This window comes from Arthrobacter sp. TMN-49 (assembly GCF_054511095.1).
Window position 1 is genome coordinate 1 of sequence record NZ_JBTNDH010000025.1, and the last position, 53,260, is coordinate 53,260.

Sequence of the window (53,260 nt, forward strand, 5' to 3'; positions counted from 1 at the left end):
TGGGGAGATCGTGGGATTGCGTCTCCCCCTAGCGCGCGCCCCAAACCAGGCCCCCGGGTGCCGGAGCTGCGTCCGAAACCGCAGGTGGGGACTACACTCGGGTTCTTATGGAGTCGATTCCGTTTCTTGACACAGCCAGCGTTACTGGATTTGCCGGTGTTGTTGCGGCGCTGCGTGCCGCCGGCTGTGTCTATGCCGAAGATGAGGCAGCCATCTTGTTGGAAGCGGCCGGCCATGACGCAGCGCTGGGTAGGATGCTGGCGCACCGAATATCAGGCGTTCCACTGGAGCATCTGGTGGGCTGGGCACAATTCCATGGGCTGCGGATAGCGGTGGCCCCGGGCATATTTGTGCCACGGCTGCGCACCGAATTCCTGGTCGAGAAAGCCCTGGAAGTTCTGGGCACCCAAGGTGCCCAAGGTGCCCAAGGCACCCAAGGCACCCAAGGTGCCAGGCGTAGGGTGCAGGGATCCGTGGACAGTTGCGGCAATAAATCACCAGTCGTCGTGGACCTGTGCTGTGGCAGCGGCGCTGTTGGTGCAGCACTGGGACACGAGAACAGTGGATTTGAACTGCATGCGGCCGACATTGACCCTGTGGCTGTGGCGTATGCCGCTGGGAACCTGCGCAGCGTCAACGGACACGCGTACTGCGGTGACTTATTTGCGGCCCTGCCGGAAAAGCTGCGCGGCACTGTGGCCGTGATAGTGGCCAACGCCCCCTACGTGCCCACGGATGATATTGCTTTCATGCCCTCGGAGGCGCGGCTGCATGAACCCCTGACGGCTCTCAATGGCGGTAGCGACGGGCTGGACATTCAGCGCAGGATTGCTGCGCGCGCGCATTCCTGGTTGCGTCCCGGCGGTTCCCTGCTGGTGGAAACCAGCGCCCGGCAGGCGGAGTTGAGCGCGGACATCATGGCGGCCCACGGGTTCGCCGTCGACATTTCCCACAGTGAAGAATTGGCGGGCACCGTTGTCACCGGCCGGCGAGCATCTTTAAGCGGCGGGGTCTACTGAATTTCCGGGAAGGTGGTTAGCCTCGGTAGTACAGCACAAGGCGCACAGTTGGGAGTTTCGCATGAGCCTGCACAGCCGCCACCACCGGCATGATGAACATATTGTTGATTCGGCCTTCGACGGCGGGATTGGGGAGATCCCCAAACACCGGCTGCCGCGGCGAACCCAGGACGCGGATGCCGCCCTGAGGTTCGTCCAGGACGAGCTCATGCTGGATGGGAATGCGCGGCAAAACCTGGCAACGTTTGTGACGACGTGGATGGAACCGCAGGCAACTGTGCTGATTCAGGCCGCGCTGGAGAAGAACATCATCGACAAGGATGAATACCCGCAGTCGGCCGAGATTGAACGACGCTGCGTGAACATTCTGGCGAATCTGTGGAACGCACCAACACCAAATCGTGGAGCCGACGCCATGGGGTGTTCCACCACTGGCTCCTCCGAGGCCGCCATGTTGGCCGGGATGGCGCTGAAGTGGCGTTGGCGGGCGCGCCGGGAGGCGGCCGGGGCCGATGCCAGCAAACCCAATGTGGTGATGGGCGCCAACGTCCAAGTGTGTTGGGAAAAGTTCGCCCGCTATTGGGATGTTGAGGCTCGCCTTGTGCCGCTCGACGGTGCCACTCACCTGACAGCAGCACAGGCAGCCGCCGCCTGTGATGAGAACACCATTGGGGTGGTGGCTGTGTTGGGCTCAACCTTTGATGGTTCCTACGAGCCGGTGGCGGAGATCGCTGCAGCCTTGGATGCGCTTCACACCAACACGGGGTTGGACGTTCCGTTGCATGTGGATGCGGCGTCAGGCGGGTTCATCGCCCCGTTCCTTGATGCGGAGCTGCTGTGGGACTTCCGGCTGGAGCGGGTGAAATCCATTAACGCATCGGGCCATAAATACGGGTTGGTGTATCCCGGTGTGGGGTGGGTTGTCTGGCGCAGCTCGGCTGAACTTCCAGCGGATCTGATCTTCAACGTGGACTATTTGGGCGGCACCATGCCAACCTTCGCGCTGAACTTTTCACGGCCGGCTGCTCAAGTCATAGCGCAGTACTACACCCTGGTGCGGTACGGCTTTGACGGGTATCAGCGCATCCAGCAGCGTTCCCGGGACATTGCCGGTGCCATAGCGGTTGGCGTTGAACGTCTGGGTCCGTTCACGCTCCTGAGCCGTGGCGATGAGCTGCCGGTGCTGGCATTTAGCATGAGCACAAATGATGGGTACACCGTCTATGACCTCTCCCATGAGCTGCGCAGTTTTGGCTGGATTGTGCCCGCCTACCCCATGCCGGAGGGGATGGCCGACGTCGATGTGTTGCGTGTGGTGGTCCGTCATGGCTTCACCTTTGACTTGGCTGGCATGTTTCTGGCCGATCTGGCGAAGTCTGTTCAGCGTCTCTCCGGGAAAGGCCCTGATCGGGTCTCCTTTCACCACTAGCGGCCACCAACACCGAACGGGCCTTCCGCTTCGGTGTTCGGTGGATAAGAATGAGGGCATAGCTGGTGCGCCGGGCGCCAAACGCTGCGCGGCTAAGGCAGCACCAGCAGAAAGAGTGAGGGGCGCAAGAAGTGACTACCAACAATGGACTTGTCGTCGTGGCTGCGGCAGCTTTGCCTTTCGTGGACACAGTACGGGAGATTGATGCCCCCGTAGCCGAGGTCTTCAGGGCCTTCATGGATCCTGACCTGGCCATTGCGTGGTTGGGTCCGTGGGACTTGACGATGGAAATGCACGTTTGGGAAGCGCACACGGGTGGCAGTTGGGCCTACTCGCACGTTGACGATGCAGGGAATCGGTACGGCTTCCGTGGGGTCTTTCACCACGTGCTGGAGGATCGCCGGATCGTGCAGACGTTTGAATTCGATGGCTACCCGGGCCATGTGAGCCTGGAAGAGGTGGAGTTTGAGGATTTAGGCGGGCGCACCAGAATTCTCAACCACACAGTGTTCTCCTCCGTGGAGGACCGCGACGGCATGCTGGCCTCCGGTATGGAGCGGGGAGTTCGCGAAGGTTACGAGCGCCTGGAGCGACTGCTTGGCGGGACCGCACCCTAGGGTTCAGGTGTGACGGGTCAGCTGCGTCCGGCCACGGCTGCCGCAAGTTGTGTCAGGCCCTTTTCAAAGTCGCCGCCCACCATCTTGTCCATGTTCATGAACAGCATGAACACCCGGCTCAGGCCCTTGTTGTCCCCCGTCATGGTCCAGGTGACGCGGGTGCCATCGCCTTCTGGGACAAACGTGAAAGTTGTGGGGTTCACTGCCTTCATCGGTTTGCTGAATTCCAGCCGAATCTGAATTTTGGTGGGTTCCGTGGCGTCAACGATTTCCATGGTGCCGGCCCCGGCCTTGCCGTTGCCTTTCCACGTATAGGTGGCACCCACACCCTGAACGGGGCCGGCGTAGCTGCGCTGCATGTCAGGATCCAGGCCCTCCCACGGCGACCAGTTGGTCCATTCGCGGAAGCTGATTACCAGCGGATAGATTTCCTCTGCGGGGGCCGGGATCACTGCGCTGCGAGAAACACTGAAACTTGTCATGACGACAGCCTATGCCGCCCAAGGCGCACTGTCCCTAGATTTGTCGCAGGAATTATGCCGGGGTTCTGTTTTGTGGGCCGGTCCGGCAGTAGGGGGCGCGCCAGTATTTCGCTGAGACTGTCAAAGACACGGTCCCAGTCAATGCGGGGAGGGGCATAAAGGGACAGACTAGGGGTATGGAAAACGTCCTGAAACGCTGGCGCAGAGAATTGCGGGGCACCTTCAGCAACAACTCCGCAACCATCCCGCAATGGGAACTTGACCTAGAACTGGGCAGCGACGGCGGCTACTTTGGGCCAGAGTCGGCTGCGTGGGCTGTGCACGGTTCAATGACAACTCTCGTGGCCGGTATCCAGTCCCTCCTTCTGCAGGCCCTGCACCCGGGTGCGCTCGCAGGCGTCCATGACCACTCCGACTACCGCAGCGATCCGCTGGGCAGGCTTTCGGGCACTATTCGCTGGATCTTCACGGTCAGCTATGGCGATACGCGGGCGGCCCAGAAGGCGTCAGCACAAGTGCTGCGGATCCACGAGCATGTTCGCGGCAGTTACACCACCAACCACGGAGAAGCGCGCCAGTACACCGCCAACGATCCCGATCTGCTGCGCTGGGTGCACCTGGCCTTCACCCAAGCATTCTTGGCCACCCACGAAGGCTATGGTGGACCGATCCCGGGGGGTGCTGACGCCTACGTGGCCGACTGGGCAGTGGCGGGGACGCTCATGCACGTACAGAACCCGCCCGTTACAGTCCAGGAGCTCCGAGCACAGATGGCCGCTTTCACGCCCGAGCTACGGTACGACGCGCGGGTGGCTGAAACTGTTGAGTTCATCGCCAACCCGCCACTGCCGCGCTCACAGCGGCTCGGCTACAAGGTCCTGTTGGCGGCAGCGGTGGCCACCTTGGCACCGGAATACCGTGAACTTCTGAGGTTGCACGTCCCAAAACTTGGCCCCGTCCCGCTTCCGGTGCGGGGCCCCACCAAGGCGGTGCTCGCAGCAGTCCATTGGAGCTTAGGTGCAACGAGTCCCAGTGAAGCGTCCGCCCGGGCCCGCCGCAGGCGGCTGGGTCTTGAGGGTTCTCCCAGTGAGCGCGGCTAGGCTTGTCATGGCATTTTTCCCCGTTGACGTCACCCACTACCAAGGACTGTAAACAGCCCATGTCGCCACGCACATATTACCGCTCAATTGCTATTGCCGAAGCCGTCACCTGGACGTTGTTGATCGCCGGGATGATCTTAAAGTATGTGGTGAAAGTTGGTGATTGGCCAGTCACCCTGGGCGGATTCGCGCACGGCTTGGTGTTCATCGGCTATGTGACCACAGCTGTGTTGGTGGGACTGAACCAGCGCTGGCCCAAGCGCTTGATTGTGGGCGCGGCGGCCACGGCCTTTGTCCCCTACCTGACCATCCCGTTTGACAGGTGGCTGGAGAAGAACAACAAGCTCGACGGCGGATGGCGCACCGAAGCCACCGACCACCCCCGCGACGGTCACTGGGTCAACGTGGTGCTGCGCTGGATGCTTAACCGCCCGGCGCTGCTCAGTGTGGTGTTTGTGGTGTTCGTTGGCGGGACCATGGCAACCATGATGTTGGTTGGCCCGCCCGGCGGCCGTTCCTAACATCACCCGAAGGCTAGCTGAGGCGCTGCTGCAGATGGACAGTCACCAGTTCACCGGCGTCACCCTTGCCAATGGCCTTGCAGAGGGCGGCCCTCAATGGCAGCCAGTGCGGACCCGTGCCTGATGGCATCAAGGTGGCCTGGAATGACGTGGTTCCGTCCAAGGTGCCGGAGACCTTGATGGCCCGGCGGGTGCCGAGGAGTTCGGCCGATCCGGCCACCACCAGGAACGTGGCAAAGGCGCCGTCCTTGCTGATGGGTGCCGTGAACGTGAAATCTAGGGGCTGCGGGTCCTTGAGGGCTACCATGCTGTGTCCTTTGCTGGTTCTGATTGCTGAGTCGTCTTCAGGATAGTCAGGGCTTGGGGAGTTCTGCCCTGCCCGCATCGTACTGATCGCGGGCCGTGATGATGGTGGGCATATGTTCCTTGGTCCAGTCTTCCAAGGCCTTCATGGGTGCTTGCAGGCTGATGCCGGCAATGGTGAGCTGATATTCCACCCGGGGCGGGATTTGCGCATACATAGTCCGCGTGACCAAACCGTCCCGCTCTAAATTGCGCAGGGTCTGCGTGAGCATCTTCTGTGAGACGCCGTCCACGCGTTCGGCGAGCTCCGTGAACCGCAACGGCCCGCGCGTGAGTGCACCAACCACCAGTACCGTCCAACGATCCCCAACCCTGTCCAGCACCTGACGGGACGGGCAGTTGCGGTCGTAGGGGTCCCACTCGAGCTCGGTCATTTTCTTCTCCCTGGCAATGGCGTTCACTCCAGTATACCAATGTGCCTAACTCTCTATTCACGTGTTACTCTCTTTTAGTAACCAATGGCCGTTTGTGGTCAGGGTCCATCAAATCGCAAGGAGAACGCATCATGGCAAGGGTCAAAGTCCTAGGCGGTACAGGCTTCGCTGGAGGCAATATTGTTCGGGTGGCTGTGGAGCGCGGACACGAGGTGACTTCTTATAGCCGCAACCTTCCCGCCGAGCCCGTGGAGGGTGCCAACTACGTGTCCGGTTCGGTGTTCGAACCGGCGTTTCTGGCCACGGTGATCGCCGACGCCGACGTGGTCATCGAGGCCTTGTCGCCCCGTGGTGAGCTCGAGGGAAAGCTCGAAGGTGTTGTGGCGGAGCTCAGCAAACTGGCGCAGGACGCAGGTGTACGTCTGGGTGTTGTGGGCGGAGCCGGTTCCTTGCTCATTGCGCCAGGAGGCCCGAAACTTATGGACACGGCGGAGTTCCCTGCCGAGTTCCTCCCCGAAGCAAGGACGGGTGAAGCCTTGCTGGAGGCGCTTCAGGGCAGCGCGGCAGATCTTGCCTGGTTCTACGTCAGCCCGGCGGCGGGGTTCGGCGCCTGGGTGCCCGGTGACGCAACAGGAAACTTCCGCATTGGCGGTGACATTCTTCTTGTTGACGGCCAGGGAAACTCGAACATCTCAGGTGCCGATCTTGCAATGGCCCTTGTGGATGAGATTGAAAGCCCCGGACACAGCCGGAAACGCTTTACCGTGGCCTACTAGCTCCGGCATCACGAATGGGAACCTAGGTCTATGGTTTCAAGGCGGATGGCGCGCAAGAATGGTTCCGGGCTCCACGCTGCCTGAATAGAACGCTGCGCCAAACACCAATCAATGACTCATTGGCGCATAATGATCGGATTAAGTGGCTTGGTCGGAGATTGGGATTAGATCCAATGCCGTTTACTTAGTGCGGATGTGTTAATATTTGTGGCCTGTCGCGTCGTGGATGGGTGGCCCGGAGGGTCCCGAACGGTTGACTGGTCACATTTCTCCTGATGTTCTGACGCGGGTTTCCCCAGCGGATGTGGTTGATGTGGTGATTTGGCGTTGTTTTCCAATGGCTCGTACGAGGAAGTCATGCGGTCGCTGCTGACCGGGATGGAATGGCTTTCGGGCCCGTTCCGGGAGCGGGTGATGCCGACAAGGCGGCGATCTACAAGGCGCGGACTACTTCCTTGATGAAAGTGGACACTATTTCCCCGTGACGTTACGGGGGCCCATGTTGACAGGCGCCGGGGCTGGGCTGGCGCAAACAGGATTCCTGGCAGGAGGGATCAAAGCCCTGCCGGCTGCGGCCTTTGCCACCGGAACGGGTGTGCCCAACACGTCCCGGCAACTTGGCAGTGCACTGGGAGTCGCGGCCCTCATCGCAATTACGGGGGCAGGAACAAGCTCCGACAGCTTCCGTCTGGTGTGACTTGTCCTAGCTGCCTCCATCCTGGTGGGGATTGTTTCAGCGCTGCTGATCCGGGAGTTGCGGGAAAATAGTGGTGAAACTGCGGATGAAGCGCTGTTGCCAGCCGAGCACGCCTGAGCGGAATCTCACCTCATGGGACGGCAGCGCTGGCTGACATCTACTGTTCGGTGGGTTCGGGCAGGCCGAGGAGCGCATTCTCGACCAGTTCGCTCAACGCCGGATGAATCCAGTACTGCCCGCGCGCAACCGAATGGGCGCTCTGGCCAAAAGACATGGCCTGGATGAGTGGCTGAATGAGCGTTGCCGCCTCCGGGCCGATGATGTGGGCGCCGAGCAACTGTCCCGTGGCCGGATCGGCCAGCACCTTGAGGAAGTGTTCCGTGTCTTCCCGTGCCCACCCCGCGGCTATGTCTGCGTACTTCTGGGTTTTCACGACATGCGGAATCCCTTGGCTGATGGCCTGTTCCTCGGTCAGCCCCACGGAAGCGATTTGAGGGTCGGCGAAGACGGCGGCCGGAATAAAGCGGTGGTCGGCCGGCATCATGGACCCGGGATGGATCAGGTTGTGTTGCACTACCCGCGCCTCATGGTTGGCAACATGCTTGAGCTGGTGGGCGCTGGAGACATCACCCAAGGCGAAGATCCCTTCCGCGCTGGTGCGCTGATACTCATCAACCACCACCCGCCCGGCGTCGTCCACTGCAACACCGGCGGCACCCACAGCGAGATTGTCGGCATTTGATCGGCGGCCAATGGCTATGAGCAACAGCTCGGCAGAGACAGTTTGACGCCCCTGTGGGCCCTTGACCTCAAGCACGACGCCGGACCCGCCCGCCTTGAGCTGTTCAACGGTCGAATCCAGCAGTACGTCATAGCGGGCTGCGGCTTCCTTGGTGAACTGTTCGCAGATGTCGCTGTCCTGGTTGCGCAACAAGGCAGGGCCCCGGGCGATTTGCGTTACGGCGACCCCGAAGGAGGAAAAGACGTGGGCGAATTCGGCCGCGATGAAGCCGCCACCCACGATTGCAATGCTGGTGGGCAGTGCGTCGATGCGCATGATGGTGTCGGAGGTGTGGACGGTGATCCTGGGATCGGACAAACCCTCAATGTCAGGCACCATGGCACGGGATCCTGCCGCCACTACAAACTTCTCTCCCGTGATCACTGCAGTGCCGCCGTCGTGCAGGGAAATGCTCAGCTGTTTGGCGGCGGTGAAGCGGCCGTGGCCGGAAAAAACACTCACATTCGCACATTCGGGCCCCTCGCGGTAAGCCCTCCCTGCAGCCTCAATCGCGTCGATTCGGGCAAAGACCCTGTCCCGAATCCCTGGCCAATCCACTGTGTTGAGTTGGGAGTCGATGCCCAATGCCTTGCCGTGGCGGGAGGCGTCGGCCAGTTCGGCGGGGTGGACAAACATTTTGGTGGGAATGCAGCCAACGTTCAGGCACGTGCCGCCAAAGAGATTGTCCTCGACGATGGCTATGCGCAGGTGGCGCAGCTCCGGGCCCGGAATGGAGTTGCCCGAGCCCGTACCAACGATGACAACGTCAAAGTGTTCCATCGGTTCAATCCCCGGTGGTGGTTTGGCCGCGTGAGGTTCTGCCCTTGCGCCGACGCGTGCGCAGCGTCACGACGGCGGCCACCGCCGCCCCGACGCCGGCCAGCCACAGCAAGGCCATCTTTTCCGGGCTTCGTCTGGCCGCATCCGGTTCGGAGTCCGGGGCGAACTTTTCCCGGAGTTCCTTGCCTTCAGAGACCAGCAGAAGTTCCTTCCGCTGCTTCTTCAGGCTGGCGCTAATGTCACGCGGTGGCAGCTGAATTTGGGCCTCGGCCTTGATGCCCGACTGGAGCTGCCTGCCACGTTCAAGTTCGGCGTCCACCTGAGCACCCAAGAGCAGCGCCAGGTTTATGATCCACAGCCACAACAGCAGCACTATGACACCGGCAATGGTGCCGTAGGTTTTGTCGTACTTTGAAAAGTTGGCCAGATAGAGGCCGAACCCGGCCGAGGCCAGCACGGCGGAAATGAGCGCCACGGCGGCTCCCACGCTGATCCAACGGAACTTGGGCTGTTGCACGTTGGGCGTGAAATAGTACAGGACAGCAATAAGCACAATGGTGAGCAGTCCAACCACGGGCCATTTTGCCGTGTCCCAAGCGGTCACGGCGGCATCGCCCAGACCAATGGCGTCCCCCAACACCTTGGCAATGGGCCCCGAGATGACCAACAGCAGGGCAATGCCAGCCACCAGCAGCACCACAACCAGTGTCACTAGCAGCAGTGCGGGCCGCAGCTTCCACACGGGGCGGCCCTCATCGGTGCCGTAAATCCGGTTCATGGCCCGGCTAAAAGCGCCAACATATCCAGACGCGGACCACAGTGCCGTGAGCAAGCCCAAGGCAAAGGTCCACCCTGCTGCCCGGGAGCTCGCCAGCTGTTCCACGGGATTACTGATGGCCTCCTTCACGGAAGCACCGCTGAGCTGGCCCACCAAATCCAGCATCACCTTGGTGGTTTGTTCCGCCTGACCCACCAGTCCCACGATGGAAACAAGTGCCAGGATCGCCGGGAACAGCGACAACACTCCGTAGTAGGTCAGTGATGCGGCCATGTCCGTGCAGCCGTCGGCGCTGAACTTTGCAACGGAGCGTTTTGTTATGTATTTCCACGACTGTGCTTTTACTTCAGTCACACTCTGTGGTTTGCGCGCATCGTCTGGGTCCGGGGCGGCCACCTGCCCAATGGCGGAACCGGTGCTTTCGGGGGACTTCTCCTGCGAGCTCATACTAGATGACACTACCGCTTTGGCATGGCATTCAGTCTTGAAGCAGTGCCAAGGCCGTGTCTACTGTTGCCAGTGCCTGGGTATTGTCTATTCGAGCCAGGGTCATGGCCGCAATGACCAATGAGGTGAGAACTGTTGCCAGTTGTTGACGGGCGTTCGCCTCAAGGCTTGGCTTGTGTGCCGCGATGCCGCAGCTCAGTGAGCCATAGAGTTCCTGCCGGTAACCGGCGATGGCGTCGCTCACGGCAGACTCATTGGCGATGGGTGCACCGGCAGCATTTAGCAGCAGGCAGCCATTACCGGCAGGAAGTGAATCGCGGCGGGCCAAAGCGGCGCGCAGGCCCGTGAAGTAGTCGGCGAGGGCCTCCGGAGCGACGGTTGGGGCGTTGAGAGGGCGTAGCCGGGGCTCAATAATCTCGGCAAGATAGCTCTCGATGGCGGCATCAAAGAGACCGCGTTTGCTGCCAAAAGCGTGGTAGATGCTGGAGCGGCTCAGCCCCGTGGCGCGCTCAAGGACAGGAAGGGAAGCATCCTCGTAGCCATGCTCCCAGAACACCGTGCGCGCCGCGCGAATTGCTTCGTCGGTGTCGAAGGCCTGCGTGCGTCCCATTTGACCCCTCATTTTGTGAACCGTTCAGTCCAATATATAGTGGACCAGTCATTACATAATATGCCAAGCTGGCGGGCCGCGGGAGCGCGAGGCACCAGTTGGCAACCGTTGGTCGTCAAAAGTCTCCACCAGAAAGGTCACCTAGTGATCACTTCCATCAGTACGCAAATTCACCTTGCTGCCCGTCCCGTGGGATGGCCCAGCCCCAACGACTTCGCGACAGTGCAGATTGAATTGGGAGAACTGGCCCCAGGTCAGATTCGCGTGGTCAACGAGTTCATCTCGGTTGACCCTTATATGCGCGGCCGCATGAGCGCGGCCAAGAGCTATTCGGCACCTTTTGGCCTGGGCGAGGTGATGACCGGCGGCGCTGTGGGTCGCGTGGTGGAGTCAGCCCACGCTGAATACCCGGTGGGTTCTGTGGTACTCCACCAGTTCGGGTGGCGTGATGTGGTGCAGGAGGATGCTGCCGGTTTCAAGATCGTTCCGGAAATTCCGGGCGTGCCCCTGTCGCTCTACCTCGGCATTCTCGGCATGACCGGGCTCACCGCGTATGTGGGATTGACGGCCATTGCGGCAATGAAGCCCGGTGATACCGTCTTCATTTCAGGTGCCGCCGGTGCAGTTGGTACAGCTGCCGGCCAGATAGCGCGCCTCCTGGGTGCCGGTCGCGTCATCGGCTCGGCCGGAACCGACGAAAAGGTGGCCCTGCTCACCGAAAAGTATGGTTACGATGCTGCCTTCAACTACAAGAGCGGCCCCGTTCGCGAGCAGCTCGCCGCGGCCGCCCCCGAGGGAATCGACGTCTTCTTTGACAACGTGGGCGGCGAGCATTTGGAAGCCGCCCTTGACGTGTTCAACCCAGGTGGCAGAGCCGCGCTGTGCGGGGCCATTGCCGGGTATAACTTAACCGAGCGCAAGGTGGGGCCGGACAACATGGTTAACATGATTACCCGCGGACTCTCGTTCAAGGGTTTCACCTTGGGCAGCTACCTTGACCTGGCGCCGGAATTCAATGAGCACATGACCGAATGGTTCGCAGCCGGCAAGATCGCCTACGACGAAACGGTGGTGGACGGCATTGGGAATGCTGTTGATGCGCTCTTGAGCATGATGCAGGGCGCGAACACGGGCAAAATGGTGGTCCGCACGGCGGTCATGGCGGATGTGATCGGCTAAGCCGAGCGGCTGGTAATTGACCGCTGGACTGCCGGTGAGTGTGTCCCTGAGCTGTTGACGCGAACACCAGCTCGGGGCCACACTCTCAGCTCCGATCAGTACCTACTTCTTTGCTCAACGCAGTTGCCGGGGTTTCGCGGAAGCCGTGTAGGTCCACCCGACGGGCGCCGCACGGGGCTGGACACAACTTGTACAGGACGCGCCCTTCACTGGTTGTGTGTGCAGACTCAATGGTCCAGCTGTGCTCATGGGCCATGCTTTGCGCGGTGGATGTTTCCGTTTCGGGAGCGATAGTAAACGTCATACAGGCCACTATGCTGTAATGGTCTTATGCATCTCAACCCTTACGGAGAATACGCAGTTCTGCTCGCCGCATCACTTGCCAATGACTTTCCGCCGGACAGGCCGGGCCTCATAGACCGGGTGCGCGAATTCGGGATGACCATGGACTTCACGCCGGCGCCGCAAGACCATCTGTTGGTCCACCGCGTGATCGAGAACTGGCAGGAAATTGTCGACGCGCCCAGCCCCGAGGCGCGGGCGTCGCTGCTCAATGCCCAGATGGCCGCCGCCGCGGCATATCCGCGGCTCACTGACCACCATGGCGAGGGCTGGCACCTCCACTACAGGGATGAGAACCAGACGCTGGCTCATGTTCTGCGGGCTGTCATCAGTGTTGGCACGGCGTTGCATCTGACGACGCGGGGCATGACGCGGCTGGGGCGGTGCGCCGCCGGGGCGGCGCCGGGGGACCCCTGCTCCGCCGTGGTGGTGGATGTGACCCGCAACGGGCGCCAACAATACTGCTCGGTGCGGTGTGCCAACAGGGCAGCTGTCCGTCGGCATCGGGCTCGCACCGGTAGCCATCGGCACGTGCGTGTCTAGTAGGTCACCGGTGTCACGGCCGGAGTGGTGGTTGGCACCCGCAGCTACTTCTTGCCTTTCTTGTCGTCAACAATGCCGCCAAGCAAGCCGCCGATGGCTCCACCCAAGACGCCGCCGGCGGGACCGCCAAGGAGTGAGCCGATCCCCGCACCTATCCCGGCAAGACTTGATCCGTAGCTGACCCTGGCCATGGTGACAGTGGTTGATCCGTCGGGATCGTCGGAGAGCTCAAAAGACCCCAATGCGGCTGCTGCCACGACAAGTGCCACGGGACTTGTCTTGGGTTGTGCCAGCATTCGGCTGTAAGCATCTCGTGTTGCAAAGTAGGCGCGCTGGGGGTCGCCCTTGGGTTCTCCGGCGTTGTAGCCGGTCTTGTAGAGTCCCAGAAGAGTCTCGGCTTCTTTGTCAGTGATGAGATCGGCTGCCGTGAGCCTGGCCAGGATGGCCTTGTGCTCGGCAACATAATCTCCCTTGTGCTCCGCCATAACCTGCCGTGCCTCCATGCGCACGGCATGCATCAAATCTGGCAGACCCACAATGGTGGTTGGTGATAGTTCCATCATGCACCTCCTAGTTACGTCCTGATATCACAGTACGCCGGTGCGCAGCGCAACAGAATGGGCAGACGGGGCCAAAATGTGGCGGGTGGACTAACGCACCGACTTCCGCTCGTAGATGGCCATGGACCAGACGTACCCGGCCACAATCATGACGGCGCACCACCCCAGCGCCAGCACCGCGTTCCAGCCCAGTGGGGTGCCGAGCAACAGCCCGCGAATCGTCTCGATGAACGGCGTGAACGGCTGGTACTCGGCGAAGCCTTGCATCCACGCCGGCATCGAGGCCGTCGGTACAAAGCCGCTGCCAAGCATCGGCAAGATGACCAGCAGTAGCGGCAGGTTACTGGCCGTCTCAACAGACTTCGCCTGAATTCCCATGGCCACGGCGAGCCAGCTGATCGCGTAAGCGATGAGCACCATCAACCCGGCGGCGCCCAGCCACTCGATGGCACCGGCCGTCGGGCGGAAACCAACAGCCAGGCCTGCAGCGAGAACAAGGGCGACGGCGATCAGCGTCTGAATGGTGTTGCCGAGCACGTGACCGGCGAGCACCGACGCCCGCGAGATCGCCATGGTGCGGAACCGTGCTGTGATGCCCTCGGTCATATCCATCGAAACGGTGGTGGCGGTTCCGCCGGCGCCGCCGGCGATGGTGATGGCCAAGATGCCGGGGATGACATAGGCGATGTACGCCGCCCGGCCCCCGTCCGGGGCGACCCCTGGCAGTCCCGCCCCGAGGGTGCCGCCAAAGACAAACACGAACAACAGCAAGATAACGACCGGACCCATGATGGTGAAGACCGACAGGCCGGGGTAGCGCACCATGTGTAGCAGGTTGCGGCGCAACATGGTGATCGCGTCGGCGACGACGTGGGACTTTTGACTGGTGCCGGGGGCCGGAGGCCGAGCGGCGTTGATGGTGGTCATGACTGGACTTCCTTCGACTCGACCCGGCCTGTGAGCGCGAAGAACACGTCATCGAGATCCGGGGTGTGGATGCTGAGGTCTAGAACCTCAAGGTTGGCGGCATCGAGACGATCGAGCACTGTGCGCAGTGCGCGGACCCCACCGTCGCTGGGCACGCTGAGCGCCAGCCCGACGTCGTCGCGCGTTGACTCCGCGAGGAGTCCGGACGCTGTGTGGAGCGCCGCGGCATCCGCGAACTGGAGCTTGATATGGCCCCCAGGCACCAGCCGCTTGAGCTCATCCGGCGACCCGTCGGCGACGATCCGCCCGCCGTCGAGCACCGCAATCCTGTCCGCAAGCTCGTCAGCCTCATCCAGGTACTGCGTGGTGAGCAGCACTGTGGTGCCCGCGGCGACGAGGCCGCGCACAATGTCCCACATGGTGTGGCGGCTGCGCGGGTCCAAGCCCGTGGTGGGCTCGTCGAGAAAAATGACGCTTGGGGTGGCGACGAGCGTCATGGCCAGGTCCAGGCGCCGGCGCATTCCGCCGGAGTAGGTGGCGAGTGGTTTGCGGGCCGCCTCGACGAGGTCGAACTGTTCGAGCAGCTCGGTCACCCGTGTCCTTAAGCGCTTCGCACCGAGGTGGCGCAACCTGGCCATGAGAAGGAGGTTTTCCTCGCCGGTGAGCAGGTTGTCGACGGCGGAGAACTGGCCGGTGAGACCGATCTGGGCACGCACGCCGTCGGGGTTGCGCAACACGTCGCAGCCGGCGACGGTGGCGGTGCCGCCATCTGAGCGCACCAGTGTGGACAGAATGTGTATGGTTGTGGTTTTGCCGGCGCCATTGGGGCCCAGCAGTGCTGTGACGGTGCCGGCGTTGACGGTGAGGTCGACGTCGTCGAGCACCACCTTCTCGCCGTAGGATTTCCGCAGTCCACGGACTTCGATAGCTGGGGTGTTGGTCATGTCATCTGCTCCTTCAGTTCTTAGCTGGCCGACGTCATTCGGCGCGTTTGATGGTGATGTCGCCGTACTGGGTGCGTGCACGCACCGCCACACTCTGCTCGGAGGGGCCGGGTGTACTGTTGCCCTCGAGCTGGTTGCGCACATGCCCGTCCTTGGAGGAGAGGTCCAGCCAGGCGGGGACGCCGGACCGAACACCAATGGTGACCTGCCCGTAGCCACTCTCAACCTCGATGGAACCACTGGAGACTTCCCGCAGCCCGATGCTGCCGTAGGCTGTCTTGGCTGAGACGGAGCCGAGCGCCTTGGTGATCTCCAGATCGCCGTAAGAGAGTTTCGCGTCAAGGTCGCCGCCGGACTCCCCAATAGTGATGGAGCCGTGGGAGGCCTTGAGGATGGCGTCGCCGGTGACAGTGCCGATCCGAATCTGGCCGTGGTCGGCGGTGACTTCCATTCCGCCATCGGCAGTTCCTACCCTGACGGGGCCGTGTCCGGCACGCAGCCACAAATCGCCAGTCGCCTCGAGATCCACGGGGCCAGTGGAACTCTTGATCCGGGTGGCGCCCAGACGTCCCGTGCACGTCATTCCGCCGGCCGCGATCTCCGCGGTGATCCGGGACCCGGCCGGCAGCTCAACTTTCACATCAACCGAGTCGAAGGGACCTGGGCCGATCCAGCTCAGGCGCGGACGTGGGCCGGTGATGGTGATGCGCTGGCCATCAAAAGTGACTTTCGTGTCCTCCGCGCCCCTGCGGTCAACATTTTTTGCCGGATTCGTGGCTGTCACGCTCACCACTGTGTCGGTGCGGTCACTGGCGAAGACCTCGATCAGGCCTATCTGGACGTTGATGGCGAGGTCAATGGGGGTGGGGGTGTTGTAAATAGGCATGCTGGAGCCTCCGACGGTTTTGGGTGTGTTTCTGCGGCCCCGCGGGTCCGCGTGGCTGGTTTATGTGGTTAGTGGTCTATCTGGCGGGCGGGTTAGCGCGCCCAGCCAGCGAAGTTGTCGCCTGTGCGCAGCGTGCGCGCCGTGATGCGTCGTTGCTTGGGTTGGAGGGCGGATGCAACAGCGCGGACCAGCCACGTGTTCACGGACAAGCCGTCGGCCGCCGCCGCGTCGTCGACCCGCGCCTTGAGTGCATCCGGTAGGCGCAGCGTGGTGCGTGAGGTGCTTGCGTCCTCGAGGTCCACGGGTGCGGTTGCCGTGTCCTCCTCGTCAGATTCGGTGCTTGGTGCGGACACGACGAAATCGACGTCGCGCCCGCGCAGTCGCAAGTCGACCGAGCCAGGTGCCAGGTCGCGGGTGATCTCACCAGCGGCCGCCGAGAGTGCGTCAAGGAGCACCATCCGCGTCGCGGCATCAAGACCCGCGGCGAGGCGTTCGGCGGCGGCGCGGGTTTCATCTGTGCCGTGCTCCGCGGCATCCAGCAGCTGTCGCTGCAGGTCGTTTACGTATTGTCCAAGTTCCATGACACCAGCATGACACCACTGTGGTGTCATGTCAAGGTTTTGTGGTGTCATGGTTTGTTGGGATGTTCGAAAGCACGTGAGCTAGGATTTCCACATGATCACGGAGACGAATCGCTTGCTCTTGGACCGCCCGACTGGTGAGGACGCAGCGGGCTTGTACGCCATCTGCAGCGATCCTCGAGTCTGGACCCACTTCCCTAGCCTTCGGCACACCGCCATTGAACAGACGCGCGCGATGCTAGACGGCTGGATCTCCTCCTGGGACCAGGACGGGATGGGTCCGTGGGTTGTCAGGGATCCCAGCACCCAGACAATCATCGGGTACGGCGGCTGCTCCATCTCACGGGGCAGCTTTTGGAATCTGGGATACCGCTTCGCCTTCGACGCACAAGGGCAGGGCTTCGCGACCGAACTCTCACGCGAAGCTCTCAGCCAGGCGAAGCGGAACCGTCCCAGCCTTCCGATCGTGGCGTACTTGCTTGAACACAACACGGCCTCCGCTCGGGTGGCCGAAAAGGTTGGGCTTACATTGGTCCACAGTGGCCCTGATGCCGGCAACCCCGACCGGCAGGCGATTCGCCGAGTCTATGCAGACAGGGCGTTGACCCAAGGCGAATTGGTAGCGGTCATGCGATGAACTGAGCGAGCAGTTGCCGGCGTCGACCACGTCGTGCGCAGCACTGTCAGGGTTGCAACCACTCCAGGACCTGTTGGGCATGGGTGTTGGGAGGGAAGATCGGGTAAAACACGTGCTCGATGATGCCGTCCTTGATCACCAGAGTCAGGCGCGTGTAGAGCCGGTCATGACCTGGCGCGGCAAAGGTCGGAAGCATCAGTGCGCCAGCGAGGGTAAAGGTGGGATCGGACAGCATGGGGAAGGGCAGAGCGAGCCGGTTGACAACCTCGTGTTGATAGTCGGTGGTCTGGCTGGACAAACCAAGAACATTATCCACTCCGGCCTGGCGCAGCACGGTGAAGTGGTCCCGGAAATCGCACGCCTCTGTGGAGCAGCCGCGGGCCCCAGGAATCGCATCCCAGCCATCGGGCAGATCGGTCCCGGGTACGCCTGTCAACGGATACACGTAGACAACTGTTCTGCCGCTGCCCAGTTCGGCGAGATTCACCGTGCCGCCATCGGTGGCCGCAAGTGTCAGCTGCGGCATCGCGAGGCCCGGCAGATGGTCAGCGGCTCCATCATCCACCGGGACGGGAAGATTATCGGGAAGGACCTTGGCATAATCGATCACTGTGGAGAACTCCGTTCTAAAAGTGCCGGACGCGCCTTGGTGCAGTCTTTCGACTAAGTCCTCGCGCCGGGAGGTAAGGGATGCGATGGTCCGCTCCAGCTCTGCAATGCTGTCTCGGTAGGCGGCCAGGGAAGCGGGGCATTCGTCACTGTGCTGATGCCCCGTCCTCAGGCATTCGACAAATGGTGCGGCACGAGCGGGATTGATCCCCAACCCGAACAGCACACGTATTTCACTCACTACCCGCACATCATGGTCAGAGTAGTCGCGATAGCCATTGGGCAGACGGCCCGGCCGGACCAGACCCAACTGCTCGTAGTAGCGCACGGCCTTGATCGAAACCTGGGTCCGCTCAGCCAACTCACCAATACGCATTATTGCCTCCTGGCTCCACGATAAACCTTGCCCTCAGGGGCAGAGTCAACTCCCTGCAGCGTCGTGTGAAGTCGGGGCTACATCCCCGCCACGGAGTAGCTCCTTTTGATGCTTGCCGTCGCGCGCCCCCACGCGCTGGCCTTGACTCGCGCTTGGTGGCGCTCAAAGGACTGTGCGTCCTGGAAGCACTCGGAAACCTCCCAGACCTGAGGATCGCCAGTCGGGTTCACGTCGAAAGAAATGCACCCGGGTTCGGCCCGCGTCAATTGAATATGACGGGGTAGAAATTCAGAAACGACTGCAGTCTCGTCGTCGCCTTGGCAGATCAGCTGTCCAGTCACAATGATGTTGTTCACAAGGAGGAGTCTGCCATGGGTCAGGACGAAGCAGGAACAGGGACGGAGTCCGGCGCATCGTACCTAACGGCTGTCCGGGTGGAAGAGCACCGCCGTGCGCCTGCGCGAGGTGACGAAGCAGCCGCTGCCTTCCACGGCCAGCAGCAGTCCTTAGAAGGGTAGGTTGTTTGCCTGCGTCAAGCCGCCACCGAGATACTGGTTCAGCTTCTGCGCAACAACATTCGTGCCGTCGGCAGTTTGAATGGTGGTGTTGGAACACGATTCACATCGGCCGGTGCCTGCCACGACCTGCTCCCAGACGCCCACAACTTTCTTCCTTGTAAGGGCGCGTGAACAGCTGAAGGTCATCAGTGATTTCACGGAGCCGTAATCACCCGTGCTGAGGTGCTCAGAGATTTCTTCTCCTTGGTCTGCTGCTGGAGCAGTGTTGAACCGCTTGAACGCGGCCTGGCGGAGCAACGAAAGAGCCGATAGTCAGTGTTGTCGGCGCGACGCTGACTATCCGACTGGGCTTCCGGTGACTAGTTGACTCGGGAATATCCCTCGAATACCGTGTGGGCATGGCCCTTTGTGACTGATTGAGGAGAAGACGCAAGTTTTTCTGCGCGTCAGTACTTTTCTCGTCTCAATCTCACATCGGACACAACATGACTCAATCACCCCAAATTTCCTATCAGGCTGTCCTCTCGCGCCCACAGGTGCCGCTAAGGTTCGGCGCCGCATTGGCCGGGCGCTTGGCATATCCCTTGGTGTTCATCCCCCTTTTGCTCGCGATAGAAGCGAGCACCGGATCGTTCGCTGTCGCTGGTGCAGCCGTGGGTGTCTACGGCGCTACCGCGGGTTTCCTGGCTCCGCTCCGGGCCAAGGCGATTGATCGCTACGGCCAACGCCGTACCCTGCCCATCCTGGCTTTTTGTTTCTCGGCACTGCTGGTGGCTACCAGTGCGATCACCGCCACAGCGGGTTCCAGCGCATTGCTATGTGTAGTGATGGCTGGGCTGGTGGGGGCCGTCGCCCCACCCCTGGGCCCCGTGATGCGCGTTCTTTGGAAACAGCTCACCGAGGGGCCGGTGATGCTTAAACGGGCGCTGACGCTCGATGCCGTCATCGAAGAGGTGCTCTATCTCATTGGCCCGGCCGTGGCAGGCCTCCTTGTCACCCTCCTGCCGGCCAGTGCCGTTTTGCTGCTCCCAGCAGTTCTGGTCTCCGCCGGGACTGTCGGCATGATGGCGGCGGGAACTCTGGGCGCGCCGCCGGGCGTCAGCGCCGGCAGGATCCCGCATGCCATCGAAGCGCCTCAAAAGCGCCTCACGTCACGGTCGTTTCTGAGCTTGCTCTCACCTGTTCTCGGGATCGGCGTCGCCCTGGGCGTAATCTATGTGGCAGTGCCAGCGTTTGGTCACGAGCGGGGCAATGTTGCCGCGACGGGCTTGATCCTCGCCGCGTTCGCAGCCGGTAGCGCGTTGGGTGGGATGCTCTACGGCCGCCTTGAGTGGACGCTTTCGCCCCTTGGGCAACTTCCGCTGCTTGCGGCCGGGGTCGCCGTGGGGGCCATCGCGATGGCGGTTGCGCCAGGGGTGATAACTCTGGGAATCCTCGCAGCCGTGACAGGGCTCTTTTTATCGCCGGCAATGATTTCAGCGTATTTCGCGGCCAGTAAATATGGTCCTAGTGCCCAAGCCACGGAGGTCAACACCTGGGTCAACACATCCCAGAACATCGGAGCAGCTGCGGGCTCCGCCCTCGCAGGCATCCTCATTGAAAGGTCCACAACGAGTACCAGCTTCGTATCGGCAGGAGTTGCCGCGCTAGCCCTCATAGTGGCCGGTATGTTCCTGAGCAGACAGATTGGCAGCGGGAAACGGACATCACCCAGACGGTGATGGCGGCCCGGGAGCGATGCGCAGCCTGACGGCGTCACTGTGACGATCGTGCCGTACTCACAGTGTCCTTGGCTCATCCGACGGTGGTCATGACACTCGCCGACGGGCAGGAACTCACCGCGGCCAGCATCGAATCAGCCGTGCAACCCGCGCTCAATGTGCCGGGCTCGATCTCGATCGGCCACTCGAAGGTGACCCCGGCGGCCACCTCCGTGGCAGCGTCACCAGCTGGGCCGAGCCCGCTGCCCAGTGCCAACGGCACGGGCCAGCAAGGATCGGGCCTTGCCGTCACGGGATCCGACACCGGCCTTGGGATCGTTGCGGCGGTACTTTTGCTGCTGCTGGGGGCCTTGACCATCCGCCTGGTGGCTGCCGGCGGTGAAAATGCCGCCGGGACCTGCACTCGCTGGCGGACCGCACTGGCACCTCGTTCGGCTTCGTCACGACGCCCGGCAGCAATCCCGAGGAGCTCGCTACATTGTGGCAAACCTTGCTTTGGTAACCAGGTAGAGCCCGTAGGAAATCAGGCCGACACCGATGAGGGCGAGGAGGTAGAAGCCAAAAGGTTGTTCACGCACGGCCCGCAGCGCGCCATCAAGCCCGGTGGATTCCGCCGGACGGGCCTGAACTGTGGCAACAATGAACAGAAGCCCGACGAGAAAAAGTGCAATCCCCTTCGCAATGTAACCGGCCACACCCAAAAAAATGATGGTTGACTTGCCCGGTCCCGACGCCGGCAGCGACAGCTTCTTCTTGAACGACTGGATGACTCCTCGTACGGCAAAGACAACGCCAGTAATGGCGATGGAAACGCCAATGGCGATCAACAACAACGGCCCCATTGGCGCCTTCAAGATTTCAGCGCTGACGTCGCTGGTGGATTTTCCACTGCTTTTGCCGGTGCCGAGGGCGAAAGTTGCGAACGCAGCAGCCAACGCCAGAAATACGATGCCTTGCCCACCGGCTGAGAGCTTCTTCCCCAGCTTCGGCATGGATTCCAAGCTGCCATATCCGAAAATGACTTCACTCAGCTGCCACAGTGCCAACGCCATGCACGCCGCGCAGCTAATCCAGAGCAGGAGTGCTCCCGCCGGTTGCCCTGACAGTTGGGACATGGCACCGCCCTGGTCGGCCTGTACCGACTTCCCGAATGCCAGCTGGATGGCGATGACGCCAACAAGAATGTGCAAGAGCCCGCTGATAGCGAAACCTGTGCGGGCCGCAACAATGAAGGCCCTCGAATTTGAGGCATCCTGGGTCGCATCTGCGACGTCCTTCAACTCTTTTTTGATGGTCTTGTCCTTAGAACACAGTATGCCGCGCAATGCCTTCGTGGCCTCAACTTCATTTTGCCACCGGGCATCGTTTGCGGATAGGGGTCTGTGAGGTTCTGTAAACTGATCGCACAATCTCTGGTGCATGTCCCGGTAATTTGGCGTGCCGGCGTTACTTGCGCGGTGGCGACCGGCACGGCGGCAGGCGGGTACGCCGTCGTGCGGGTTATCAACAGCGGCCCGCAAGAAATTCGCGATGGTGGCCCCTTGATAGTTGCCCGAGTCCCGGTATGTCCGGCGAAAAGGCGCCCATGCTGGGAGAATGTCAGAACCAATTACCAAGCCTCGGGTCCATCGCTGGGTCTTCTGGCCAGCAGCCTCGATCACCATCATTTTCGCATCGTTTGCCATGTTCGCCCCGGATACCGCCGAGGCACTGTTCGACAGCATCCAAGGCGCCATTGTCGGCTACTTCAACTGATTCTACGTGTTGCTGGCCACCGCCCTGGTGATCTTCTGCCTCTGGCTCGGCTTCGGAACATTCGGCGATATCAAACTAGGCAAGGACGACGACGAACCCGAATTCTCGCTCGGGTCGTAGTTTTCCCTGCTCTTCGCCGCCGGCATGGGCATCGGTCTAGTGTTTTACGGGGTCAGCGAACTCCTCAGCCACTTTGCCACTCCTAAGCCTGGCGTCACGGGCACCCCACCCGAGCTCGCCCAGCACGCCCTCTCGCAGACGTTCCTGCACTGGGGCGTCCACGCCTGGTCGATCTACGTGGTCATCGGCCTGGCCCTGGCCTACGCCATCCACCGACGTGGGCGGACTGTCTCGATCCGCTGGACGCTTGAGCCCCTGATCGGGAAGAGGGTGCAAGGCGGTCTGGGTAACCTCATCGACGTCGTCGCCCTGGTCATCATTGCGGTGATCACTTGCTTCGTGTTGGCCTCAGTGCTGTCGGGCGTGGGCAAGGGCATGAAGTGGCTCTCGAATACCAACCTCATCCTGGCCAGCGTTGTCGTGGTCTTCTTGCTGGTGGTAGGCCCCACCCAGTTCCTGCTGCGAAACTTCGTGCAGTCCACCGGCAACTACCTGCAGGATTTTGTGGGCATGGCCGTCAACGTCAGCGCCTTCTCCGGCGCGGAGGGAGAAGCCTCGCAGTCGACGTGGACCACCTTCTACTGGGGCTGGTGGATTTCCTGGGTCCCCTTCGTGGGCATCTTCATTGCCGGGGTCATCTTGGTGCCCACCATGGTCACGATTTTGTGGTTCAGCGTGTTGGGCGGCACCGCGCTGTATTCTGAGCTTTCCGGCAAGGGCAGTCTGGTGGGCCCGGACGGAACGGTTGACACCTCAGGTGCCCTGTTTGCAACGCTGGCCCAGCTTCCCGCTGGCGGGGTCCTGACCTTCGGGGCGATCATCCTGATCGTGATCTTCTTCGTGACCTCCGCCGACTCTGGCGCCCTGGTCATGGGCATGATCGCCAGTGGCGGAGACGTGGAACCCAAGAACTGGATTCGCATCTTCTTCACCGTGGCCACCTCGGTGCTGGCCAGTGCACTCTTGTTGTCCGGTGGCCTCGATGCCCTGAAACCAGCTGCAATCATCATCGAATTGCCTTTCAGTGTTGTGCTCATCCTGATTTGCTGGTCCACCTACCGGGCATTCTCCCGAGAATCCCGGGCCTACGACAAGGCCAAACGCCTGACCTTCGTCGACCACATCGGGGACTTCTACGGGTTGGAGGTCGAAGACCCGAACCGGGATTCGCCGCTGCTGACCCTTCGTTCGCTCACGGCCCGGTTGCGTGGGCGACTCCCGGCAGAACGTCCTGCGCGCATTGACCCGTTCGGCCACCATGGGCACGACCCGGCAGCCACAAAGTCGTCCCCGGGGGACACGCCTTCCGAACCGGAACCGTAGCCTCGACAAGCAGCGCGGTCTTAGGTGGCGTCAAGGAGCTCAGGGTGTCGTCCTCAAGGCTGGCGCGCTGGTCCGAGTACGTGCCTTCCTTACTCAGCAGCCCAACGATTCCATAGACGGGCTGAGGAACGTAGGACTGTCCAGTGTTTTGGCGATTTGGCGATACCGAAGAGTGGTGTGACGACGGGCTCTGCGGCGAAGAACCCCTTGGATCCCACATGTCTCGGGCTAAAACGGTTGTCTGCGGCGGCCGGAACAACTCGGGGAGGTTTCTTGATCCGCTGGTGTTCCGCGGTCGCGGCTATTCGCTTCCTATCCTCTGATCTTGGGCACGAGCCCCAGCCGGGATCGGTCCCGGCGAGATCAATGAAATCTACATAAGACGGTACAACGAAGAAGTCCAGTAGTTTCCCGGCGCCGAGGATACACTCAGGACCCCGCAGCAATCAGGGATTCCGCTAGCACTCATCACGACTGGCCCGGCAGATGGACAACGGCCCAAAATTCGTTGCCTTGGAATTGAACAATACTTCGACCAAATCATCATCAGTTCAGAGATTGGCGTTGCAAAACCTGACGCTGCCGTCTACAAACTAGCTGCCACGCGCCTTGAGGTCGGGCCGCATGAGCTGACCATGGTCGGCGACTCGCTCAGGGACGATTATCACGGTGCCCGAGACGCAGGGTGTGCTGCGCTCTTGGTTGACCGTCGTCGAGGCGCCACTGACCCGTCTGTAGCGACTATCTACGAACTGAGCCAGGTCCAGCAGCTGACCGGTTGGGCCAACTGAGGCGACAAGGCGTCAGCACCGCCCGAGGAGTCACGGGCAAAGACACATCCGCGTAGCTCGCTAGGGGCTCCCGAGTTTGAGGCCGTGTGGCGGGAATCTTTGCCCGCTGGTATGAACCGATAAGGTGGTTCACCTGCGAGGTGCCCGCTCATGTGTCGAGAGAATGCGGTGTCGAAACGACATATGCCGTGATTCAGAGACGCCCTTAGGCTTTGGGCGCCCGTACAGGCCAGGTCCTCATGAGATGTCGAGGCTGACACGTTGTAAAGGACTATTGGATGTCTTACGATCTTTCGGTTTATGCCACTGCGCCCTTGGGCCTTGACGAGTTGTTGGCGTTGGTGCGCAGCACCGCCGGGCTCGACGTCGAGGGCGACCCTGCCAGCGATGCTGACTCGTTGATGGTGGTCCGCGGAGCACGCCGCGCCTACTGCTTCACGATTGACGGCCCGTTCGGGGTGGAACCTGAGGACGTTCCGGAGGACGTGACAGCCTCCATCATCGGAGCCAAGATGGTGTATCAGGTGCTGGTCGAGGGCAGTGAGGAGGTGTCGATTCCGCATGCCGTGAAGTTTGCCCGGAAACTAGCCAAGGCCACATCTGGTGCTTTTCTCGATGAGCAGAGCGGGGATGTCTGGCCCAAGGCCAAGGGCAGCCGCGTGGCCCGGCCCGGCGAAGCGGGGCGGGCGACCGAGTTGGTGACAGTCAACTTTTACACACTCACGGACGATCTGCCCGAAGATCTGCCCGACAGCTACATTTCTTTAGCCCGAAAATATTTGCCCGAGGCTCTGCCCCGACGATTTGGAACCTACGAGCCTCATCAAGGCAAGTTGGAGCGGGATGGCGACCAGGCATTCACGGACGTGTGGCGGGAAGGCCAGAGCGGCATTCTATTCTTCACGTGCGAGTACCCCATCGCCTGGGGATCGATGGATGGTCCCCAGCGCGACAAGCCTGTCGGACAAACAACCTTCTATCTGGACGGGGCCGCCCTGTCCGATCCAGGGTGGCTGGATGCACTTCGAAGGTTCTTCGTCGCTTTCGCACTGAAGTCTAAGAGTTTCTTTGCTTCGGTGGAGGTGCTCCGGAATTACGAGTGGGTTTCTCGAACCTACGAACGGCTGTCCGGCGCCGAGGACGATATTTGGCCGATCCATGTTGGCGAATGGAAGGGGTTCGTTCCGTACCCGCAGTCCTGGACGTGGTTCGGTCCGGACCTTATCGATACAGTGTCCCCATACCTGACCGGGCACCGCGAAATGTACGGTGACCACCTGTTCCATGTCCTGGCGGAGAAGCCCGTGGACAGGGGCCAGCTCGCAGCCCTGCTCCCTGGCCCGTCCCAGCCGTGGATCCCGCCCGAACTCGCAACCCCGTACACGTCCTGATCCACAGCAGTTCATTCGAGAAAGCAAGGAACCCACCAATGGCACTTTTCAGCAGGAAATCCAAGGAACTCGATGCGACCTTCCCGCAGCTGACGCTGCAGCAGGGCGTGAAAATGCGTCAAGTCTGTTCCGACGTCCTCACCGGCATGGGTCACGGCGTCGAGGTCGCCGAGGATCACGTCATGCTCTCCGACGGGCGCATGTTTGGCCTGGAAACGGTGGCCCGGACCCTGCCCAACGCCCCCGAGCGGGAATGGCAGCCCATGCTCGAGGACTACTTCGCACGGATGACCGCCAAGTCGAGCCGGTCCGTTCTCGATGCGATGCCCGCGGACGAGTTGCTGGCCCGGACCCGGGCCAAGATCATCGATCCGGCCATGATCACCGAGGAGGAAGGTGAACGCCACTACAAGTACACCCAATGGGTTGGCTTGCTTCCCCTCGTGATGGCCTACGACGGGGAGGAAACCGTCAACTACCTCAGGGACGACCACGTGGAACGCGTAGGCGAGGACCGTGCCTGGGATGCTGCCCAGACCAACTTGCTCGCCGAGGGAACCGGAACACCCCAGCAGGCAACTGACGGCGACGGTGGCTCCTTCCTGGGCATCATGTCCGAGTCCATCTTCCAGTCGACCTGGCTGGCCTTCCCCGCCGAACTCCTCAAGGCCCTCAACCTGACGGCCGGACCCCTGGGGATCTTCATGACCGTCCCGTCCGCATCGGCACTGAACCTGCACATCATCAGTGATGAAACGAACCTGGCGGATTTGATCTTCATGACCCGGGTCACCCGTTCCCAGTATGACGACATGGCCCACCCGCTCAGCCCGCATGTGTACTGGTGGAACGGTGGACCGGTCCAGCCCATCACCAGTGTCGTGGACGGCGAACTGGCCATGACGCTCCCCGACGAACTAGAACACCTCGCCAGCCGCTAGACGTGCTGGCGCAAGTTACTCTTCCCTCCCAGGGGTAACGACCACCACAGGCAGACGCCCGCTGGCATCAGCCGAAATGACCTTCTCGTTGCTCGGATCGCCCAACTCCAGGAAATTGGGGCCTATCGCGTCATTGGCGACCGTCCCCGGCATCCTTCGTGGTGCCGGGGACGGCTTGTCCCGCCCACGCCAGAGCCGATGAGGGCAAAAGTGCCATGCCTTGGAGTGTCGACGGCGAGCGAGAATCCGCCTCTGCTGCGCCCTCGATCGTCTTCGGCGCCAGCAGTGGCAGCCCCGGCACACGGTGGTATTCGGTCAGCCGGAGACGGCCAAACTAGCTAAATCCAGAGTCTTTACAAGCAGAAAGATAATTTGTTAGTATGTCAGGACAAACTAACAAAGGAAATCGCGATGCCACTGGTTCGAATCGATATAAACGAGGGCCGCACTCCGGAGGCGCTGCGCCAGCTCAGTCAGCGCATCCATGACGCAATACTCGCGGAGTACCGAATCCCGGAGCGCGACTATTTCCACATCGTCACCGAACATGCCCTAGGTCAGATCGTCGCCCAGGACGCCGGCCTTGGCTTCGAGCGGTCCTCGGATCTCGTCATGATCCAGATCTTCACCCAGGGTGGCCGCACTCAATCGGCGAAGCAGTCACTTTTTGCTGCGGTTGCGCGCCAGCTTGCCGAGATCGGAGTGGCGGGGGAGGACGTGTTTATCGGGTACGTGGAAAACACTGCCGACGACTGGTCCTTCGGGTTTGGTCGAACCCAGTACGTGACGGGCGAGCTGGCTGTCCCCGGCAAATAGCCACACCGCTCCACTGTAGGGTCGCTTTTCCGAGAGAATCAGCGGCACCGCATGAGAAGTTGTAAACATGTCAGTACAAACCTTTGACAGGACATGAAATCTGGTGCACAGTAGTGGATATGATCCAACTCACTTAGGGTCTGTCAGTACCGGAGTTCTAACTGCGTAGAGGCAACGAGTTCACGAGAGAAAGGTCCACGATCACCGTGACCCACGAACTGCTTACGATCGGGCGCATCAGCGTAGATATCTACCCGAACGACATTGGGGTTGATCTGGAGGACGTCACGTCCTTTGGCAAGTACCTTGGTGGATCCCCGTCCAATGTTGCCGTTGCCGCTGCACGTCACGGCCGTCGAGCGGCGATCATCACCCGGACCGGTGATGATCCGTTCGGCAACTACCTGCACCGTGAACTGCGAAAGTTCAATGTGGACGACAGCTTTGTCACTGCCGTCAAAGAGTGGCCCACACCCGTCACCTTCTGCGCCATCAAACCGCCGGACGACTTCCCACTGTATTTCTACCGCTTTCCCACGGCGCCGGACCTGCAGATCAAGGCAACAGAACTAGATCTGGCCGCCATCAAGGACGCGACAATCTTCTGGTCAACGGTGACGGGGCTCTGCCAGGAGCCCAGCCGTGAAGCCCACGTCACGGCTCACGAATCCCGCCCACGCGCCGAGCTCAAGGCCGGGCAACACACCATCCTGGACCTCGACTACCGGCCCATGTTCTGGGCTTCCGAGGACGAGGCCCGCGCCCAGATCGCCAAGATTCTGCCGCACGTCACTGTCGCGATTGGCAATGACAAGGAGTGCGCCGTCGCGGTGGGCGAGGGCACGCCGGACGAACAAGCCGACCGTTTGCTAGAGGCCGGCGTGGAAATCGCCGTCGTCAAGCTCGGCCCGGACGGGGTCATGGCAAAGAGCCGCACCGAGCGGGTTGTTTCCGCGCCGGTGCCTGTGGAGACAGTCAACGGCCTGGGTGCTGGTGACTCCTTCGGTGGAGCCTTCTGCCACGGCCTCCTCTCCGGCTGGCCATTGAGCCAAGTCCTGGACTTCGCAAACGCCGCCGGCGCCATCGTTGCCTCACGGCTCTCCTGCGCCGACGCCATGCCCACACCGCAGGAAGTTACCTCGTTGCTCGCCGAACGTGGGCGCCTAGTCTCCGGCAACGTCTCCTCACCAGCCTTTGCCCCAGAGGGAGCAGCACAGTGACATTCAATGACGATCCCCGCCGATACGAGCACCTGAGCATCATCCGCTTGGAAGACCCGGACGCCGTCGCCCGCGCCGCAAAGTCCCGCCGGCGCCACCCTGGCCCGAATCACGGCAAGCAGAACTTCATCGTGGCCGCCGATCACGCGGCGCGTGGCGCCTTAGCCGTCGGAGCCGATCCCACGGCCATGGCGGACCGCCGCCAGTTGCTGGACCGCCTGCAGATTGCGTTGGCCAACCCCGAGGTAGACGGCGTGCTGGCCTCACCGGACATCATGGACGACCTGCTGCTCCTAGGCGCCCTCGACGGCAAACTGCTGTTCGGCTCGATGAACCGCGGCGGCCTCGCCGGACTGGTCAATGAATTCGATGACCGCTTCACCGGCCATACGGCCGCTGCGCTGGCTGCGCTCGGGGCTGATGGCGGCAAGATGCTCACCCGCATCTGTCTGGGCGATCCTGACACCGTTTCCCTGCTGGAGGCCACCGCCAAGGCCATCGATTCCCTCGCCGAGCGCAAGCTCATCGCCATGGTGGAGCCGTTCCTGTCCATCCGGGAAAACGGCAAAATCCGCAACGATCTCTCCACCGACGCCGTGATCAAGTCCGTGGCCATCGCCGAAGGCCTGGGTTCCACCAGCGCCTACACATGGATGAAGCTGCCCGTGGTCGCCGACATGGAGCGCGTCATGGCCGCCACCACCATGCCCACAGTGCTGCTCGGCGGTGACCCGACCGGCACCCAGGACGACGTTTTTGCGAGCTGGCAGGCCGCCCTGGCGCTTCCCGGCGTTCAGGGCCTGACAGTGGGCCGCACCCTCCTTTACCCACGGGACGGCGATGTCGCCGGTGCCGTGGCCACGGCTGCCTCGTTCCTGAAGAAGGCGCCATCGAACCGCACCCTCATGCAAGCATCGGAGTAACCCATGGCTACGCGCAGAATGACCGTCGCCCAGGCTGTGGTCGAGTACCTATCCAAGCAGTACACGGTGGACAGCATCGGCGATCTCGAGTACCGCGAACGCCTGATCCCGGGCACCTTTGGCATCTTCGGCCACGGAAACGTCGCCGGCGTCGGCCAGGCCCTCAAGCAGTACCAGACCGCGGACCCCAACATCATGCCCTATTACCAGGGCCGCAACGAACAAGCACAGGTGCACCAGGCAGTCGGCTATGCCCGGCACACCCGTCGCCGTCAGACCTTCGCCATCAGCACCTCGATCGGTCCGGGCTCAACGAACTTACTCACCGGCGCAGCCCTGGCCACCACCAACCGGTTGCCGGTGCTACTACTGCCCAGCGACACCTTCGCCACCCGGGTGGCAGATCCCGTGCTGCAGCAGTTGGAACGCCCGGACGCCTACGACATCACCGTCAACGACGCGTTCCGCCCGCTCTCACGCTTCTTTGACCGGGTCTCCCGCCCGGAACAACTGTTCTCCGCGTTCCATCACGGACTCCGCGTGCTGACTGACCCGGCCGACACAGGTGCCGTCACCATCTCGCTACCCCAGGACGTCCAGGCCGAGGCCTTCGATGTCCCGGAGGAGTTCCTGGCCGAACGTGAATGGCGGATCCGCCGTCCCGACGCAGACGATCAGGACATCCGCCGCGCCGCCGAGGCCATCCGCGTGGCCAAACGACCACTGATCATCGCCGGCGGCGGCGTTCTCTACGCCTACGCCAACGACGAACTGGCCAGATTCGTGGAGTTGACGGGCATCCCGGTGGGCAACACCCAGGCCGGCGTCGGCGTCCTGCCATGGGACCACCCGGGCGCCTTGGGGGCCATCGGCTCCACCGGCACGACGGCGGCCAACACCATGGCCGCCGAGGCGGACCTCATCATCGGCATCGGCACCCGCTACGAGGACTTCACCACCGCGTCCCGGACCGCGTTCCAGAATCCCGGCGTGAAGTTCATCAACATCAACGTCGCACCGATCGATGCCTACAAGCACGGCACAGCACTACCGATCGTTGCCGACGCCCGCAAGGCGCTGGTCAAGCTCAACAAGGCCCTAGGCGGCTACCGGGTCGGTGCGGATCTGGAACACGCCATCGCGGCCGAGAAAGCGCGCTGGAACGCCACGGTGGATGAAGCATTCGACACCCGTTTCACGCCGTTGCCGGCCCAAAACGAAATCATCGGCGCCACCAACCGCGCCATGGACGCCGCGGATGTTGTCATCTGTGCCGCAGGCTCCTTGCCGGGTGACCTGCACAAGATGTGGCGCATCCGCGACGCCTTCGGCTACCACGTGGAATACGCATACTCGTGCATGGGTTATGAGATCCCCGGCGGTCTTGGTGTCAAACGGGCCGCACTGGCGGAGGCGGCAGCAGGCGGTGCGCAGCGCGACGTGGTGGTCATGGTGGGGGACGGCTCCTACCTGATGATGCACACCGAACTGGTCACCGCCGTCGCCGAGAGAATCAAACTGATAGTGGTTCTGGTCCAGAACCACGGCTACGCCTCCATCGGCTCGCTATCGGAGTCGTTGGGATCCCAGCGCTTCGGTACCCAGTACCGTGCACTGGATGAGGAAAACCACAGCTTCGACGACGGGGAGACGTTGCCGGTGGATCTGGCCTTGAACGCCGAAAGCCTCGGTGTCAGGGTGATCCGGATCGAACCGGGGGAGAAGGCGATCGCCGATCTGGAACAGGCCATCGGCGACGCCAAGGCTGCTCCGGAAAGGGGCGGACCGATAGTGATCCACATCGAATCCGATCCACTGCTGGATGCCCCCGGTTCCGAGTCCTGGTGGGATGTTCCGGTGTCCCAAGTATCGGAGCTCGAATCCACCCAGCAAGCCTTCAAGAGCTACACGACCAACAAGACCCGCCAGCGCACGCTGCTCGGCTGAAGCAGGAGAGTTCACCATGACTAATACCATCAACCATTTCATCAACGGTGCCGAAACGTCAGGCACCGGCGGCGCAACCCAACCCGTTTACAACCCTGCCACCGGTGCAGTCTCGGCCCAGCTGAGCCTGGCCAGCCGCGCCGATCTGGACACTGCTGTTGCTGCCGCGAAGGCCGCCAGTTTGATCTGGGGCGACTATTCCCTGGCCAAGCGCACCGCTGTCTTGTTCAAGTTCCGCGAACTGGTCGCCGCCCACGTGGATGAGCTGGCCGCCCTGGTCACCGCCGAGCACGGCAAGGTCCTTTCCGACGCCGCCGGTGAGATTGGCCGCGGCCTGGAAGTTATCGAGTTTGCCTGCGGCATCAACCAGCTCCTCAAGGGCGCCTACTCCGACCAAGTCTCCACGGGCATTGACGTCTTCTCCTTCCGCCAGCCCGTGGGCGTGGTGGCAGGTATCACGCCGTTTAACTTCCCCGTCATGGTGCCGTTGTGGATGTGCCCCATCGCCATTGCCGCTGGCAACGCTTTCATCCTCAAACCCTCCGAGCGCGACCCCTCCGCCCCGATGCTCCTGGCCAAGCTCTGGAAGGCTGCAGGCCTGCCCGACGGCGTATTCCAGGTCCTGCACGGAGGCAAGGAAACTGTGGAAGGGTTGTTGACCCACCCGGACGTGGACGCGATCTCCTTTGTCGGCTCCACCCCGATCGCCAAGTACGTCCACGAGACGGCCACGTCGCACGGCAAGCGGGTCCAGGCCCTGGGCGGGGCAAAGAACCACGCCATCATCTTGCCCGATGCGGACATGGACAATGCGGCCGATCACCTGTCTGCCGCCGCATTCGGATCCGCGGGGGAGCGCTGCATGGCGATCTCCGTGGCAGTGGCCGTCGGTGCTGCCGCGGACACTCTGCTGGCGAAAGTGCGCGAGCGCACGGAGGCCATTAAGGTTGCCGAGGGCACCGAGCCGGACGCCGATATGGGCCCTGTCATCACCGCCGCGGCCAAGGCGCGCGTGCTGAAGATCGTGGGGGAAGCGGCCGACGCCGGTGCCACCTTGGTCGTGGACGGCCGGGACTACACCGTGCCCGGCAAGGAGGGCGGCTACTGGGTGGGACCAACCCTTCTGGACGGCGTGTCTGCGGACATGACCGCCTACACCGAGGAAATATTCGGCCCTGTCCTGGCCGTCATGCGGGTGGAGACCGTGGAGGAGGGCATTGCCCTGATCAACTCCAACCCCTACGGAAACGGCACAGCCATCTTCACCTCCTCCGGCGCCAACGCCCGCAAATTCCAGCGTGGCGTGCACGTTGGCATGATCGGCATCAACGTCCCCGTCCCCGTGCCGGTGGCCTACCACTCCTTCGGCGGTTGGAAGAATTCCCTCTTCGGTGACAAGCACATCTATGGCGAGGAAGGCGTGGCGTTCTACACCCGCGCCAAGGTTGTCACCTCGCGGTGGCCCGAACCGTCCCACAAGTCCGACGCCAGCTACAGCTTCCCCTCCAACTAAGTCAATTTTCCATGACTGAGCTCATGCTGATCACCGGCACGGTGTTCACCGCCTTTCACCGCGGCGAAGCTCAGTGGGAGGAAGCGTGGGAACCGGCAGCGGATGGAACTGTGTGCGGGCCACAACAGGTTGGGGGAGGTCCTGCTCAAGGGCTTCGGTCCCAAACAGCAGTTCCATTCCGACGCCGACTCTCTTGCGGTTCCCGTACCGCAGTCAGCTGATACACAACTGCAAAACTGCCAATCATGAAGGACAGAACAATGACTGAATCACTGCGCGTCGCCGTCATCGGTGCAGGCCGCATGGGCGTTGACCACATTCAACGACTCAACGAACGCATCCACGGCGCCGAAGTCGCCGCCGTCGTCGATATTGACCTGGCCCGGGCGCAGGCTGCCATCGCAGGCATCCCAGGCGCCGTGGCGCTGGGAGATGCTGAGCAGGCGCTCAACCACGGCGACGTCAATGCCATACTGATCGCCACCCCGGGCTTTTTGCACGAGGACATCCTGCTCAAGGCACTTGCCAAGGACATCCCCATCCTGTGCGAAAAGCCGCTGACTCCGGATGCGGCAACAGCCTGGAAGATTGTCCAGGCCGAGGTAGAACTGGGACGCAAGCGCGTCCAGGTCGGGTTTATGCGCCGGTTCGACGCCGAATACGCGGCGCTGGGCACCATGATCCGCGACCGTGACCTCGGCGAACTGCTCATGCTCCACCACCAGCACCGCAACCCGACCACGCCGCCGGGCTTCACCAACGAAATGCTCATCAACGACTCCGTGGTCCACGAGTTCGACGCCGTCCGCTTCTTCACTGGCGAGGAAATCACCAGCGTCCAGGTGCGTCTGGGCAAGGCCACGCGCAATGCCGCCAACGGCCAGCACGATCCCCAGCATGTACTGATCGAGACGGAGTCGGGGGTGCTGGCCGACGTCGAGATCTTCGTCAACGCTAGATTCGGCTACGAGGTGGCCACCCAGGCGACCTTCGAGGACGGCATTGTGAACATCGGCGGCGACGCTGGCCCCTACACCCGCAGTGCTGGTCGCTGGGGCGGAAAGGTCACCCCGGGCTTTGAAGAACGCTTCGCCGTGGCGTACGACGTGGAGATCCAGGCCTGGGTCGACGCCGCAGTCCGGGGTGAAATCGGTGGTCCCACCACCTGGGATGGCTACGCCACCGCAGCTTGTTGCGAGGCCGGTGTTGCGGCGCAGAAGAGCGGCCAGAAAACTGCCGTAGTGCTCAACGCCAAGCCTGCGCTTTACAACTAAGGCAATCGAAGGGGCGAGGGGACGCGATTGCGTCCCCTCCCTCGTTTGCCCGGGAGGTATCCCGGGGCCAGATGAACGCCATCATGAAGTACGTCTCAAGCGTCCACTGGCGGCTGACCTCTTCAACCACCTAAGGAACCATGACGAATTCACCCCTTCTAGAGACCGCGGCTCCGGCCCCACGCACCGCGGCGAACCCCAAGAAATTCATGCGTCGCGTGGCGTTGTTTTCCACCTTTGGCGGACTGTTGTTCGGCTACGACACCGGAGTCATCAACGGCGCTCTGCCGTTCATGCAGCGCGACCTTGGCCTGACCCCGGTCACCGAGGGCCTGGTTACCTCCACCCTGCTACTGGGGGCCGCGTTTGGCGCAATCATGGCCGGGCGGCTGTCCGACCGCTTCGGCCGACGCAAGACCATCATGGGTCTGGCCATCATCTTCACTGTGGCCACTATCGGCTGTTCGCTGGCCCCTTCTACCGCGCTGCTGGTGCTCGCGCGCACCGTCTTGGGGCTCGCCGTCGGCGGTGCCTCGGTGATTGTGCCGGTGTACCTGGCCGAGATGTCCCCGGCCGCCCAGCGCGGGCGGATCGTGACCCAAAACGAGCTCATGATTGTGACCGGGCAGTTCCTGGCGTTCACGTTCAACGCGCTGCTGGGTAGCCTGTTCCCCGACTCCGGCCACATCTGGCGGTACATGCTGGTCATCGCCACGCTGCCGGCCGTCATCTTGTGGTTTGGCATGCTGGTCCTGCCGGAAAGTCCCCGCTGGCTGGCCGCCGGTGGGCGATTCGAGGAGGTCTTGGACGTACTCCGCAGGGTGCGCGCGCCGGCGGAGGTGAACGCCGAATTTGAGGAGGTCCGCGACGCCGCCCGCGAGGACTACAAAGCCAAGTTGGGCACGGTGAGGGACTTGGCCGTGCCGTGGATCCGGCGGATCTTCATCGTCGGTCTGGGCATGGCTGTCATCAATCAAATCAGCGGCATCAACGCCATCATGTACTACGGCACCACTATCCTTTCCTCCTCCGGCTTCGGGGACAGGGGCGCACTCATCGCCAACGTCCTCAACGGCGTCGTCTCCGTGCTGGCCGTCATCGCCGGCATGTACTTTATGACCCGGCTGCCGCGAAAGTTCATGCTGGTCACGGGGCTGACCGGGACGGCATCGTCGCTCTTTTCCCTCGCCATCGTCTCCCTGGTGGTGCCCGAGGGTTTGCTGCGCGGCTACCTGGTGCTGCTGTGCATGGTGACCTTCCTGGCGTTCATGCAAGGATTCATCGGCTGCGTCACCTGGCTGACCATGGCGGAGATCTTCCCGCTGCACGTGCGCGGGGTGGGCATGGGCATCTGCGTGTTCGTGCTGTGGATCGTGAACTTCCTGGTCGGTTTCTTCTTCCCGCAGCTTGTGGCCGGGATCGGCGTCTCCGCGACGTTCTTCATCTTCGTGGCGCTACAAATCGGCGCCATCGTCTGGGTCAAGCGGGTGGTCCCGGAAACCAAGGGCAAGAGCCTTGAGGAGTTGGAACGCCACTTCAAGGAAGCGGTGCGGACCAAGGCACCCGGCCAGGCCGGTTGAGTCAAGGTGTTTCTCGAGACGTCCCGCCTCGCCGGAGAACTTCTTCTATCCGGTGAGCCCCAGCTGCCGAACAACGGCTGGCCGCAAGGCCAGCCGTTCATGGCTGCTGGGGTGCACCGGCAACTTGTTTTACGCGGTGCCGTGGCTGCCGAACGGTAGCCTGGGGTCCAGTTCCTGGCCCTCCCAGGTTTGGCGGATCCAGCCGTGATGGGGGTCGTCACTGATGAGCCATTCCCGGACACGGCCGGGCCCGGCCATGATGTTCAGGTAGTACAAGTCGTAGCCGGGCGCGGCCATCGCCGGCCCGTGCCAGCCATAGGGGACCAGAACGACGTCGCCGGTGCGCACCTCGGCGGCGACGTCGATCGGCCGCTCATCCGAGGCGTACACGCGCTGGTACCCGATGGCGTTCGCAGCCGATTCGGGTCGGCCTGTGATGCCGTCTCCGGCGGCCAGCTGTGTTTCGAAGTAGTAGATTTCCTCAAGGCTGGTTTCGCCGTCCTTTTCCTCGTCGTGCTTGTGAGGAGGATAGGAGGACCAGTTGCCGGCCGGGGTGATGACTTCACAGACAATGAAGCGGTCGGCTTCCAATGCCGCGGGTGTGCCGAAGTTATGCACCTGCCGGGAACAAATCCCGGCCCCGCGCAGTTCCACGGGGGTCTCGGCGGCGGTGATGAGCCGCGTGGGGTATGAGGCTTTGGCCGGAGCCGTTGCAATGGCGACCCTCCCGCCGTCGTCGGAGCGGATGGTCAGCGCCTTCCCGACGCCGGAATACAGCACATCGCTGGGGCCGGTGAAAACGGAGCTCCGCCCGGACAGGACATGGTCCGTTCCGTCTACGGAAACCGTGAAGGAACCGTTGAGCGGCACCACTATCCGTTCCTCGGCGGCAGCGGAAAGTTCGACGGCGGCCCCGACCGCGATAGTGGCCACCTTGAGTCCGGTATGCGCCCAGCCATCCACCGCAAGGGTGGAGTCGACAGTTCCCAATGAAACGTCCCAGCTACCTTCGGCAGCTGTTCCCAACGGATATACCCAATTCGCCATGGATGGCCTTCCTTGCTTGTGGTGTCCAGCTGTTTAGCGCTGGACCAACGTCATTTCAAAACTGTAGGAATCAGCCCGGTACACGTGGTGGCCAGTCTCCACCATCCGCCCGGTGTCATCGACGGCTGTGCGCTCCATGGTCACCAGGGCGGAGCCGACGTCGGCCTCGAGCAGGGGGGCCTGGTAGTCGTTGGCCACCATGGCGCCGATCCGCTGGGAGGCAAGCCGGAAGTTGACGCCACCGTTGCGCAGGATTCCATAGAGACCTTGGGCGCCCAACAGGGCCTCATCAATGGCGGTGATGTCATCCCTGACCCAGTTCTCCATCAAGGCCAGGGGTTTGCCGCCGGCTTTGCGCAGCCTTGTGAAGTGGTAGACCTTGGCGCCTGCCGGCAGGTGAAGTGCGGCCTGTGTTGCGGCATCGGCTTCAATGTGGGAGAAACTGAGCACCTCGGTGGTGGGTTTGCTCCCATTGTTGCTGAGGTCGTCATAGAGACTGGACAGTTCCAAGGGCCGGCGAACCTGGCTGGAGACCACCTGGGTTCCGACGCCGCGTTTGCGGACCAGCAGGCCGGAACGCACGAGTTCATCCATGGCTTTGCGCATGGTGGGCCTGGACAGATTGAGCTGGGCGGCAAGATCTATTTCGTTATCCAGACGGCTGCCGGGTTCCAGCACTCCGGCGTGGATTGCGGCCTCAATACCTTGGACTACCTGGTGGTAGAGGGGCACAGGGGAGGAACGATCGACACTGAGATTTAATTGGTTCGCCATGGAGCTCTCCCTTGTGCGCCGAAGGAGACCCGGTGAATGGTGGGCCGCCTGCATGTCAGCCGCATGTTCGCTTGATAGGACATACTGCCTTACTTAATGATGATAGCAGCATCAAAACGATGGTCAAAGGTGCTTGTTGCGGCGGGCGTGTGCGTCCATGGGTGCGCCAATCCGGTTGCTCAACAAAGAGTATTACGTAAAAACATCCTAATGTCAGGACAAACTATTGACAAAGTGTGAGGTCAGTCACCATGATGTTACTTAGGGGTTGCAAGTTCCGCGCATCGAGGCCGGGACGCTTCCCGCAATCAAAGGAGATTAGTTGTGAATAGATTCTCTTGGCGCAAGGCAGTTCTTGCGGCCGCTGTGGTGCCCCTCTTGGCGCTGAGCGCCTGCTCCAGTACAGGCGGCAGGCCGGCAGACACCGGAGGAGGCGAAGGTGGCGGGCAGGCGGTAAGCACCCCGCGGCTGAAGATCGCCCTGATTACTCACGCGGCCGCCGGAGACACCTTCTGGGACATCGTGCGCAAGGGTGCCGAGGAAGCGTCGGCCAAGGACAACGTTGAACTGCTGTACACCTCCGACCCGGAGGGTGGCCGCCAGGCCCAGTTGATCGAGCAGGCCGTGGATCAGAAGGTCGACGGAATCGCCGTCACACTGGCCAAGCCGGACGCGCTGAAGGCAGCCCTGAAAAAGGCCACGGACGCGGGAATACCCGTCGTCAGCCTGAACGCCGGTGGAGATGTCTTCGCGCAGCTGGGCGCCTTCACCCACTTTGGTTCCAACGAGAAGATTGCCGGCGAGGCCGTGGGCGACAAAATCAACGCCGAGAGCCTCAAGCATCCGATCTGCGTCATCCATGAACAAGGAAATGTCAGCCTTGAGGCCCGCTGTGCCGGTGTCAAGGAGAAGGTGCCAGCAACGGAAATCCTGTACGTAGTCGGCACCGACATGACTCAGGTCTCCTCCACAGTGACGGCCAAGCTGCAGGCCTCCCCGGAGGCCGACGTCGTAATCGGTCTCGGCGCCCCTTTCACGCTGACGATCCTCAAAGCCGTTGACTCGACCCAGAGCAAAGCCAAGGTCGCCTCCTTCGACATGAACGAGGAGTTGGCTCAGAAGATCGTGGACGGCACCATCCTCTTCACCGTGGACCAGCAGCCCTGGCAGCAGGGTTATGGCTCGATCGATGCCCTCTGGCAGTTCAAACGAGGCGGATTCAAGATCGGTGGCGGGCAACCCGTACTGACCGGTCCGAGCATCGTCGATGAGGCCGCTGCAACCGACGTCCTCAAATTCGCCCAGCAGGGCATTCGCTAAAAAGCTTCCAGCCTGCCCCCGGCACTCCCGGGAGCAGACACACAAGGAGAATGATCATGACCCAAACATTGGCCAAACCGCCGACCCTTGATGAACGGGTGGGAATTCGAAATCCGCTCCAAAAACTCATGGGACGCCCCGAAGTCGGTGCGCTCGTGGGAGCCATTGTGCTCTTCATCTTTTTCGCGCTCGTCTCACCGACCTTCACCCAGCCGAACGCCATCTCCACAGTCCTCTACGGCAGCTCAACCATCGGCATCATGGCTGTGGGTGTTTCACTGCTGATGATCGGCGGCGAATTTGACCTGTCCACGGGTGTTGCTGTCATCAGCTCGGCCCTCACGGCGTCGCTCTTTAGCTGGTACTTCAGTTCCAATGTCTGGGTCGGGGTCGGACTGGCCCTGGTGGTGTCGGTGTCCATCGGCTTCATCAACGGCTGGATACTGATCAAGACCAAGCTGCCCAGCTTCGTGGTGACACTGGCAACCTTCCTGATGCTCACAGGTCTCAACCTTGGGCTGACCCGCCTCATTGGTGGTTCGGTGTCCTCACCGTCCATCTCCACCATGGACGGTTTCTCTTCCGCCCGGGCCATTTTCGCCTCCTCCATCATGATCGGCGGAGTTGAGGTCAAGAACACGATCTTCATCTGGCTCATCCTGGTCGCGGTTGCCTCCTGGATCCTGCTGCGCACCAAAGTTGGCAACTGGATCTTCGCTGTTGGTGGCGACGCCGCTGCTGCCCGTGCCGTCGGCGTTCCCGTCACCAAGACCAAAATCGGACTCTTCATGGCCGTGGGCTTCTGCGGCTGGATCCTGGGCATGCACAACCTGTTCGCCTTTGACACGGTGCAATCAGGTGAGGGAATCGGCAACGAATTCCTCTACATCATTGCCGCAGTGATCGGTGGCTGCCTGCTGACGGGTGGTTACGGTTCTGCCGTGGGCGGGGCCATCGGTGCCTTCATCTTCGGCATGGCCAACAAGGGCATCATCTACGCACAGTGGAATCCGGACTGGTTCAAGTTCTTCCTGGGCCTGATGCTGCTGCTCGCCACCATCGTCAACCTGATCGTCAAGCGCCGAGCAGAACTCAAGTAAGGGGCCATGACCATGAATACCAAACGGATTGAGCAGCAGACTCTGCTCCAGAATGAGCAGGACCCACTGACTCACACCCCTGTTCACTTGCTCTCCCTGGAGAAGGTGGGCAAGCACTACGGCAATATCATTGCGCTCAGCGATGTGACCTTGGCCGTGGACAATGGCCGGGTCACCTGCGTTCTGGGCGACAACGGCGCCGGTAAGTCGACACTGATCAAGATCATTGCGGGCCTGCACCAGCATGACGAGGGGACGTTCAAAATCCTGGGCGAGGAGCGGAAACTCGACAGCCCCCGCGATGCGCTGGATTCTGGCATTGCCACGGTGTATCAGGACCTGGCAGTCGTCCCCTTGATGCCGATCTGGCGCAACTTCTTCCTGGGCTCCGAGCTCACCACCGGGTGGGGCCCGTTCAAGCGCATGGACGTCCAGCGGATGAAGGACATTACCCTGAGTGAGCTCGCCGAGATGGGCATCGACCTGCGCGATGTTGAACAACCCATCGGCCAGCTTTCCGGCGGCGAGCGCCAGTGCGTCGCGATCGCCCGGGCTGTCCACTTCGGGGCCAAGGTGCTCATCCTTGATGAGCCGACGGCGGCCCTGGGCGTGAAGCAGTCCGGTGTGGTGTTGCGCTATATCCTCCAGGCACGGGACCGTGGCCTGGGCGTCGTCTTTATCACGCACAACCCGCACCATGCCTTCCCCGTGGGCGACAGGTTCCTGCTGCTCAAACGAGGCAAGTCAATCGGCTACTACGAGAAGAAGGATGTGACGCTCGAGGAACTGACGGCCCAGATGGCTGGCGGTGCCGAACTGGCAGAACTGGCCCATGAGCTTGCGGAGTTGGGCGGCCATGGTGAGGTTGTCAAGGAGGTACAGGCCGAGTTGGCCGGGCCCACCAGCCATCAGCCCGGCTAGTTCACGCCCGAAAATCCCCGGCTGGTGGCCAACGCCACGAGCCGGGGTCCGCTACGACGCGCTGGCGGGGGCCGCTGTGGTGCCGCCGATTTCCAGGAACGGCGGTACCAACAGGTGTTCGGCGGCACCGCCGCCCAGCCGGGCGGTGGCCGCGTGCACGGCAGCCGTGGCCAGCTCCGGCCCGTTTTGGCCGATCGAGGTCAGGTTGATGTGCTCAAGCCGTGCCAGCCGCGAGTTGTCGTAGCCCACCACGGAGATATCCTGCGGGACGCTCACCCCCGCCTTGCCGAGCACATCCAGCACGCCCAGCGCACAGCGGTCGTTGAAAACGACTTTGGCGCTGGGCCGAACCTGCCCGGCTGGACGGCTTCCACCCCACACTTATTGGGCAGGCGGCACGCGCCGGAAAGCACATCTTCTGTGAAAAGCCGGCCGGGCTGACGCTTGCCGAGCTCGACGCAGCCCTGGTCGAGGTGGAGTCTGCTGGCGTGCATTTCCAGATCGGGTTCAACCGCCGTTATGCGGACGATTTCGGTGCCGCTAAACGTGAGGTTTCCGCCGGGGTCATCGGGCGGCCGCAGCTGCAGCTACAGCAACGGCGCCGTGGCGGAAGCAAGCTTCAGTGCCCTCTATGGCTATGACGTCCCCGGCGAAGTGTTCGGGTCCAAGGCCATGGTCCAGACGCGGCGGAGCATGGCGACCTCGGCACGCCGCTACACGGCCGACGGTGTTTCGGCCCAGACGCCACGGCTGAACATTGAACTCTTCGCCCAGGCCTACACGGATGAGCTCGCGGACTTTGCCGCAGTCATCCGGGGCCTGCGAGACGGCAGCCCCACAACGCGAAGCGGTGTGACTCCCGGTCCGGGAGACGCGCGGCGTGCGCTCAGCATCGCGCTGGCCTGTATGGATTCCGTCCAGCGGGGCGGTCTTTTCCTCCATGACAGGCTACAGCGCCGGTTGTGTGGTCGATCCGGCCACGGTCGACGACGTGGTGCGCACCGCCGAGTAGCTCATCCCCACCGCCCTGACGCTGGGCATCAGTCGGATGGTGGTGCATTCGGCAGAACTGGTGAACGGCGCGGCCGCCCGTCCCAGCTACCGCTCCACGGGCCAGATGTGGTTGACCGGTCAGCGGACCCTGGCAACGTTGGGCGGGCTGGGGGACAAGTACGGGCTGACGTTTTGCCTTGAAAACCTCAATACGGTCCTAGACCATCCCGGGATCCCACTGGCCAGGGACACCCTGGCCCTGGTGGAGGCCGCCGGGCACCCCAACATCAAGGTGATGCTGGACCTCTACCATGCACAGATGGGGGAGGGGAACCTCATCGAGCTGGTTCGCTCGGCCATGCCGCACATCGGGGAGATTCAGGTCGCGGACGTGCCCGGCCGTTGCGAGCCGGGCACCGGGGAAATCAACTACACCGCCGTCGGCCGCGCGCTCAGCGAGGCTGGATACTGCGGAACTGTCGGCATGGAGGCCTGGGCGCAGGGCGACAGCGACGCCGCCTTGGCCGCCTTCCGTGCGGCGTTCACCCCGCGGACCTGAGCCCCGGCGTCGTCAAGCGTGCATGGTCAGGGCGTGTAGGAGCAGCACTGCTGCCCCGGCTTTGAAGAACCGGGGGCAGCAGCTCATCCGCCGGCACTGTGCTGCCGGGCACAAGCCTGGCCAGCAGAAGCTCGCCCGCCCGCCGCCCGGCGGCATGGCTGGAATTGTCCACGGACGTCAGGCTGATCCGCCGGAGTTTGGCCAGGGGCGTGTTGTCGTAGCCGACCACGGACAGATCCTGCGGCACGGCGAGGCCGCGCTCTTCTGCGGCGGACATGACACCCAATGCGGCCATGTCGTTCACCGCAAAAACGGCAGTGGGCCTGTCCAGGCCGCCGAGCAGCTCGCCGACGGCCCTGTAGCCCCCCTCCTCCGTCAGGTCCCCGGGTGCTGTGCGAATAAACTCACCCCGGCCAGCCGCCGCCATCGCCCGCTCGTAGCCTCGCCGTCGGGCCGCCCCGACGGCTGTGTGGTCCGCGCCCACATGGGCAATTCTGTGGTGGCCCAGGGCCAGCAGGTGATCCACGGCCAGGCGTGCACCAGCTTCGTCGTCGTTGGTCACCACCGTGACATTGGCACTCGGGGCTGACGGTGCGCCCAGCGCCACGGTTGGCACCAGTTCGGTCGCGGCGGACAGGCTCGCGCTCGCGGGCATGGTGCCCACCAGCACCAGCCCCTCAACGTTCATCTCAAGCAGTCTGGGCAGCAGGGACTCGCCGCTGCGGCTGTCCAGACGGAAGTCGCCCATCACCATTTGCAGTCCGCGCTCGTTCAGCACCGAGTTCAGGCCCTCAACGGCCTCGACGAACCATGGATTGCGCATGTCATTGAGGACGACGCCAATCGTGCGGCTTCGCGACTCGCTCAGAGAGCGGGCGGCAGCATTCGGGCGGTATCCCAGCTCCCGGACGGCAGCCGCGACAGACTCGCGTTTGGCGGCGCTGACGTAGCCGGTTTCGCGGAGCACCAGGGAAACCACTGACTTGGAAACCCCTGCCGCGGAAGCCACGTCGAGAATGGTTGCGGCTCGCTTTCGGGCGGGTTCGCTCACTGCTTCCTCCAGTTTGTTAATACAAAGTCTTGACGCGGATCGCTGACTTCCCCTAGTCTAGCAAGCAGATGTTGGAGCGTTCCAATATTCTTCAATACCTGGGTTCGGATCCCGGTTTTACTTGCAAAGGAACACCATGAGGAACGTAACTCTCGGCCTGGTCGGTGTAGGGCGGATCGGCGTCATGCACGCCAGTAACATTGCCACGCTCAACGAGGTGCTCAACCCGCAGGGGATCAACGTGCAGCTCAAGCTCACCGACGTTGCCGCGGATCATGCCCGCAGCGTGGCCAGCGGGCTCGGTGCGGAATTTGTGCCGTCCGTGCAAGAGCTCCTCGATTCCGGTGTGGATGGACTGATCATAGCCACCGGAACGGGCACCCACCCGGAGCTGATCCGTGCCGGGGTGGACGCCGGTGTACCGGTTTTCTGTGAAAAGCCCGTCGCCATGAATGTTCAAGACGCGCTCCCGATTCTGGACTACGTCCGGGAGAACAGCGGCACTGTCCAGATCGGCCACCAACGCCGTTTCGACACCGGCTATTTGGAGGCCAAGAGATCCCTTGAAGCCGGCGAGTTGGGTTGGATCCACACCCTGCGCGCGGTCACCTGTGACATGACGCCCCCGCCGGTGTCATTCCTGAAATCGTCCGGGGGCTTGTTCCGGGACTGTTCGGTCCATGACTTTGACATCCTGCGCTGGCTGACTGGCCGCGAAATCGTGGAAGTCTACGCCAAGGGTTCCAACAATGGCGATCCTGCCATCGGTGAGGTGGGGGATGTGGATACGGCCCTAGCCGTGGTGACGTTCGACGACGGCACGGTAGGAACTGTGTCGGCGACCCGTTACAACGGGGCCGGACACGATGTCCGGCTCGAGATCCAGGGCTCCGCGGGGTCGGTCATGGTGGGCATGGATGCGAAGATGGCCATGGCCTCGGCGGAAAACGGCATCACGTTTCCCTCCGGTGAGGCGCACATGACGTTCGCGGAACGTTTCCACCAGGCATATCGCTCGGAGATTGTCGCATTTGTGGAACTCATCCTCGGCCAGCGGGAGAACCCCTGCACTCCGGAAGACGCCGTCGCCGCTTCCCGGGTGGCCGATGCTGCGCAAGAATCACTTGAAACCGGCGTTGCGGTCAAAGTCGCACTACTATCCCCAAGGACAGCACAATGAGCTCGACAATTGCCAGCCAAATCGCCGCCGCCCCGATCTCCTGGGGTGTGTGCGAAGCCGAAAACTGGGGACACCAGCTTCCAGCCGAACGGGTCCTGCAGGAGATGAAGGAGCTCGGCATCAGGGCCACCGAGTTCGGCCCGGTGGGATTCCTGCCCGTTGAACCACGGCCGCGCGCCGAGGTGCTTCGGCGGTTTGGACTCACGGCCATCGGCGGGTTCTTCCCATCGGTGCTGCACCAAGAAGGCAACGATCCGCTTCCGGCGATTGAACGCGAACTTGACGCCTTTGAAGCTGCTGGCGCCACGGTGCTGGTGCTCTCCGCAGACAGCGGTGCTGTCTCCTACGACGAGAAACAGGAGATGACCGAACAGCAGTGGGCAACGTTGAGCAGCAACCTGGCCGAAGCCGTCAGGCGGGCCGCGGACCGCGGCATTCAGGCTGTACTGCACCCTCACGTGGGAACCATGATCGAATCCGCCTACGCTGTCGACCGGCTGCTCAACGCAACAGAGGCCAACATCTGCCTAGACACCGGCCACTTGCTGATCGGGGGCACTGATCCGCTGGCCCTGGTTCGCAAGTTCGCCGCGCGGGTGGGCCACGCACATCTGAAGGATGTCAAGGTTGACCTTGCCGGGCAGGTTGGCCGTGGCGAACTGGGATTCACCGATGGCGTCAAGGCCGGCATGTTTGTCCCGCTAGGCCAAGGCGATTGCGGCATTGCCGAGATCGTCGCCACGCTCAAGGCCGTCGACTACACGGGCTGGTATGTCATGGAACAAGACGCCATCCTGACCGAGGCGCCGCAGGGTGCGGGCCCAGCCCTCGACGTCCGCACCTCGATCGATTTCCTCTTGAGCCTGTAGTCAGTTCCGGCTCGCCGGGACCTCGGCCTGAGCCAGGGGCGCCCTGCCATTGAGTTCCCCTGCGGGCACGCACGGATCAGCAAGCGGAAATTGTTACTGCGAGACCTGATCAGACCCGCAGGGAAACTAGGACTGCTTTGGTCGGCATCCTTAGTGGCTGGCCCGGGCCGTCGCACTCGTACCGCTGGTGAAATTGTTCCAGGCGCTGGGTTTGTACAACACCTTCTGGGCACTGCTCATCCTCTACACGGCCTTCCGGATCCCCTTTTGTACCTTCCTGATACGTTCCTACATGTTGGACTTGCCTCGGGAAGTCGATGAAGCAGCCGAAGTTGATGGGGCCAGTCGCGCGGTGGCGTTTTGGCGCGTCATCTTGCCAATGTGCCGCCCCATTCTCGTCTCCGCAGTAGTGTTGAACATCCTTTTCACCTGGAATGAATACCTCTTCGCCATGGTCTTCACCAGTGGTGGAGATATCCAGACACTACCCGTGGGTCTGACCTCACTGATGAGCAAAAACGGCACGGAGTATGCTGTCGTCTTTGCCGGCATGGTCATTGCGGCCATCCCCGTCGTCGTCCTGTTCTATGCCAGCCAGCGGTACTTCATTCGGGGGCTGGCCGACGGGATGGGTAAATAGCGAGGCATACGGGACATTGGATCGATTGCTGAGATGATGATGAAATGTATGCGGAACTAGCTCTTGGTGGAGGCAACGCGATCTGGCGTTCGAGCGGCGACCAAAGCGCGATCATTCCGGCTGATGGATGTGTGGACCTGATCCTCCGGGACGAAGAGGTATTTGTGGCGGGCCCATCAACTAGTTGGATCCAGACGCGCGCCGACGACGACGGCGGCACCTTCGGTTTCCGCATCGCGCCCGGTGGCGCGGCAAGTTCGCTTGCGCTCGATCTCGTAGAAATCAGGGACCAGGTTGCGTCGTTGCCCTGCATCATGGGACGTGACGAGGCCCAGCGGGTGCGCAACGTGCTCGAGCGGGCCCGAGTATCGTGGCCGGACGTACCCGAACTTGCCGCTGCCTTCAGTGCAGCATCACACCGAGACCGGTCATGGGTCTCGTTCGTCCGCCGCCAGGCGAGTCGTGGAATACCGCCGTGGCAGGTAGCTGAAATGCTCGATTGCTCGCCAAGGACGTTCCGACGCCGGATGCTCACGGATTTTGGCTACCCCTACCTGACGCTTGTGCGCATCAATCGTGCGAAGCGGGCACAGGCGCTCTTGAGGGAGGGAACTAGCCCCGTCGAGGCGGCGGCGAGGGCAGGCTACGCCGACCAGCCGCATCTCTCACGAGAGTTCGGCCGTCTGGTCGGCGCGAGCCCTGGTCAGTTTTTGTCGAGCTCGGCGTAAAAGTCGATGGAATTGCCGTCGGGGTCAAGGAGCGTGGCATAGCGCTGGCCCCAGTGCGCGTCCCACGGTTCGACATGCGAGGTGTAACCAGCCTTGGTTAGCTCGGCGAACGCCGCATCAACGGCCGCGGGGCTCCCTTTGTCGAAGGCCAGAGCGATGTGATGCCCTCCGGTTGGTGCAATGTAGCCCGAGTCGAATCCAAGAATTGTTTCGATGGTGTCCCAGGCTAGCGTGGTCCCGTCGTCGAGCTTCGCATCAACGTGCTGTGCGGCGTCTTGATCGTCGTCTATGCGCACACCGAGGGTGCGGTAGAACGCCAGCGAGGCGGCCATGTCCTTGGTGACAATGCCGATGAATCCGAGTTTTAGTGTCATGCCTTCACTATATGAGCCTAGAAACCACACGTCTTGAACAAAACGGCCAGCACAGTGCCCCTAAACTTTGCTCAAATGACGTGCAGGGGCTGGCGTCTCCGGTTTCCCGACAGCCCGGGTTTTGTGCGTTGGTCCCGGGGCTTTCCGCTTGACGGCTCAGAGGAGGTGGGTCATGGCGGCCCACTGAAGGAGAATGACTGTCTTGCCGTCGACGATCCTGCCCGCGGATATCATGGCAAGTGCTTCATCGAAGGGAATCTCGAGAACTTCGATGTCTTCACCTTCTTCCGGTAGACCGCCTCCGGCCGTTGTACGGTCGTTCGGACTGTAGGGTGCGGCGTAGAAATGGACGCGCTCCGTGACGGAACCGGGGCTCATGAAGAGGTCAAAAACATGGTGCAAATCTCCCAGCGTGACCCCGAGCTCTTCGCTGGCTTCCCGCCGGATAGCAACTTCGGGAGCATCGTCATCAAGCAGGCCTGCTGCCGTTTCGATGAGCATGCCGTCAGCGTGCCCGTTGACGTAGGCCGGGAACCGAAACTGCCGGGTCAGCAGGACAGTTCTCCGGACAGGATCGTAGACCAGGATTGTGGCACCGTTTCCCCGGTCATGAGTTTCCCGCTCCTCCACGACCTGTTGGCCGTCGCGCCGGCGATACGCGTAGGTGGTTCGGCGCAGAACGTGCCACCCGTCGGACGTCACATCGACCTTGGTGATCCTGACGTCCGGGTTACGGTCCAGACCGACACCTGCACGGTCCAGCCTGTACGGCCCCGGTTGTCAGGGACCTCCACACCGGGCTGTCCACCTAGGAGATTCCCGCGGTCTAGTCTCACTGAATGGTGTCCGTTAGTGTCGAGGTAGCGCCTGGGACCTCATCCAGACTGTAATAAACCGGTATGCCACGGTCGCGGGCGATCGCAACGTCCTGGTCCGCGCCTTGTGACTCACCGGCCAGCCTGAGGACCGCATCGCATCTCTGGAGAAGGCGTTCGGCCGTCGGATACATCACCTGACCGGCGATCGGATCCGACAGATCCTCCACGCCGGCGCTATCCAGGACCGGGAGCGCCACCCATTCCCCGATCATCGGCAAATGTCCGGCTTTGAAGATCGGCCATGCCGCCTGCTCGAGGCGGGAAAGGTTTCGGCGCAGCAGCTCCGGGTCATCCCCTGTCCCGGAACGGTAGGGGCCAGCAATCAGGATCATCAGGGATTTGGTCATAGCCACTAGACTAGTGCAAAAACGTGCATGAATCGGAAGGAACGCGAATGCTCGCTGCTGAACGCCACTCAATCCTCCTCAATCGCCTCGCCGAAGAGGGAAAGCTGATAGCGAAGGACATCGCGGCCGAGTTGGGTCTATCCGATGACACTGTTCGCCGTGATCTCAGGGAACTTGCTGCCGCGGGACTGTGCCAACGCGTGTATGGCGGAGCCCTGCCTGTTCCGTCGGCGGCTGCGGACTACGCCGCCCGCGCCAGTGTTCAGCCGGACAGCAAGGACCGGATCGCCCGGTGCGCCGCCCGCTTCATTGGGCAGGGGAGTACCGTCATCCTCGACGGCGGGACAACCACACTCGCCGTCGTTCGGGCGCTTGCACCTTCCCTGTCCTGCACGGTCATCACGCATAGCCCCACCATCGCCGCAGCACTGGTGCCGCATGCGGGCATCGACGTCTTTCTTCTGGGAGGTCGTCTTTTCAAACATTCGGCCGTCACATGTGGTGCCGCCGCGGTGGAAGCAGCACAGACGATCTCTGCTGATCTGTTCCTGCTCGGTGTGACAGGTGTGCACAGTTCGGAGGGGCTGACCACAGGGGATGTTGAGGAGGCGGCCATGAAGCGGGCGCTCGCGGGCCGGGCAGCCGATACCTACGTTCTCGCTAGCACCGAAAAGATCGGCGTCGCCTCCCGCTACCAAGTCCTGCCCCTCAACGCGATCGCCGGAATCATCACAGACCGCCCACACAACGATCCGACACTCAGTGAGCTCCGAAAGGATGGCACTACGCTCATCGACGCGGACGCTTGATCTCTGCTGCGGAACTCCTGATAGCGAATGTCGCCGTCGGTAGCGGCGCTCAAACACGACGAATGCTCGTCGCGGGACACATCCTCAATCTCGCGGGACTGTCGTGGTAGCCGGGTCGTGCTTTTGCGGGTGGTTCGCGACTGACTGAAGGAACAGGGGAATCAAGGGGTCTCTGCTCTCGATGAGCCAAGCGGTCCCGATACTCCAGACTGCGGATTCGAGATCGAGAGGAATAAGTTGCACCCCGTCAGGAACGATCGCTGAGGAACTGGCAGGCACGAGGGCGGAACCCGCTCCGGCAGCCACGAGGGCCAGAACAGTCAGCAAGTCGGACGTCTCGTACAGTACCTTCGGGCTGCAGCCCAAGTCCTTGAATAGTTTGTTGGTTTGGGCCGCCAGCCCGGGGCCGCGCGCCGGTACAAGGCGGATCAGAGATCCGGCGTCGAGCCATTTCCGCAATGATTCGCGACCGGGCTCGGGAATTGCCTCACCGCGTGGGATGGCGAGGGCTAGCTGATCGTGGCGAATAACCCGCGTGGCAATGTCTGGTGGGGCCGGTAGGCGAACAAAACCAATGCTGAGTGCCCCGTTACGGATAGCGGCGAACTGCGCGGACGACGACATGTCTTCGAGCCGGATATCGATTCTGGGGTGGCTGGTCCGGAAGTCGGCAACGGTGCGGGGAGCGACGTCGATCGCCGACATCCCGAACCCCACGTTGAGTACACCTTCTGCGCCCGCTGCCACGCGCTTCATGCGCTGGGCAAGGGCGTCTGCTCTGCGCACCAGATCAATCGAATCGACGAGCAACGTCCGTCCGGCCGGGGTCAGTAGTGCACCGTGCCGGCCCCTGGTGAACAACGTACTTCCTGTTTGCCGTTCTAGGACTTGAATCTGTTTGGTGAGGGCGGGCTGGGTGGTAGACAACGACCTCGCTGCGGCGCCGAAGTTCTGGTTTTCAGCAACGGCGATAAATGAGCGCAATAGGCGTAGTTCCATTCCCCAACTCTATCGAAAGCCCTCTATCGATTCGCTTGTACGATGCATGCGACTAGGAAGTACTATGTGGCTTCTATTCCGCAATGGAATCAAAAGGTGCCAAAGATTCATTAGACAGAATGTATTGCTGCTACAAGCATTGGAGGTGTCACTACAAAGGAGATCCCGATGCCCAACGATTCACAGCCCACTTTGCGCGCCTCAGTTGTCCAGTTTGAAGCGGTCCCCGACCGTCCGGACCGCAATCTCGAGATCGTCCGCCGGCTTGCAACCATCGCGGCGGAGGACGGGGCGCAGCTCGTCGTGTTCCCGGAAATGTGCCTGATTGGCTACTGGCACCTTCGCAAACAGACATCCGAACGCTTGCTGGAGCTTGCCGAGCCCGAGAGTGGCGCTCACATCAAGGCTGTCCAGGGATTCGCCCGTGAACTAGCTGTCGGCATCGGCGTCGGATACCTGGAGGCGGGTGCCGACGGTCTGCTCTACAACTCCTACACGGTATGCCTGCCAGACGGCGCTCTGCATACACACCGCAAGATCCACGCGTTCGAACACGACGCCATCGAGAGCGGCTCGCAGTTCACGGTCTTTGACACACCGTGGGGCGTCCGGATCGGAATCCTGATCTGCTGGGACAACAACCTTGTCGAAAACGTTCGTGCAACCGCGCTCTTGGGCGCCACAGTGCTCGTGGCCCCTCACCAGACCGGTGGCACGAACTCCCCAAGCCCGCAAGGAATGAAACCTATCCCGGCCGAGCTATGGGAAAACCGCACAGCAGATCCTGCCGCGATCGAAGCCGCTTTCCGTGGGCCCCATGGCCGCGAGTGGCTCATGCGTTGGCTGCCGGCTCGGGCCCACGACAACGGAATTTTCGTTCTCTTCAGCAACGGTGTAGGCCGAGACGACGACGAAATCCGCACGGGAAACGCTATGATCATCGACCCCTATGGGTCAATTATCGCCGAAACTTGGGTCGCCGACGAGGCGATTGTCACAGCCGATCTCGACCTCGGCCTCATACCGCTTTCAACCGGCCGGCGTTGGATTCGGGGGCGCAGGCCGGAGCTCTACGCCATCCTGAACGAACGGCAGGGTCACGAGTTCGGTGCCCGCGCCGCACGTTTCTCGCAAGATCCGGTCGAAATTTTGTAGTCAGTCATCCCCGTCTGTTATGAAATCTTCGCCGCCGGCTCAGCCTTCGCAGCAAATGGGCTGGGCCGGAACTGGTGCTCGCTGTCGTGGACTTCGGCGCGGCGGAACTGCCCTTCATTCAACCCGTCACGAAGGGGACCAATCATTTTGAGCCGCAGAATCACTGTCGCTGCAGCCCAACTCGAGCCCGTTCCGCTGTCGTTTTGACAGGCCCTTGCTGGCTGAAAATGGTGCTGTCAGCCGACCATCCTTGGCATGGTGTCTTGCCCGTGTCTAACCAATGATTCGGGTGTTGCCACAGAAGCTGGGCTGGCAGAACGGACTGCGTTAGCCAGTTACCCTTTGGTTCTCACCTCGAAATGAGGTCCTGACGTCCCTCAGCGTTTCGAAGCGACACCGCTAAAATGAACAGAATACGGGTCCACCTTCCAAGGAAAGACTGGTCGGGACATGAGGGAATGGCTTTGGCAGCACAGGATGGCCACCATTCCGTTGGCCATCGTGCTGATGGCTTTGGTATCACTTTTGGCATATTGGGCTAGCGGTTTCTCCTGGCCTGCGCCACTCTTCTTAACCCTGTTCAACGCACTATTGTGGGCCGGACTCTTTTGTCTCTACGTGAGGAAAGCCCGAATACGCAAGCGCACCTTGGAAAGGCAAGGCATCATTTCCTATATCCGGTATCCGGATTCCCAACTAGGGTCATTGCAGGACAGATGGGCAGGCGGCACCGCCACCTGCAAGCCGTATCAGATCACATTCCAAGAGGTCATGTCCGGCACCGATATCTCCTTGGGAACGCCCACAACACTGGATGTAGTCAGCGTCGCGGGCCGTCCAGGTCCCGTCACCGGTGGCATGAGGAGTTACCTGCCGCTGGGGATGAAGGTTATGTCTCTTGCTTTGACTCACGGCACCGTGGAGATAGCTGCAGCACCTTTGGATCTGGCCATCTTGGAACAACAACTACTCGATGACGGGCACACAACATGATCGGGGCCCGATCGAATTTGAAAACCAACCGCGAGACTATTCACAAGGAAGACGTGGACAGCTATCCCAAGAGAGATTCTGTGCGGGACGAGTTGGGAGTGTGTGTGATCAACTATCTGTAGGCCATTTCAGCCAAGAATGTGAGCCAAGTTAGTGGCTCGTTTCAGGCCAAAAGAGCGCTAAGAATCAGGCCAGTCATCTCCCCTCCAAATCATGGTTTCGGGGTTGGCCCTCAGATAGAGATCACTCGGTGGTTCGGGGCCTTGTCCAGAGTGTCAGGGACATGAGCCCGCCACCACCCAGATAAGTTCCTTACGGCGCTGCCATTGCGA

Annotated in this window: 58 protein-coding genes and 2 pseudogenes; 35 read left to right on the plus strand and 25 right to left on the minus strand. The window is 61.9% G+C overall.

Annotation, left to right across the window (positions count from 1 at the left end; translation table 11 throughout):
- Positions 1–107: 107 nt before the first annotated feature.
- The 3 genes from ACX80E_RS12210 to ACX80E_RS12220 all read left to right on the plus strand — a co-directional run bounded on the left by ACX80E_RS12210 (position 108) and on the right by ACX80E_RS12220 (position 3,065).
- Positions 108–1,019 (plus strand): methyltransferase, encoded by a 912-nt coding sequence (locus ACX80E_RS12210; RefSeq protein ID WP_459302246.1) that lies wholly within the window; start codon positions 108–110, stop codon positions 1,017–1,019.
- 61 nt (positions 1,020–1,080) lie between these two features.
- Complete coding sequence (locus ACX80E_RS12215) at positions 1,081–2,448, plus strand: glutamate decarboxylase (RefSeq protein WP_459302247.1); 1,368 nt, start codon at positions 1,081–1,083, stop codon at positions 2,446–2,448.
- A gap of 131 nt (positions 2,449–2,579) precedes the next feature.
- Complete coding sequence (locus ACX80E_RS12220; protein ID WP_459302248.1) at positions 2,580–3,065, plus strand: SRPBCC family protein; 486 nt, start codon at positions 2,580–2,582, stop codon at positions 3,063–3,065.
- A 17-nt stretch (positions 3,066–3,082) separates the two neighbouring features.
- On the opposite strand, the gene ACX80E_RS12225 is transcribed toward ACX80E_RS12220, so the two are convergent.
- A complete protein-coding gene (locus tag ACX80E_RS12225; protein WP_459302249.1) occupies positions 3,083–3,547 on the minus strand; it encodes an SRPBCC family protein in 465 nt (154 codons plus the stop codon).
- Between the two features lie 176 nt (positions 3,548–3,723).
- Between ACX80E_RS12225 and ACX80E_RS12230 the strand changes: the two genes are divergently transcribed.
- Both ACX80E_RS12230 and ACX80E_RS12235 read left to right on the plus strand, forming a co-directional pair.
- A complete protein-coding gene (locus ACX80E_RS12230; RefSeq protein WP_459302251.1) occupies positions 3,724–4,647 on the plus strand; it encodes an oxygenase MpaB family protein in 924 nt (307 codons plus the stop codon).
- Between the two features lie 59 nt (positions 4,648–4,706).
- Complete coding sequence (locus ACX80E_RS12235) at positions 4,707–5,168, plus strand: DUF3817 domain-containing protein (RefSeq protein ID WP_459302252.1); 462 nt, start codon at positions 4,707–4,709, stop codon at positions 5,166–5,168.
- 13 nt (positions 5,169–5,181) lie between these two features.
- Here the strand turns inward: ACX80E_RS12235 and ACX80E_RS12240 are convergent, their stop codons facing one another.
- Together ACX80E_RS12240 and ACX80E_RS12245 are read right to left on the minus strand one after the other, a co-directional pair.
- On the minus strand, positions 5,182–5,475 hold the full coding sequence (locus tag ACX80E_RS12240; protein WP_459302253.1) for a DUF1905 domain-containing protein: 294 nt from the start codon (positions 5,473–5,475) through the stop codon (positions 5,182–5,184).
- A 46-nt stretch (positions 5,476–5,521) separates the two neighbouring features.
- Complete coding sequence (locus ACX80E_RS12245) at positions 5,522–5,905, minus strand: winged helix-turn-helix transcriptional regulator (protein ID WP_459302254.1); 384 nt, start codon at positions 5,903–5,905, stop codon at positions 5,522–5,524.
- 131 nt (positions 5,906–6,036) lie between these two features.
- On the opposite strand from ACX80E_RS12245, the gene ACX80E_RS12250 reads away from it, so the two are divergent.
- A complete protein-coding gene (locus ACX80E_RS12250; protein ID WP_459302256.1) occupies positions 6,037–6,681 on the plus strand; it encodes an NAD(P)-dependent oxidoreductase in 645 nt (214 codons plus the stop codon).
- A 481-nt stretch (positions 6,682–7,162) separates the two neighbouring features.
- Positions 7,163–7,378: a hypothetical protein gene (locus ACX80E_RS12255; protein ID WP_459302257.1), complete on the plus strand. Its 216-nt coding sequence runs from the start codon at positions 7,163–7,165 to the stop codon at positions 7,376–7,378.
- 157 nt (positions 7,379–7,535) lie between these two features.
- Here ACX80E_RS12255 and ACX80E_RS12260 read toward each other — a convergent pair whose 3' ends face one another.
- Genes ACX80E_RS12260 through ACX80E_RS12270 form a run of 3 tightly spaced genes read right to left on the minus strand, consistent with a single transcriptional unit; the run spans position 7,536 to position 10,774 of the window.
- A complete protein-coding gene (locus tag ACX80E_RS12260; protein ID WP_459302258.1) occupies positions 7,536–8,939 on the minus strand; it encodes a mycothione reductase in 1,404 nt (467 codons plus the stop codon).
- A gap of 4 nt (positions 8,940–8,943) precedes the next feature.
- Positions 8,944–10,164 (minus strand): YihY/virulence factor BrkB family protein, encoded by a 1,221-nt coding sequence (locus ACX80E_RS12265; RefSeq protein ID WP_459302259.1) that lies wholly within the window; start codon positions 10,162–10,164, stop codon positions 8,944–8,946.
- 31 nt (positions 10,165–10,195) lie between these two features.
- Positions 10,196–10,774, minus strand: a complete 579-nt coding sequence (locus ACX80E_RS12270) for a TetR/AcrR family transcriptional regulator (protein WP_459302260.1) — start codon at positions 10,772–10,774, stop codon at positions 10,196–10,198.
- Positions 10,775–10,918: 144 nt separating this feature from the next.
- Here ACX80E_RS12270 and ACX80E_RS12275 point away from each other — a divergent pair, with 144 nt between their 5' ends.
- Positions 10,919–11,953 (plus strand): NADP-dependent oxidoreductase, encoded by a 1,035-nt coding sequence (locus ACX80E_RS12275; protein ID WP_459302261.1) that lies wholly within the window; start codon positions 10,919–10,921, stop codon positions 11,951–11,953.
- Positions 11,954–12,283: 330 nt separating this feature from the next.
- Positions 12,284–12,838, plus strand: coding sequence for a CGNR zinc finger domain-containing protein (locus ACX80E_RS12280; protein ID WP_459302262.1), 555 nt, complete (start codon positions 12,284–12,286; stop codon positions 12,836–12,838).
- A gap of 44 nt (positions 12,839–12,882) precedes the next feature.
- On the opposite strand, the gene ACX80E_RS12285 is transcribed toward ACX80E_RS12280, so the two are convergent.
- The 5 genes from ACX80E_RS12285 to ACX80E_RS12305 all read right to left on the minus strand — a co-directional run bounded on the left by ACX80E_RS12285 (position 12,883) and on the right by ACX80E_RS12305 (position 16,736).
- A complete protein-coding gene (locus tag ACX80E_RS12285; protein WP_459302263.1) occupies positions 12,883–13,401 on the minus strand; it encodes a hypothetical protein in 519 nt (172 codons plus the stop codon).
- 87 nt (positions 13,402–13,488) lie between these two features.
- Positions 13,489–14,325 carry an ABC transporter permease gene (locus ACX80E_RS12290; protein ID WP_459302264.1) on the minus strand — a complete coding sequence of 279 codons (837 nt, stop codon included), beginning with the start codon at positions 14,323–14,325 and terminating at the stop codon, positions 13,489–13,491.
- Positions 14,322–15,269, minus strand: a complete 948-nt coding sequence (locus ACX80E_RS12295) for an ATP-binding cassette domain-containing protein (protein ID WP_459302265.1) — start codon at positions 15,267–15,269, stop codon at positions 14,322–14,324. The genes ACX80E_RS12290 and ACX80E_RS12295 overlap by 4 nt, the downstream gene beginning before the upstream one ends.
- A 34-nt stretch (positions 15,270–15,303) precedes the next feature.
- Positions 15,304–16,155: a DUF4097 family beta strand repeat-containing protein gene (locus ACX80E_RS12300; protein ID WP_459302266.1), complete on the minus strand. Its 852-nt coding sequence runs from the start codon at positions 16,153–16,155 to the stop codon at positions 15,304–15,306.
- 92 nt (positions 16,156–16,247) lie between these two features.
- Entirely contained in the window at positions 16,248–16,736 is a 489-nt protein-coding gene (locus ACX80E_RS12305; RefSeq protein WP_459302267.1) for a histidine kinase, read from the minus strand.
- A 94-nt stretch (positions 16,737–16,830) separates the two neighbouring features.
- On the opposite strand from ACX80E_RS12305, the gene ACX80E_RS12310 reads away from it, so the two are divergent.
- Positions 16,831–17,373, plus strand: a complete 543-nt coding sequence (locus tag ACX80E_RS12310) for a GNAT family N-acetyltransferase (RefSeq protein WP_459302268.1) — start codon at positions 16,831–16,833, stop codon at positions 17,371–17,373.
- Between the two features lie 46 nt (positions 17,374–17,419).
- Here ACX80E_RS12310 and ACX80E_RS12315 read toward each other — a convergent pair whose 3' ends face one another.
- Entirely contained in the window at positions 17,420–18,358 is a 939-nt protein-coding gene (locus ACX80E_RS12315; protein WP_459302269.1) for a MerR family transcriptional regulator, read from the minus strand.
- Positions 18,359–18,435: 77 nt separating this feature from the next.
- Positions 18,436–18,714 (minus strand): putative quinol monooxygenase, encoded by a 279-nt coding sequence (locus tag ACX80E_RS12320; protein ID WP_459302270.1) that lies wholly within the window; start codon positions 18,712–18,714, stop codon positions 18,436–18,438.
- A 15-nt stretch (positions 18,715–18,729) separates the two neighbouring features.
- Between ACX80E_RS12320 and ACX80E_RS12325 the strand changes: the two genes are divergently transcribed.
- On the plus strand, positions 18,730–18,876 hold the full coding sequence (locus tag ACX80E_RS12325) for a hypothetical protein (protein WP_459302271.1): 147 nt from the start codon (positions 18,730–18,732) through the stop codon (positions 18,874–18,876).
- On the opposite strand, the gene ACX80E_RS12330 is transcribed toward ACX80E_RS12325, so the two are convergent.
- Positions 18,865–19,173 (minus strand): hypothetical protein, encoded by a 309-nt coding sequence (locus ACX80E_RS12330; protein WP_459302272.1) that lies wholly within the window; start codon positions 19,171–19,173, stop codon positions 18,865–18,867. The genes ACX80E_RS12325 and ACX80E_RS12330 overlap by 12 nt on opposite strands.
- A gap of 188 nt (positions 19,174–19,361) precedes the next feature.
- Between ACX80E_RS12330 and ACX80E_RS12335 the strand changes: the two genes are divergently transcribed.
- On the plus strand, positions 19,362–20,597 hold the full coding sequence (locus tag ACX80E_RS12335) for an MFS transporter (RefSeq protein WP_459302273.1): 1,236 nt from the start codon (positions 19,362–19,364) through the stop codon (positions 20,595–20,597).
- A gap of 73 nt (positions 20,598–20,670) precedes the next feature.
- Here ACX80E_RS12335 and ACX80E_RS12340 read toward each other — a convergent pair whose 3' ends face one another.
- Positions 20,671–20,889: a hypothetical protein gene (locus ACX80E_RS12340; RefSeq protein ID WP_459302274.1), complete on the minus strand. Its 219-nt coding sequence runs from the start codon at positions 20,887–20,889 to the stop codon at positions 20,671–20,673.
- Positions 20,890–21,070: 181 nt separating this feature from the next.
- Entirely contained in the window at positions 21,071–21,922 is an 852-nt protein-coding gene (locus ACX80E_RS12345; protein ID WP_459302275.1) for a DUF1206 domain-containing protein, read from the minus strand.
- Positions 21,923–22,193: 271 nt separating this feature from the next.
- On the opposite strand from ACX80E_RS12345, the pseudogene ACX80E_RS12350 reads away from it, so the two are divergent.
- From ACX80E_RS12350 to ACX80E_RS12400, 11 genes and pseudogenes are all read left to right on the plus strand, one after another.
- Positions 22,194–23,795, plus strand: a pseudogene (locus ACX80E_RS12350) (BCCT family transporter).
- A gap of 419 nt (positions 23,796–24,214) precedes the next feature.
- A pseudogene (locus ACX80E_RS12355) lies at positions 24,215–24,586 on the plus strand (HAD family hydrolase); the annotation flags it as partial.
- Between the two features lie 278 nt (positions 24,587–24,864).
- Complete coding sequence (locus tag ACX80E_RS12360) at positions 24,865–25,977, plus strand: hypothetical protein (RefSeq protein ID WP_459302276.1); 1,113 nt, start codon at positions 24,865–24,867, stop codon at positions 25,975–25,977.
- 38 nt (positions 25,978–26,015) lie between these two features.
- Positions 26,016–26,918 carry a hypothetical protein gene (locus tag ACX80E_RS12365; protein ID WP_459302277.1) on the plus strand — a complete coding sequence of 301 codons (903 nt, stop codon included), beginning with the start codon at positions 26,016–26,018 and terminating at the stop codon, positions 26,916–26,918.
- Positions 26,919–27,329: 411 nt separating this feature from the next.
- Positions 27,330–27,734: a tautomerase family protein gene (locus ACX80E_RS12370; RefSeq protein WP_459302278.1), complete on the plus strand. Its 405-nt coding sequence runs from the start codon at positions 27,330–27,332 to the stop codon at positions 27,732–27,734.
- Between the two features lie 206 nt (positions 27,735–27,940).
- The gene (gene iolC, locus ACX80E_RS12375) at positions 27,941–28,954 is read left to right on the plus strand and encodes a 5-dehydro-2-deoxygluconokinase (RefSeq protein WP_459302280.1); all 1,014 of its coding nucleotides are present in this window, start codon (positions 27,941–27,943) and stop codon (positions 28,952–28,954) included.
- Positions 28,951–29,877, plus strand: a complete 927-nt coding sequence (locus ACX80E_RS12380) for a Cgl0159 family (beta/alpha)8-fold protein (protein WP_459302281.1) — start codon at positions 28,951–28,953, stop codon at positions 29,875–29,877. The genes iolC and ACX80E_RS12380 overlap by 4 nt, the downstream gene beginning before the upstream one ends.
- Positions 29,878–29,895: 18 nt before the next feature.
- On the plus strand, positions 29,896–31,824 hold the full coding sequence (gene iolD / locus ACX80E_RS12385; protein WP_459302306.1) for a 3D-(3,5/4)-trihydroxycyclohexane-1,2-dione acylhydrolase (decyclizing): 1,929 nt from the start codon (positions 29,896–29,898) through the stop codon (positions 31,822–31,824).
- A 16-nt stretch (positions 31,825–31,840) separates the two neighbouring features.
- Complete coding sequence (locus ACX80E_RS12390) at positions 31,841–33,337, plus strand: CoA-acylating methylmalonate-semialdehyde dehydrogenase (protein WP_459302282.1); 1,497 nt, start codon at positions 31,841–31,843, stop codon at positions 33,335–33,337.
- 260 nt (positions 33,338–33,597) lie between these two features.
- Positions 33,598–34,611 (plus strand): Gfo/Idh/MocA family protein, encoded by a 1,014-nt coding sequence (locus tag ACX80E_RS12395; RefSeq protein WP_459302283.1) that lies wholly within the window; start codon positions 33,598–33,600, stop codon positions 34,609–34,611.
- 140 nt (positions 34,612–34,751) lie between these two features.
- Positions 34,752–36,191: a sugar porter family MFS transporter gene (locus ACX80E_RS12400; RefSeq protein ID WP_459302284.1), complete on the plus strand. Its 1,440-nt coding sequence runs from the start codon at positions 34,752–34,754 to the stop codon at positions 36,189–36,191.
- A gap of 129 nt (positions 36,192–36,320) precedes the next feature.
- On the opposite strand, the gene iolB is transcribed toward ACX80E_RS12400, so the two are convergent.
- Positions 36,321–37,238: a 5-deoxy-glucuronate isomerase gene (gene iolB, locus ACX80E_RS12405; RefSeq protein WP_459302285.1), complete on the minus strand. Its 918-nt coding sequence runs from the start codon at positions 37,236–37,238 to the stop codon at positions 36,321–36,323.
- 33 nt (positions 37,239–37,271) lie between these two features.
- Positions 37,272–38,012, minus strand: a complete 741-nt coding sequence (locus ACX80E_RS12410; protein WP_459302287.1) for a GntR family transcriptional regulator — start codon at positions 38,010–38,012, stop codon at positions 37,272–37,274.
- 324 nt (positions 38,013–38,336) lie between these two features.
- On the opposite strand from ACX80E_RS12410, the gene ACX80E_RS12415 reads away from it, so the two are divergent.
- Genes ACX80E_RS12415 through ACX80E_RS12425 form a run of 3 tightly spaced genes read left to right on the plus strand, consistent with a single transcriptional unit; the run spans position 38,337 to position 41,353 of the window.
- Positions 38,337–39,332, plus strand: a complete 996-nt coding sequence (locus ACX80E_RS12415; protein ID WP_459302289.1) for a substrate-binding domain-containing protein — start codon at positions 38,337–38,339, stop codon at positions 39,330–39,332.
- A 50-nt stretch (positions 39,333–39,382) separates the two neighbouring features.
- On the plus strand, positions 39,383–40,432 hold the full coding sequence (locus ACX80E_RS12420; RefSeq protein ID WP_459302290.1) for an ABC transporter permease: 1,050 nt from the start codon (positions 39,383–39,385) through the stop codon (positions 40,430–40,432).
- A gap of 12 nt (positions 40,433–40,444) precedes the next feature.
- Positions 40,445–41,353, plus strand: a complete 909-nt coding sequence (locus tag ACX80E_RS12425; RefSeq protein WP_459302291.1) for an ATP-binding cassette domain-containing protein — start codon at positions 40,445–40,447, stop codon at positions 41,351–41,353.
- 51 nt (positions 41,354–41,404) lie between these two features.
- Here ACX80E_RS12425 and ACX80E_RS12430 read toward each other — a convergent pair whose 3' ends face one another.
- Positions 41,405–41,734 (minus strand): substrate-binding domain-containing protein, encoded by a 330-nt coding sequence (locus ACX80E_RS12430; protein ID WP_459302292.1) that lies wholly within the window; start codon positions 41,732–41,734, stop codon positions 41,405–41,407.
- 32 nt (positions 41,735–41,766) lie between these two features.
- Between ACX80E_RS12430 and ACX80E_RS12435 the strand changes: the two genes are divergently transcribed.
- Positions 41,767–41,994, plus strand: a complete 228-nt coding sequence (locus tag ACX80E_RS12435; RefSeq protein ID WP_459302307.1) for a hypothetical protein — start codon at positions 41,767–41,769, stop codon at positions 41,992–41,994.
- Here ACX80E_RS12435 and ACX80E_RS12440 read toward each other — a convergent pair.
- Positions 41,918–42,295, minus strand: a complete 378-nt coding sequence (locus ACX80E_RS12440; RefSeq protein WP_459302293.1) for a hypothetical protein — start codon at positions 42,293–42,295, stop codon at positions 41,918–41,920. The two genes, ACX80E_RS12435 and ACX80E_RS12440, sit on opposite strands and share 77 nt — an antisense overlap.
- A 91-nt stretch (positions 42,296–42,386) precedes the next feature.
- Here ACX80E_RS12440 and ACX80E_RS12445 point away from each other — a divergent pair, with 91 nt between their 5' ends.
- Entirely contained in the window at positions 42,387–42,905 is a 519-nt protein-coding gene (locus tag ACX80E_RS12445; protein ID WP_459302308.1) for a TIM barrel protein, read from the plus strand.
- Here the strand turns inward: ACX80E_RS12445 and ACX80E_RS12450 are convergent.
- Positions 42,889–43,956, minus strand: coding sequence for a LacI family DNA-binding transcriptional regulator (locus ACX80E_RS12450; RefSeq protein WP_459302294.1), 1,068 nt, complete (start codon positions 43,954–43,956; stop codon positions 42,889–42,891). The two genes, ACX80E_RS12445 and ACX80E_RS12450, sit on opposite strands and share 17 nt — an antisense overlap.
- Before the next feature lie 136 nt (positions 43,957–44,092).
- On the opposite strand from ACX80E_RS12450, the gene ACX80E_RS12455 reads away from it, so the two are divergent.
- From ACX80E_RS12455 to ACX80E_RS12470, 4 genes are all read left to right on the plus strand, one after another.
- On the plus strand, positions 44,093–45,136 hold the full coding sequence (locus tag ACX80E_RS12455; protein ID WP_459302295.1) for a Gfo/Idh/MocA family oxidoreductase: 1,044 nt from the start codon (positions 44,093–44,095) through the stop codon (positions 45,134–45,136).
- A complete protein-coding gene (locus tag ACX80E_RS12460; protein WP_459302296.1) occupies positions 45,133–46,005 on the plus strand; it encodes a sugar phosphate isomerase/epimerase family protein in 873 nt (290 codons plus the stop codon). The genes ACX80E_RS12455 and ACX80E_RS12460 overlap by 4 nt, the downstream gene beginning before the upstream one ends.
- Before the next feature lie 187 nt (positions 46,006–46,192).
- Entirely contained in the window at positions 46,193–46,645 is a 453-nt protein-coding gene (locus ACX80E_RS12465; protein ID WP_459302297.1) for a carbohydrate ABC transporter permease, read from the plus strand.
- Between the two features lie 44 nt (positions 46,646–46,689).
- Positions 46,690–47,373, plus strand: coding sequence for a helix-turn-helix domain-containing protein (locus ACX80E_RS12470; protein WP_459302298.1), 684 nt, complete (start codon positions 46,690–46,692; stop codon positions 47,371–47,373).
- Here ACX80E_RS12470 and ACX80E_RS12475 read toward each other — a convergent pair.
- The 3 genes from ACX80E_RS12475 to ACX80E_RS12485 all read right to left on the minus strand — a co-directional run bounded on the left by ACX80E_RS12475 (position 47,349) and on the right by ACX80E_RS12485 (position 48,972).
- Positions 47,349–47,747, minus strand: coding sequence for a VOC family protein (locus ACX80E_RS12475; protein ID WP_459302299.1), 399 nt, complete (start codon positions 47,745–47,747; stop codon positions 47,349–47,351). The genes ACX80E_RS12470 and ACX80E_RS12475 overlap by 25 nt on opposite strands.
- A 156-nt stretch (positions 47,748–47,903) precedes the next feature.
- A complete protein-coding gene (locus tag ACX80E_RS12480; RefSeq protein ID WP_459302300.1) occupies positions 47,904–48,449 on the minus strand; it encodes an NUDIX domain-containing protein in 546 nt (181 codons plus the stop codon).
- A 130-nt stretch (positions 48,450–48,579) separates the two neighbouring features.
- Positions 48,580–48,972, minus strand: a complete 393-nt coding sequence (locus ACX80E_RS12485) for a DUF4406 domain-containing protein (protein ID WP_459302301.1) — start codon at positions 48,970–48,972, stop codon at positions 48,580–48,582.
- Between the two features lie 47 nt (positions 48,973–49,019).
- Between ACX80E_RS12485 and ACX80E_RS12490 the strand changes: the two genes are divergently transcribed.
- Positions 49,020–49,781, plus strand: coding sequence for a DeoR/GlpR family DNA-binding transcription regulator (locus ACX80E_RS12490; protein WP_459302302.1), 762 nt, complete (start codon positions 49,020–49,022; stop codon positions 49,779–49,781).
- An 84-nt stretch (positions 49,782–49,865) separates the two neighbouring features.
- On the opposite strand, the gene ACX80E_RS12495 is transcribed toward ACX80E_RS12490, so the two are convergent.
- The gene (locus tag ACX80E_RS12495) at positions 49,866–50,780 is read right to left on the minus strand and encodes a LysR family transcriptional regulator (protein WP_459302303.1); all 915 of its coding nucleotides are present in this window, start codon (positions 50,778–50,780) and stop codon (positions 49,866–49,868) included.
- A 168-nt stretch (positions 50,781–50,948) separates the two neighbouring features.
- Here ACX80E_RS12495 and ACX80E_RS12500 point away from each other — a divergent pair, with 168 nt between their 5' ends.
- Together ACX80E_RS12500 and ACX80E_RS12505 are read left to right on the plus strand one after the other, a co-directional pair.
- Positions 50,949–51,935: a nitrilase family protein gene (locus ACX80E_RS12500; protein ID WP_459302304.1), complete on the plus strand. Its 987-nt coding sequence runs from the start codon at positions 50,949–50,951 to the stop codon at positions 51,933–51,935.
- Between the two features lie 450 nt (positions 51,936–52,385).
- The gene (locus ACX80E_RS12505; protein ID WP_459302305.1) at positions 52,386–52,928 is read left to right on the plus strand and encodes a hypothetical protein; all 543 of its coding nucleotides are present in this window, start codon (positions 52,386–52,388) and stop codon (positions 52,926–52,928) included.
- The last annotated feature ends 332 nt before the right edge of the window (positions 52,929–53,260 follow it).

Coding starts and splice junctions, on each gene's coding strand:
- ACX80E_RS12285 (WP_459302263.1), bottom strand. CDS start 13,401: ATGATGGAACTATCACCAACCACCATTGTGGGTCTGCCAGATTTGATG.
- ACX80E_RS12505 (WP_459302305.1), top strand. CDS start 52,386: ATGAGGGAATGGCTTTGGCAGCACAGGATGGCCACCATTCCGTTGGCC.
- ACX80E_RS12395 (WP_459302283.1), top strand. CDS start 33,598: ATGACTGAATCACTGCGCGTCGCCGTCATCGGTGCAGGCCGCATGGGC.
- ACX80E_RS12270 (WP_459302260.1), bottom strand. CDS start 10,774: ATGGGACGCACGCAGGCCTTCGACACCGACGAAGCAATTCGCGCGGCG.
- ACX80E_RS12235 (WP_459302252.1), top strand. CDS start 4,707: ATGTCGCCACGCACATATTACCGCTCAATTGCTATTGCCGAAGCCGTC.
- ACX80E_RS12305 (WP_459302267.1), bottom strand. CDS start 16,736: ATGGAACTTGGACAATACGTAAACGACCTGCAGCGACAGCTGCTGGAT.
- ACX80E_RS12215 (WP_459302247.1), top strand. CDS start 1,081: ATGAGCCTGCACAGCCGCCACCACCGGCATGATGAACATATTGTTGAT.
- ACX80E_RS12295 (WP_459302265.1), bottom strand. CDS start 15,269: ATGACCAACACCCCAGCTATCGAAGTCCGTGGACTGCGGAAATCCTAC.
- ACX80E_RS12390 (WP_459302282.1), top strand. CDS start 31,841: ATGACTAATACCATCAACCATTTCATCAACGGTGCCGAAACGTCAGGC.
- ACX80E_RS12265 (WP_459302259.1), bottom strand. CDS start 10,164: ATGAGCTCGCAGGAGAAGTCCCCCGAAAGCACCGGTTCCGCCATTGGG.
- ACX80E_RS12365 (WP_459302277.1), top strand. CDS start 26,016: ATGGCACTTTTCAGCAGGAAATCCAAGGAACTCGATGCGACCTTCCCG.
- ACX80E_RS12485 (WP_459302301.1), bottom strand. CDS start 48,972: ATGACCAAATCCCTGATGATCCTGATTGCTGGCCCCTACCGTTCCGGG.
- ACX80E_RS12210 (WP_459302246.1), top strand. CDS start 108: ATGGAGTCGATTCCGTTTCTTGACACAGCCAGCGTTACTGGATTTGCC.
- ACX80E_RS12225 (WP_459302249.1), bottom strand. CDS start 3,547: ATGACAAGTTTCAGTGTTTCTCGCAGCGCAGTGATCCCGGCCCCCGCA.
- ACX80E_RS12280 (WP_459302262.1), top strand. CDS start 12,284: ATGCATCTCAACCCTTACGGAGAATACGCAGTTCTGCTCGCCGCATCA.
- ACX80E_RS12500 (WP_459302304.1), top strand. CDS start 50,949: ATGCCCAACGATTCACAGCCCACTTTGCGCGCCTCAGTTGTCCAGTTT.
- iolD (WP_459302306.1), top strand. CDS start 29,896: ATGACCGTCGCCCAGGCTGTGGTCGAGTACCTATCCAAGCAGTACACG.
- ACX80E_RS12240 (WP_459302253.1), bottom strand. CDS start 5,475: ATGGTAGCCCTCAAGGACCCGCAGCCCCTAGATTTCACGTTCACGGCA.
- ACX80E_RS12400 (WP_459302284.1), top strand. CDS start 34,752: ATGACGAATTCACCCCTTCTAGAGACCGCGGCTCCGGCCCCACGCACC.
- ACX80E_RS12315 (WP_459302269.1), bottom strand. CDS start 18,358: ATGCGTATTGGTGAGTTGGCTGAGCGGACCCAGGTTTCGATCAAGGCC.
- ACX80E_RS12300 (WP_459302266.1), bottom strand. CDS start 16,155: ATGCCTATTTACAACACCCCCACCCCCATTGACCTCGCCATCAACGTC.
- ACX80E_RS12250 (WP_459302256.1), top strand. CDS start 6,037: ATGGCAAGGGTCAAAGTCCTAGGCGGTACAGGCTTCGCTGGAGGCAAT.
- ACX80E_RS12230 (WP_459302251.1), top strand. CDS start 3,724: ATGGAAAACGTCCTGAAACGCTGGCGCAGAGAATTGCGGGGCACCTTC.
- ACX80E_RS12410 (WP_459302287.1), bottom strand. CDS start 38,012: ATGGCGAACCAATTAAATCTCAGTGTCGATCGTTCCTCCCCTGTGCCC.
- ACX80E_RS12325 (WP_459302271.1), top strand. CDS start 18,730: ATGGGTCAGGACGAAGCAGGAACAGGGACGGAGTCCGGCGCATCGTAC.
- iolB (WP_459302285.1), bottom strand. CDS start 37,238: ATGGCGAATTGGGTATATCCGTTGGGAACAGCTGCCGAAGGTAGCTGG.
- ACX80E_RS12290 (WP_459302264.1), bottom strand. CDS start 14,325: ATGACCACCATCAACGCCGCTCGGCCTCCGGCCCCCGGCACCAGTCAA.
- ACX80E_RS12370 (WP_459302278.1), top strand. CDS start 27,330: ATGCCACTGGTTCGAATCGATATAAACGAGGGCCGCACTCCGGAGGCG.
- ACX80E_RS12425 (WP_459302291.1), top strand. CDS start 40,445: ATGAATACCAAACGGATTGAGCAGCAGACTCTGCTCCAGAATGAGCAG.
- ACX80E_RS12455 (WP_459302295.1), top strand. CDS start 44,093: ATGAGGAACGTAACTCTCGGCCTGGTCGGTGTAGGGCGGATCGGCGTC.
- ACX80E_RS12475 (WP_459302299.1), bottom strand. CDS start 47,747: ATGACACTAAAACTCGGATTCATCGGCATTGTCACCAAGGACATGGCC.
- ACX80E_RS12420 (WP_459302290.1), top strand. CDS start 39,383: ATGATCATGACCCAAACATTGGCCAAACCGCCGACCCTTGATGAACGG.
- ACX80E_RS12335 (WP_459302273.1), top strand. CDS start 19,362: ATGACTCAATCACCCCAAATTTCCTATCAGGCTGTCCTCTCGCGCCCA.
- ACX80E_RS12470 (WP_459302298.1), top strand. CDS start 46,690: ATGTATGCGGAACTAGCTCTTGGTGGAGGCAACGCGATCTGGCGTTCG.
- ACX80E_RS12260 (WP_459302258.1), bottom strand. CDS start 8,939: ATGGAACACTTTGACGTTGTCATCGTTGGTACGGGCTCGGGCAACTCC.
- ACX80E_RS12245 (WP_459302254.1), bottom strand. CDS start 5,905: ATGACCGAGCTCGAGTGGGACCCCTACGACCGCAACTGCCCGTCCCGT.
- ACX80E_RS12460 (WP_459302296.1), top strand. CDS start 45,133: ATGAGCTCGACAATTGCCAGCCAAATCGCCGCCGCCCCGATCTCCTGG.
- ACX80E_RS12495 (WP_459302303.1), bottom strand. CDS start 50,780: ATGGAACTACGCCTATTGCGCTCATTTATCGCCGTTGCTGAAAACCAG.
- ACX80E_RS12440 (WP_459302293.1), bottom strand. CDS start 42,295: ATGGAGGAAAAGACCGCCCCGCTGGACGGAATCCATACAGGCCAGCGC.
- ACX80E_RS12490 (WP_459302302.1), top strand. CDS start 49,020: ATGCTCGCTGCTGAACGCCACTCAATCCTCCTCAATCGCCTCGCCGAA.
- ACX80E_RS12310 (WP_459302268.1), top strand. CDS start 16,831: ATGATCACGGAGACGAATCGCTTGCTCTTGGACCGCCCGACTGGTGAG.
- ACX80E_RS12360 (WP_459302276.1), top strand. CDS start 24,865: ATGTCTTACGATCTTTCGGTTTATGCCACTGCGCCCTTGGGCCTTGAC.